Annotated in this window: 53 protein-coding genes, 1 tRNA gene, 9 pseudogenes and 1 other annotated feature (1 of these 64 cut by a window edge); of the genes and pseudogenes, 40 read left to right on the plus strand and 23 right to left on the minus strand. The window is 56.8% G+C overall.

Going from position 1 to position 56,071, the window contains the following annotated elements; all coding sequences use genetic code 11:
• Positions 1 to 43 precede the first annotated feature (43 nt).
• The 4 genes from QMY55_RS12145 to QMY55_RS12160 are packed head-to-tail and all read left to right on the plus strand — an operon-like array spanning position 44 to position 2,301.
• Positions 44 to 682, plus strand: a complete 639-nt coding sequence (locus tag QMY55_RS12145) for a DsbA family protein (protein WP_283488839.1) — start codon at positions 44 to 46, stop codon at positions 680 to 682.
• 48 nt (positions 683 to 730) lie between these two features.
• Positions 731 to 1,630: an MBL fold metallo-hydrolase gene (locus tag QMY55_RS12150; protein WP_283488941.1), complete on the plus strand. Its 900-nt coding sequence runs from the start codon at positions 731 to 733 to the stop codon at positions 1,628 to 1,630.
• A 17-nt stretch (positions 1,631 to 1,647) separates the two neighbouring features.
• A complete protein-coding gene (locus tag QMY55_RS12155) occupies positions 1,648 to 2,040 on the plus strand; it encodes a nuclear transport factor 2 family protein (protein WP_283488840.1) in 393 nt (130 codons plus the stop codon).
• 12 nt (positions 2,041 to 2,052) lie between these two features.
• Positions 2,053 to 2,301: a hypothetical protein gene (locus tag QMY55_RS12160; RefSeq protein WP_283488841.1), complete on the plus strand. Its 249-nt coding sequence runs from the start codon at positions 2,053 to 2,055 to the stop codon at positions 2,299 to 2,301.
• Positions 2,302 to 2,798: 497 nt separating this feature from the next.
• Here the strand turns inward: QMY55_RS12160 and QMY55_RS12165 are convergent, their stop codons facing one another.
• Together QMY55_RS12165 and QMY55_RS12170 are read right to left on the minus strand one after the other, a co-directional pair.
• Complete coding sequence (locus tag QMY55_RS12165; protein WP_283488842.1) at positions 2,799 to 3,335, minus strand: hypothetical protein; 537 nt, start codon at positions 3,333 to 3,335, stop codon at positions 2,799 to 2,801.
• A gap of 584 nt (positions 3,336 to 3,919) precedes the next feature.
• A complete protein-coding gene (locus QMY55_RS12170) occupies positions 3,920 to 4,396 on the minus strand; it encodes a GNAT family N-acetyltransferase (RefSeq protein WP_283488843.1) in 477 nt (158 codons plus the stop codon).
• A 210-nt stretch (positions 4,397 to 4,606) separates the two neighbouring features.
• Here QMY55_RS12170 and QMY55_RS12175 point away from each other — a divergent pair, with 210 nt between their 5' ends.
• The 3 genes from QMY55_RS12175 to QMY55_RS12185 all read left to right on the plus strand — a co-directional run bounded on the left by QMY55_RS12175 (position 4,607) and on the right by QMY55_RS12185 (position 7,418).
• The gene (locus QMY55_RS12175; RefSeq protein ID WP_283488844.1) at positions 4,607 to 5,287 is read left to right on the plus strand and encodes a hypothetical protein; all 681 of its coding nucleotides are present in this window, start codon (positions 4,607 to 4,609) and stop codon (positions 5,285 to 5,287) included.
• 193 nt (positions 5,288 to 5,480) lie between these two features.
• Positions 5,481 to 6,700 (plus strand): IS3 family transposase gene (locus QMY55_RS12180; RefSeq protein WP_407650676.1). Its coding sequence is split into 2 segments (ribosomal slippage): positions 5,481 to 5,772 and positions 5,772 to 6,700, totalling 1,221 coding nucleotides; the frame shifts between segments, so codons are not numbered across the junction.
• Positions 5,759 to 5,875, plus strand: a sequence feature (AL1L pseudoknot). Its footprint overlaps the gene before it by 117 nt.
• A gap of 34 nt (positions 6,701 to 6,734) precedes the next feature.
• Entirely contained in the window at positions 6,735 to 7,418 is a 684-nt protein-coding gene (locus tag QMY55_RS12185) for a Rha family transcriptional regulator (RefSeq protein ID WP_283488942.1), read from the plus strand.
• A gap of 42 nt (positions 7,419 to 7,460) precedes the next feature.
• Here the strand turns inward: QMY55_RS12185 and QMY55_RS12190 are convergent, their stop codons facing one another.
• On the minus strand, positions 7,461 to 7,886 hold the full coding sequence (locus QMY55_RS12190; RefSeq protein ID WP_283488846.1) for a hypothetical protein: 426 nt from the start codon (positions 7,884 to 7,886) through the stop codon (positions 7,461 to 7,463).
• A 344-nt stretch (positions 7,887 to 8,230) separates the two neighbouring features.
• Between QMY55_RS12190 and QMY55_RS12195 the strand changes: the two genes are divergently transcribed.
• Positions 8,231 to 8,686 carry a universal stress protein gene (locus QMY55_RS12195; protein ID WP_283488847.1) on the plus strand — a complete coding sequence of 152 codons (456 nt, stop codon included), beginning with the start codon at positions 8,231 to 8,233 and terminating at the stop codon, positions 8,684 to 8,686.
• 137 nt (positions 8,687 to 8,823) lie between these two features.
• Here the strand turns inward: QMY55_RS12195 and QMY55_RS12200 are convergent, their stop codons facing one another.
• Positions 8,824 to 9,549 carry an LrgB family protein gene (locus tag QMY55_RS12200; protein WP_283488943.1) on the minus strand — a complete coding sequence of 242 codons (726 nt, stop codon included), beginning with the start codon at positions 9,547 to 9,549 and terminating at the stop codon, positions 8,824 to 8,826.
• 63 nt (positions 9,550 to 9,612) lie between these two features.
• Positions 9,613 to 9,915, minus strand: a pseudogene (locus QMY55_RS12205) (CidA/LrgA family protein); the annotation flags it as partial.
• A gap of 387 nt (positions 9,916 to 10,302) precedes the next feature.
• Here QMY55_RS12205 and QMY55_RS12210 point away from each other — a divergent pair.
• Complete coding sequence (locus QMY55_RS12210) at positions 10,303 to 10,755, plus strand: universal stress protein (protein WP_283488848.1); 453 nt, start codon at positions 10,303 to 10,305, stop codon at positions 10,753 to 10,755.
• 6 nt (positions 10,756 to 10,761) lie between these two features.
• Here the strand turns inward: QMY55_RS12210 and QMY55_RS12215 are convergent, their stop codons facing one another.
• The gene (locus QMY55_RS12215) at positions 10,762 to 10,914 is read right to left on the minus strand and encodes a hypothetical protein (RefSeq protein ID WP_283488849.1); all 153 of its coding nucleotides are present in this window, start codon (positions 10,912 to 10,914) and stop codon (positions 10,762 to 10,764) included.
• 545 nt (positions 10,915 to 11,459) lie between these two features.
• A tRNA-Met gene (locus QMY55_RS12220) sits at positions 11,460 to 11,536 on the minus strand.
• Positions 11,537 to 11,735: 199 nt separating this feature from the next.
• On the opposite strand from QMY55_RS12220, the gene QMY55_RS12225 reads away from it, so the two are divergent.
• Complete coding sequence (locus QMY55_RS12225) at positions 11,736 to 12,161, plus strand: hypothetical protein (protein WP_283488850.1); 426 nt, start codon at positions 11,736 to 11,738, stop codon at positions 12,159 to 12,161.
• 2 nt (positions 12,162 to 12,163) lie between these two features.
• Here QMY55_RS12225 and QMY55_RS12230 read toward each other — a convergent pair.
• The 3 genes and pseudogenes from QMY55_RS12230 to QMY55_RS12240 all read right to left on the minus strand — a co-directional run.
• A protein-coding gene (locus tag QMY55_RS12230; protein WP_283488851.1) for an IS3 family transposase occupies positions 12,164 to 13,251 on the minus strand; the annotation gives its coding sequence in 2 pieces (ribosomal slippage) (positions 12,164 to 12,999 and positions 12,999 to 13,251; 1,089 coding nt in all).
• A gap of 25 nt (positions 13,252 to 13,276) precedes the next feature.
• Positions 13,277 to 13,591: a hypothetical protein gene (locus tag QMY55_RS12235; RefSeq protein WP_283484580.1), complete on the minus strand. Its 315-nt coding sequence runs from the start codon at positions 13,589 to 13,591 to the stop codon at positions 13,277 to 13,279.
• 428 nt (positions 13,592 to 14,019) lie between these two features.
• Positions 14,020 to 14,241 (minus strand): annotated as a pseudogene (locus QMY55_RS12240) (tyrosine-type recombinase/integrase); the annotation flags it as partial.
• A gap of 65 nt (positions 14,242 to 14,306) precedes the next feature.
• Between QMY55_RS12240 and QMY55_RS12245 the strand changes: the two are divergent.
• The 3 genes from QMY55_RS12245 (at position 14,307) to QMY55_RS12255 (ending at position 17,876) form a co-directional block, all read left to right on the plus strand.
• Positions 14,307 to 15,011 (plus strand): IS6-like element IS26 family transposase, encoded by a 705-nt coding sequence (locus QMY55_RS12245; protein WP_001067855.1) that lies wholly within the window; start codon positions 14,307 to 14,309, stop codon positions 15,009 to 15,011.
• A 449-nt stretch (positions 15,012 to 15,460) separates the two neighbouring features.
• On the plus strand, positions 15,461 to 16,936 hold the full coding sequence (gene msr(E), locus QMY55_RS12250) for an ABC-F type ribosomal protection protein Msr(E) (protein ID WP_000052512.1): 1,476 nt from the start codon (positions 15,461 to 15,463) through the stop codon (positions 16,934 to 16,936).
• 55 nt (positions 16,937 to 16,991) lie between these two features.
• Positions 16,992 to 17,876: an Mph(E) family macrolide 2'-phosphotransferase gene (locus QMY55_RS12255; protein WP_000155092.1), complete on the plus strand. Its 885-nt coding sequence runs from the start codon at positions 16,992 to 16,994 to the stop codon at positions 17,874 to 17,876.
• 189 nt (positions 17,877 to 18,065) lie between these two features.
• Here QMY55_RS12255 and QMY55_RS12260 read toward each other — a convergent pair whose 3' ends face one another.
• Positions 18,066 to 18,317: a serine integrase family protein gene (locus QMY55_RS12260; protein WP_456064496.1), complete on the minus strand. Its 252-nt coding sequence runs from the start codon at positions 18,315 to 18,317 to the stop codon at positions 18,066 to 18,068.
• 95 nt (positions 18,318 to 18,412) lie between these two features.
• Here QMY55_RS12260 and QMY55_RS12265 point away from each other — a divergent pair, with 95 nt between their 5' ends.
• On the plus strand, positions 18,413 to 19,117 hold the full coding sequence (locus QMY55_RS12265) for an IS6-like element IS26 family transposase (protein WP_001067855.1): 705 nt from the start codon (positions 18,413 to 18,415) through the stop codon (positions 19,115 to 19,117).
• Here QMY55_RS12265 and QMY55_RS12270 read toward each other — a convergent pair.
• Entirely contained in the window at positions 19,008 to 19,967 is a 960-nt protein-coding gene (locus QMY55_RS12270) for a class 1 integron integrase IntI1 (RefSeq protein WP_015057121.1), read from the minus strand. The genes QMY55_RS12265 and QMY55_RS12270 overlap by 110 nt on opposite strands.
• Before the next feature lie 155 nt (positions 19,968 to 20,122).
• Here QMY55_RS12270 and dfrA16 point away from each other — a divergent pair, with 155 nt between their 5' ends.
• The 10 genes and pseudogenes from dfrA16 to QMY55_RS12320 form a co-directional block, all read left to right on the plus strand.
• Positions 20,123 to 20,596, plus strand: a complete 474-nt coding sequence (gene dfrA16 / locus QMY55_RS12275; protein WP_255162031.1) for a trimethoprim-resistant dihydrofolate reductase DfrA16 — start codon at positions 20,123 to 20,125, stop codon at positions 20,594 to 20,596.
• 119 nt (positions 20,597 to 20,715) lie between these two features.
• Positions 20,716 to 21,270, plus strand: coding sequence for an AAC(6')-Ib family aminoglycoside 6'-N-acetyltransferase (gene aac(6')-Ib, locus QMY55_RS12280; RefSeq protein WP_283484581.1), 555 nt, complete (start codon positions 20,716 to 20,718; stop codon positions 21,268 to 21,270).
• Positions 21,271 to 21,351: 81 nt separating this feature from the next.
• Positions 21,352 to 21,690, plus strand: a complete 339-nt coding sequence (locus QMY55_RS12285) for a YciI family protein (RefSeq protein WP_011977801.1) — start codon at positions 21,352 to 21,354, stop codon at positions 21,688 to 21,690.
• 100 nt (positions 21,691 to 21,790) lie between these two features.
• Positions 21,791 to 22,594 (plus strand): OXA-5 family class D beta-lactamase OXA-129, encoded by an 804-nt coding sequence (locus tag QMY55_RS12290; protein ID WP_032492122.1) that lies wholly within the window; start codon positions 21,791 to 21,793, stop codon positions 22,592 to 22,594.
• A gap of 130 nt (positions 22,595 to 22,724) precedes the next feature.
• Positions 22,725 to 23,357, plus strand: coding sequence for a type B-3 chloramphenicol O-acetyltransferase CatB3 (locus QMY55_RS12295; protein ID WP_000186237.1), 633 nt, complete (start codon positions 22,725 to 22,727; stop codon positions 23,355 to 23,357).
• Between the two features lie 57 nt (positions 23,358 to 23,414).
• Positions 23,415 to 24,203 carry an ANT(3'')-Ia family aminoglycoside nucleotidyltransferase AadA5 gene (locus tag QMY55_RS12300; protein WP_000503573.1) on the plus strand — a complete coding sequence of 263 codons (789 nt, stop codon included), beginning with the start codon at positions 23,415 to 23,417 and terminating at the stop codon, positions 24,201 to 24,203.
• Positions 24,204 to 24,370: 167 nt separating this feature from the next.
• Positions 24,371 to 24,718 carry a quaternary ammonium compound efflux SMR transporter QacE delta 1 gene (locus QMY55_RS12305; protein WP_000679427.1) on the plus strand — a complete coding sequence of 116 codons (348 nt, stop codon included), beginning with the start codon at positions 24,371 to 24,373 and terminating at the stop codon, positions 24,716 to 24,718.
• Entirely contained in the window at positions 24,712 to 25,683 is a 972-nt protein-coding gene (gene folP / locus QMY55_RS12310) for a dihydropteroate synthase (protein WP_000259026.1), read from the plus strand. Before QMY55_RS12305 ends, folP begins: the two co-directional genes overlap by 7 nt.
• A 216-nt stretch (positions 25,684 to 25,899) precedes the next feature.
• The gene (locus QMY55_RS12315; protein ID WP_000214125.1) at positions 25,900 to 27,114 is read left to right on the plus strand and encodes a chloramphenicol/florfenicol efflux MFS transporter FloR2; all 1,215 of its coding nucleotides are present in this window, start codon (positions 25,900 to 25,902) and stop codon (positions 27,112 to 27,114) included.
• 93 nt (positions 27,115 to 27,207) lie between these two features.
• Positions 27,208 to 27,324: pseudogene (locus QMY55_RS12320) on the plus strand (DUF3363 domain-containing protein); the annotation flags it as partial.
• Here the strand turns inward: QMY55_RS12320 and tetR(G) are convergent.
• Positions 27,321 to 27,947, minus strand: coding sequence for a tetracycline resistance transcriptional repressor TetR(G) (tetR(G), locus tag QMY55_RS12325; protein WP_000163574.1), 627 nt, complete (start codon positions 27,945 to 27,947; stop codon positions 27,321 to 27,323). The pseudogene QMY55_RS12320 and the gene tetR(G) sit on opposite strands and share 4 nt — an antisense overlap.
• Before the next feature lie 103 nt (positions 27,948 to 28,050).
• Here tetR(G) and tet(G) point away from each other — a divergent pair, with 103 nt between their 5' ends.
• Together tet(G) and QMY55_RS12335 are read left to right on the plus strand one after the other, a co-directional pair.
• Positions 28,051 to 29,226: a tetracycline efflux MFS transporter Tet(G) gene (tet(G), locus tag QMY55_RS12330; RefSeq protein WP_001257840.1), complete on the plus strand. Its 1,176-nt coding sequence runs from the start codon at positions 28,051 to 28,053 to the stop codon at positions 29,224 to 29,226.
• Between the two features lie 89 nt (positions 29,227 to 29,315).
• The gene (locus tag QMY55_RS12335) at positions 29,316 to 30,038 is read left to right on the plus strand and encodes a LysR family transcriptional regulator (RefSeq protein WP_223151157.1); all 723 of its coding nucleotides are present in this window, start codon (positions 29,316 to 29,318) and stop codon (positions 30,036 to 30,038) included.
• Positions 30,039 to 30,129: 91 nt separating this feature from the next.
• Here QMY55_RS12335 and QMY55_RS12340 read toward each other — a convergent pair whose 3' ends face one another.
• The 3 genes and pseudogenes from QMY55_RS12340 to intI1 (QMY55_RS12350) all read right to left on the minus strand — a co-directional run.
• Positions 30,130 to 31,662 carry an IS91-like element ISCR3 family transposase gene (locus QMY55_RS12340; protein ID WP_001747814.1) on the minus strand — a complete coding sequence of 511 codons (1,533 nt, stop codon included), beginning with the start codon at positions 31,660 to 31,662 and terminating at the stop codon, positions 30,130 to 30,132.
• A 226-nt stretch (positions 31,663 to 31,888) separates the two neighbouring features.
• Positions 31,889 to 32,242: pseudogene (locus tag QMY55_RS12345) on the minus strand (TCP-1/cpn60 chaperonin family protein); the annotation flags it as partial.
• Positions 32,243 to 32,542 (minus strand): annotated as a pseudogene (gene intI1 / locus QMY55_RS12350) (class 1 integron integrase IntI1); the annotation flags it as partial.
• 101 nt (positions 32,543 to 32,643) lie between these two features.
• On the opposite strand from intI1 (QMY55_RS12350), the pseudogene QMY55_RS12355 reads away from it, so the two are divergent.
• Positions 32,644 to 32,883: pseudogene (locus QMY55_RS12355) on the plus strand (dihydropteroate synthase); the annotation flags it as partial.
• A 5-nt stretch (positions 32,884 to 32,888) separates the two neighbouring features.
• On the opposite strand, the pseudogene QMY55_RS12360 reads toward QMY55_RS12355, so the two are convergent.
• Both QMY55_RS12360 and QMY55_RS12365 read right to left on the minus strand, forming a co-directional pair.
• Positions 32,889 to 33,368: pseudogene (locus QMY55_RS12360) on the minus strand (aldo/keto reductase); the annotation flags it as partial.
• Positions 33,369 to 33,595: 227 nt separating this feature from the next.
• Positions 33,596 to 34,006 carry an MAPEG family protein gene (locus QMY55_RS12365; RefSeq protein WP_189116357.1) on the minus strand — a complete coding sequence of 137 codons (411 nt, stop codon included), beginning with the start codon at positions 34,004 to 34,006 and terminating at the stop codon, positions 33,596 to 33,598.
• A 180-nt stretch (positions 34,007 to 34,186) separates the two neighbouring features.
• Here QMY55_RS12365 and fabV point away from each other — a divergent pair, with 180 nt between their 5' ends.
• A complete protein-coding gene (fabV, locus tag QMY55_RS12370; protein WP_189116356.1) occupies positions 34,187 to 35,362 on the plus strand; it encodes an enoyl-ACP reductase FabV in 1,176 nt (391 codons plus the stop codon).
• A gap of 436 nt (positions 35,363 to 35,798) precedes the next feature.
• Here fabV and QMY55_RS12375 read toward each other — a convergent pair whose 3' ends face one another.
• The 3 genes and pseudogenes from QMY55_RS12375 to intI1 (QMY55_RS12385) form a co-directional block, all read right to left on the minus strand.
• Positions 35,799 to 37,331 (minus strand): IS91-like element ISCR3 family transposase, encoded by a 1,533-nt coding sequence (locus tag QMY55_RS12375; RefSeq protein ID WP_001747814.1) that lies wholly within the window; start codon positions 37,329 to 37,331, stop codon positions 35,799 to 35,801.
• Between the two features lie 226 nt (positions 37,332 to 37,557).
• Positions 37,558 to 37,911: pseudogene (locus tag QMY55_RS12380) on the minus strand (TCP-1/cpn60 chaperonin family protein); the annotation flags it as partial.
• A pseudogene (gene intI1, locus QMY55_RS12385) lies at positions 37,912 to 38,211 on the minus strand (class 1 integron integrase IntI1); the annotation flags it as partial.
• A gap of 101 nt (positions 38,212 to 38,312) precedes the next feature.
• On the opposite strand from intI1 (QMY55_RS12385), the gene sul1 reads away from it, so the two are divergent.
• The 3 genes from sul1 (at position 38,313) to QMY55_RS12400 (ending at position 40,904) form a co-directional block, all read left to right on the plus strand.
• Entirely contained in the window at positions 38,313 to 39,164 is an 852-nt protein-coding gene (gene sul1, locus QMY55_RS12390) for a sulfonamide-resistant dihydropteroate synthase Sul1 (protein WP_000946487.1), read from the plus strand.
• Positions 39,165 to 39,291: 127 nt separating this feature from the next.
• Complete coding sequence (locus tag QMY55_RS12395) at positions 39,292 to 39,792, plus strand: GNAT family N-acetyltransferase (protein ID WP_000376623.1); 501 nt, start codon at positions 39,292 to 39,294, stop codon at positions 39,790 to 39,792.
• A 347-nt stretch (positions 39,793 to 40,139) separates the two neighbouring features.
• Positions 40,140 to 40,904, plus strand: a complete 765-nt coding sequence (locus QMY55_RS12400) for an IS6-like element IS6100 family transposase (protein WP_001389365.1) — start codon at positions 40,140 to 40,142, stop codon at positions 40,902 to 40,904.
• A 260-nt stretch (positions 40,905 to 41,164) separates the two neighbouring features.
• Here QMY55_RS12400 and QMY55_RS12410 read toward each other — a convergent pair whose 3' ends face one another.
• Positions 41,165 to 41,806, minus strand: coding sequence for a substrate-binding domain-containing protein (locus tag QMY55_RS12410; RefSeq protein WP_125277469.1), 642 nt, complete (start codon positions 41,804 to 41,806; stop codon positions 41,165 to 41,167).
• Positions 41,807 to 41,927: 121 nt separating this feature from the next.
• Between QMY55_RS12410 and QMY55_RS12415 the strand changes: the two genes are divergently transcribed.
• A complete protein-coding gene (locus QMY55_RS12415) occupies positions 41,928 to 42,233 on the plus strand; it encodes a helix-turn-helix domain-containing protein (protein ID WP_071037998.1) in 306 nt (101 codons plus the stop codon).
• 37 nt (positions 42,234 to 42,270) lie between these two features.
• Here the strand turns inward: QMY55_RS12415 and QMY55_RS12420 are convergent, their stop codons facing one another.
• On the minus strand, positions 42,271 to 43,161 hold the full coding sequence (locus tag QMY55_RS12420) for a LysR family transcriptional regulator (RefSeq protein ID WP_125277468.1): 891 nt from the start codon (positions 43,159 to 43,161) through the stop codon (positions 42,271 to 42,273).
• A gap of 278 nt (positions 43,162 to 43,439) precedes the next feature.
• Here QMY55_RS12420 and QMY55_RS12425 point away from each other — a divergent pair, with 278 nt between their 5' ends.
• The 8 genes in view from QMY55_RS12425 to QMY55_RS12460 are tightly spaced (at most 49 nt apart) and all read left to right on the plus strand, a layout consistent with a single transcriptional unit that may run on beyond the window.
• The gene (locus QMY55_RS12425; RefSeq protein ID WP_125277467.1) at positions 43,440 to 44,354 is read left to right on the plus strand and encodes a WYL domain-containing transcriptional regulator; all 915 of its coding nucleotides are present in this window, start codon (positions 43,440 to 43,442) and stop codon (positions 44,352 to 44,354) included.
• Positions 44,355 to 44,358: 4 nt separating this feature from the next.
• Complete coding sequence (brxF, locus tag QMY55_RS12430; protein ID WP_125277466.1) at positions 44,359 to 44,832, plus strand: BREX-3 system P-loop-containing protein BrxF; 474 nt, start codon at positions 44,359 to 44,361, stop codon at positions 44,830 to 44,832.
• Between the two features lie 49 nt (positions 44,833 to 44,881).
• Positions 44,882 to 48,670 carry a DUF6079 family protein gene (locus tag QMY55_RS12435; protein WP_125277465.1) on the plus strand — a complete coding sequence of 1,263 codons (3,789 nt, stop codon included), beginning with the start codon at positions 44,882 to 44,884 and terminating at the stop codon, positions 48,668 to 48,670.
• 35 nt (positions 48,671 to 48,705) lie between these two features.
• Positions 48,706 to 50,661, plus strand: coding sequence for an AAA family ATPase (locus QMY55_RS12440; protein ID WP_125277464.1), 1,956 nt, complete (start codon positions 48,706 to 48,708; stop codon positions 50,659 to 50,661).
• 16 nt (positions 50,662 to 50,677) lie between these two features.
• Entirely contained in the window at positions 50,678 to 50,803 is a 126-nt protein-coding gene (locus tag QMY55_RS12445) for a hypothetical protein (protein WP_257504185.1), read from the plus strand.
• A gap of 5 nt (positions 50,804 to 50,808) precedes the next feature.
• Entirely contained in the window at positions 50,809 to 51,903 is a 1,095-nt protein-coding gene (locus tag QMY55_RS12450; RefSeq protein ID WP_125277463.1) for an SIR2 family protein, read from the plus strand.
• Positions 51,904 to 51,905: 2 nt separating this feature from the next.
• Positions 51,906 to 53,645 (plus strand): ATP-binding protein, encoded by a 1,740-nt coding sequence (locus QMY55_RS12455; RefSeq protein WP_125277462.1) that lies wholly within the window; start codon positions 51,906 to 51,908, stop codon positions 53,643 to 53,645.
• On the plus strand, positions 53,645 to 56,071 hold the 5' portion of the coding sequence (locus QMY55_RS12460) for a DNA methyltransferase (RefSeq protein WP_208393565.1). It continues 378 nt past the right edge of the window; only the first 2,427 of its 2,805 coding nucleotides appear in the window; its start codon is at positions 53,645 to 53,647; its stop codon lies beyond the right edge, outside the window. Before QMY55_RS12455 ends, QMY55_RS12460 begins: the two co-directional genes overlap by 1 nt.

A 56,071-nucleotide genomic window follows, 5' to 3' on the forward strand; every position in this document is an offset into this window, starting at 1 on the left:
GCTTTGTTCCTACGATCACGATATTCAAGCAACGGAGCCTTCTGTGACCAAGACCCTGCATTACATATTCGATCCCCTGTGCGGCTGGTGCTACGGTGCCGCCGCAGCGGTGAAGGCGGTGGACAAGGCCCCGAACGTCGCACTGCGCCTGCTGCCCAGCGGCCTCTTCGCCGCAGTGGGTGCACGGCCCATGGACGAGGACTTTGCGGCCTATGCCTGGAGTAATGACCAGCGCATAGCAGGCCTCACGGGCCAGCGCTTTAGCGAGCGCTACCGTAACGAGGTGCTCGCCGACCGCCAGCAGCGGTTCGACAGTGGCCCGGCCACGCTGGCGCTGAGCGCCGTCAGCCTGAGCAGCCCAGCACATGAGCTCGAGGCTCTGGAGGCCATTCAGCAGGCGCGCTATGTCGAGGGCCAGGACATCACGCGGCCAGACACGCTGGCCCGGCTGCTGAAGGGCCTGGGTCTGGAGGCTGCGGCCGCAGGTCTGCTGCACTCGGGCGCCGAACTGCTGGCGGCCAATCGCGCCCGCATCGAAAGCGCACAGACGCTGCTGAGCCAGTTCGGTGCGCGCGGCGTTCCAAGCTTTGTCCTCGAGAGCGATGGCCGGCGCGAGCTGCTGCAATCCAGCGCCCTCTATGCCGATCCGCAGGCCTTTGCTGCGCAAATCGCCAAGGCCTGAGGCTTGCGCTTTTCAAGCCCCCATTTCGAAACTCACTGGAGAACCATCATCATGAACCGCCGAAATTTTGTTCAAAGCGCCGCCGCTGCCGGCATCACCACCGCGCTCGCTGGTTGCGCCTCTGCCGTGACCGGCGCCTCCAGGCTGCAGTGGCAGCACTTTCCTGCCGATGACAAGGGCTTTTTCCGTGCGCCGGTGCTTCTCTCGGGCGACAAGGAGGCGATTCTCATCGACGGGGGCTTCTCCCTGCCCGACGGCCGTGCCGTGGCTCAAGCCATCAAGGCCTCGGGCAAGCAGTTAAGCACCATCTACGTAAGCCAGAGCGACCCCGACTATTACTTCAGCCTGGGCCCGATCAAGGCGGCATTTCCTGCGGCCAGGGTGCTCGCAGCCTCGGACACCATCGCCGCCATCCGCGCCAATGTGCAGAAAAAAATCGACACCTGGGCACCTCAGCTCAAGGACAGCGGTCCGCAGACGCTTGCCGACATCGTCTTTCCCGAAGCCTATGACGGCCCCGCACTGAGCCTGGAGGGCAACGCCATTGAAATCGTCCAGGCCCAAGGCATGGAAAACCGCCGCTATCTCTGGGTTCCCTCGCTGAATGCGGTCTTCGGCGGCGTGCTGATCTTCTCGGGTCTGCATGTGTGGACGGCCGATACCCCGACGCCGGCCTCTCGCGCCGCCTGGGTCAAGAACCTCGAAGCCATCGCCGCACGCCGGCCGGCCGTGGTCGTGCCCGGCCATCTGGGCACCCATGGCGCGCTGGACGTATCGGCCGTGAACTACACCCGCGACTACTTGCTGGCCTTCGAGCAGGAACTGGCGCGGGCGGCCAATGGCGATGCCTTGATCGCTGCCATGAACAAGCGCTATCCTGAGGCCGGCCTTGCTGCCGCGCTGCAGATCGGCGCCAAGGTGGCCAAAGCCGAGATGAAGTGGGGCTGAAGCCCGGGACGCAGACCATGAGCACCAATCTGGACATCATCCGCGCGACCTACGAAGGCTCGCCCGAGGAAAACGGCAAGAATCTGCTGGCTGCACTGGCGCCCGACGCCCGGTGGACCGAGGCTGCGGGCTTTCCCTATGCCGGAACCTATGTCGGCCCGCAGCAGATCGTGGCCGGAGTGTTCCAGCGGCTCGCAAGCGAGTGGGACGGCTATGCCGCCAAGGTCCATACCTATCTGGCCGATGGCGACCGAGTGGCGGCCTTCGGGGTCTACTCGGGCACCTACCGCAAGACTGGCAAGTCCATGACGGCGAGCTTCGCCCATCTGTACCGGCTCCAGGACGGCAAGATCATGAGCATGGAGCAGTATGTGGACAGCCATAGCGTGCAGCAGGCGCTGCAGGCCTGAGCGCAGCCGGCCATGAGCGATATCTGTGCACAGCTGCACCCCATCCTGCTGCTGATGCGGGCCGGGCAATGGAATGCCGCCCACGATGCCGTGCAGCGCCATCAAGGCCTGCTCGCAGCTTGGCTGCATGGACTGCTGCATCTGCAAGAGGGCGATCTGGAGGATGCGGAGAACTGGTATGAGCGCGCCGGCCAGCGCTTCAGAAAGCGCGGCACGCTGGAGCAGGAGTTGGCGCGCTTCGAGGCGGCACTGGGTGCCTAGCCCGGCACATGATCCTCTTCTATAAATTGGCCTCTCGCAAATACGATTCGACGCGAACTTGTCCTCTTCACGCAGATTTAACCAACATTGCGCAAACAGAAATGCCACTCATCAAGTGGCTTTTCGGTGCCAAGCGACGGTTCGGGATCGCCACAAATTGTGCATGTTGGATAAAAACGTACACAAGAAAAAATTTTGTCCAGAGGCATATACAATCAACTTAATCAATTGATTTCAAATGAAAAAGCTAGAACAGGCGATGGGAATCGAACCGATCAGGCTGGGGTTTATGGGGGTATATCGGGCTATATCTCCCTCTGAGAGGCAATATCACAATCCCCGCCGCGCCCCCTAAACTCCCCAGAAAACTCCCCTGAGGCTTCAATGCCCGCAGCGCGCTCTACTCTGTTTGCCCGTCGACGTGAGTTTAAGCAAAATCCAAGTCCAAAATCGCCCCAGATCAGCCATGGCGCCTCCTCTTTAGCAACGAACTACCGTCAGTCTTTGAGTTGCGCGCCGAACATTCTGTTCCCGAGAAAACCTCGATCAAGAAGCCCAAGCTGACCGGCTATCTCTTGCCGAAGGCGCTCTGCAAGCTTGTTCTCCCCCTCTCTAGGCAAGGAGAAGAACGAAGAGGCGACATTTGCAGGCTCAAATAGAGCAAGCATCAATGCCTCCCCTCCTGTCTTAGTGACCAGCTCTACGCGATTGATGGGGAACTTCCCTTGCAGGATATATGACTGAACAGAGCCAAACATCTCTAAAGGATAGGAGCGCTGCTTTGGCCTAAAGAAAGCTGAAACCCTAGAAATGGTCACTTGACCAGCAGCTGCGTCTAAGGTGACTTCACGTCGGTGTGCAATCACCTTACCCCATAAAGATATCAATCCGAATCCACCGAACACTACCGATACGAAGAGATATTTGGTATCAAAAAATCCCAGCAACAAGCCGAAAACAATCATGCCAAAACTCAGATAGGCGGAGGAGAAAGATAGCTGGCTCTTGACAAGAATAGGATTTAACAAGGTCATCACTGGCCTCCTCTGAGCTTTATCAATGGGTTTACGAAATATCATCACACGGCAAATCTGACTCCGATTAACTCAGTTTTTAGTGAAAAATATAACCATTGAAAGAAAAATCACCAGAACCAAACCAATCGCGCCAAATCCCCGCCCGATCATTTGGTGCTTCTTTTTACAGTCTTGGCAGTAAAGGAAGGTCCCGCCCTTACTGTGATGGATAGGCCAGAGTTGTGCATGCCCTCCACATGCATAGCAGCTCAGCTCTCGATTTCTTCTGCCGCCTCGTACATCCCTGAAAACATGAAAAATCAAAAGCAACACAATGATTAGAATCAGAATTAACGCAAATATAAAAAATGGGTTAATCATCGAAATCTATTTCTTAGTGATTTAGCGACAGGAAAAGCGCTTGAACAGGGTAAGGTACTTGCTGCAAAACATCACCTCAGAGGCATTGCAATAGAGACATAGCTATTCCTGCATATTTGGCAATCATTGTGGTGTTCGTTAGTAACCAAAGTCAACAACCTAACAGCAGCAATTGCTCAACCCCAAACAACCGCCTCTTCCCGTCAGCATGGAACAACGACCTACAGCTCATGGCTGTAAACGATAAACCCGGCATGCCTGGCTAACTTGTCGTAGAGCGCGCGGCCGGCTTCATTGGTTGATTGGGTTTGCCAGTAGACCCGACTCGCGCCGACCAGCGTGGCTTGCTCGTAGACCTTGTGAATGAGGGCCTTGCCAATACCGAGCTTGCGCCGTGTGGGGGCCGTGAACAGATCCTGCAGGTAGCAGACCGGGCCAAGCCTGGTGGTGCTGCGGTGAAACAGGTAATGGGTCAGGCCGACCACTTCCCCGCCATGCTCCGCAACCAACGCAAATACAGGCTCGACGGGGTTGAAGAAGCGTTCCCAGGTTGCCTGGGTGATTTCTTTGGGCAGCGCGGTAGCCCCTGCCCGTCCGTAGAAAGCGTTGTAGCCGTCCCAGAGCGAGAGCCACTGATCAAAATCATCGGGTTTAATGGCTCTTACCACGACACCCGCTACAGCGGTATTTTCAGGCATAGGACAGACTTTCTTGGTTGGCACCACGGGCAAATGGACGGCTTTCGATCAAGTGTAAGGTCTGCTTATCACCAGCTCTGCGCACTCGCGACGGCAGCGCCGTTTATCTGCGCAAGCAATGCGGTAGGCCTAGCTCACCGCCCTACTCTTATTGCCGCTGACACCCCATTGCGTTAGCCTGCGTGCTCCACTATTGCTCAGGAGCCTGCCATGTCCCGTCGTTTGGTTCTTTCTGCCAGCACCGCCGTTGCGGCTGCCGCACTGATTGTGGGTTGCGGCGCCATGGGCGCGTCGGGCGGCAACCCCATGAGCTTCTTTATCACCAGCACCAACCCCGGCAAGGGCGGCGACCTGGGCGGGCTGGCCGGGGCCGACCGCTACTGCCAGTCGCTGGCCGCCAGCGTGGGCGCAGGCAACAAGACCTGGCGCGCCTACCTGAGCAATGCTGCGCTGAATGGACAACCGGCCGTCAATGCGCGCGATCGCATCGGCAACGGGCCGTGGCGCAATGCCAAGGGCGTGGTCATTGCCACCAGCGTGGCCGACCTGCACAGCGCCAATGCCAAGGTCGGCAAGGACACCTCGCTGACCGAAAAAGGCGAAGTCGTCTCGGGCTTTGGCGATGAGGTCAACCGCCACGACATCCTGACCGGCTCGCGCCCTGACGGCACCCTGGCCGTGCCCGAGCCCGGCAAAGACACCACCTGCGGCAACTGGACGAAGAGCGACGGCGGCTCTGCCATCGTGGGCCACCACGACCACAAGGGCACCAACCCCGACCCTGTGGCCAATGCCTCCTGGAACTCGTCGCACGGCACGCGCGGCTGCAGCATCGAGCAGCTCCAGCAAAGCGGCAGCGCCGGGCTGATGTACTGCTTTGCGACCAACTGAGCTGGATGAAAGCCCGGGCTTCGGCCTCCACTCAGTAGCACCCTTGCTGTCGATTGAAAAATAGACTTGACCTAACGATTGCACGCAGGGGAACTAAAAAACCTTCCAGCTAGTTGAAAACGACAAGGGCGCCCACAGAGGGGTGAATCGCCCCGGGTTTTAAGGAGGTTCAACACTCTGAGAGGATTGAGCCATGAGCAAGTCGAACAAGTTCTCACCCGAGGTGCGTGAGCGGGCGGTGAGGATGGTGCAGGAGCACCGGGGGGAGTACCCGTCGCTGTGGGCGGCCATCGAGTCCATCGCGCCGAAGATTGGATGCGTGCCGCAGACGCTGCACGAATGGGTCAAACGCGTCGAGGTCGACACTGGCGTGCGTGAAGGCATCACGACCAGTGAGGCCCAGCGGATGAAGGAGCTGGAGCGCGAGGTCAAGGAGCTGCGCCGGGCCAACGAGATATTGAAGCTGGCCAGCGCGTTTTTCGCCCAGGCGGAGCTCGACCGCCGGCTCAAGTCCTGAAGGATTTCATCGACAAGCATCGCGATGCCTTCGGGGTCGAGCCGCTCTGCAAGGTCTTGCAGGTCGCCCCGTCGGCATATCGAAGGCATGCGGCGCTGCTGCGTGAGCCTCACAAACGCTGCATCCGGGCTCAGCGCGATGATGTGCTGGTCCCGGAGATTCAGCGCGTCTGGCAGGCCAACATGCAGGTCTACGGCGCCGACAAGGTGTGGCGGCCACTGACTCGCGAAGGCGTGACCGTGGCCCGCTGCACGGTCGAGCGATTGATGCGCCGGCTGGGCCTGCGCGGCAAGGTCGTGCGCACCACGATTGGCGATGCCAGGGCGCCATGTCCGCTGGACCGAGTGAATCGGCAGTTCCGTGCCGAGCGGCCGAACCAGTTGTGGGTCAGCGATTTCACGTACGTCTCGACCTGGCAGGGCTGGCTGTACGTGGCCTTCGTCATCGATGTGTTTGCTAGGCGCATCGTCGGCTGGCGAGTGAGCAGTTCGATGCGAACGGACTTCGTACTCGACGCGCTGGAGCAGGCTCTATATGCCCGGCAGCCGGAGCGCGATGGAAGCCTTGTTTGTCATTCGGACAGAGGGTCACAGTACGTCAGCATTCGCTACACCGAACGACTGGCAGAAGCCGGCATCGAGCCGTCTGTGGGCAGCAAGGGCGACAGCTATGACAACGCCCTGGCCGAGACCATCAACGGCCTCTACAAGGCCGAGCTGATTCACCGCCGAGCGCCATGGAAAACCAAGGAGGCCGTGGAGTTCGCAACGCTCGAATGGGTGTCGTGGTTCAACCACCATCGCCTGCTCGAACCCATCGGGTATATCCCGCCTGCAGAGGCTGAGGCAAACTACTATCGGCAACTCGCCAGTCAGAACACCGAGGTGGTGGCCTGACTTAAACCAAACAGCCTCCGCGAATCCCGGGGCGATTCACGCTAACGTGCTGCGTGACATTCGCAACTTGTTGCCGCAGTTGCCTGATGGAGGTGTCCTCAATTTTGAGGAGCCCCCCCTTACTGACGAGCAAAACGGTCAAACCTACCCCGCTTACCGCCTGACCCGCGACGGCTTTACGCTGCTGGCCATGGGCTTTACGGGCAAGAAGGCGCTGGCTTTCAAGCTGGCCTATATCGACGCCTTTAACCGCATGGAAGCCGCGCTGCACCAGCCGGCAGACTCGCAACGCATGGAGCTGGCCTTTTCTCTGGCCGCAGAGGCCGCGGCGCAGGTGCACCGCACGGTGTTCAATGCGGTGATGGAAGGTGACGCAGACGAGTGGCAGCACAGCCGCTACCTGCTGAATCTGAACTACGACAGCCAGGGCCGCCCCACCCTGCCCCATGCCCAGGCGATCGCCTCCGACCAGATGGTGGTGTCCTTCAACAGCCTGCCGCAGCGCATTGCCGACGGCGAGATCATGAGCGCGACCGATGCGCAGCTGGCCACGCTGGCAACGGCCTGCACCCAGCGGCTGACCCAGCGCGCCCAGCACCGCGAAAAGCAGGTAACGCTGCCGGTGTACCCTGGCCAGCGCCCCTCGCAAGCTTCGGCCCTGTCAGCCAAGCAGCCGCCCGCGCCCGATGACGGCCTGCTGCGCATGACGTTCCGATAAGCCGCTTTTGATATGCCAAAGCCCCCTCTGAGGGGCTTTTGTTCAGTCCTCTTGGGTGGAGGGCCAGAACAACTCTCGCACTTCGGGAGAGTAGTACGGCAAGGCAAGCACCGCACCAAAGAGTGCGCAGCCCAAGGTCGATGTCGCGTTCCCCAGGCCGGACAGCACAATCGGCGGGCTGAAACAGGCGACGACTACGGTCGCCACAGAAGACCACAGGGTAAACCGAGGCGCCCATGCTCTGAACCGCAGCAGCCCGTAAAAGGAAATGAGGCCGAGCACCACGAGCACCGAAAACGCCAGCAGGAAAAGCCAGTCCATGGGGCCGACCTCCGACTGCATCAGAAGACTCTGAGAAAGATCGGTCAGCTCACGGGGCACCAGATCAAAGCCATATTCCGCCAGCATTCCGAGTATGGGGATGCTCAATGAAGCAATCACCAATGCGCGATACGTCGATTTACCCATGCCCTCTCCAAGTTGCTATTGGCGAATCGTACTACCGCCCCACGCGCTGATAGCGATTTGCCCCACGGATGAGAAAGCGCCCCGGCAAGACGCCGGCAAGCACCCGATAGGCGCGGCATCACACCTGTCGCATGACATTCAGGTAGTCTGCTGTTGATCGCTGCCAGTGCGAGATGGATTGGGGCTTGAGGCAGTTTTTGCTTGCATTTCAAGCCTTTGATCTTCATCAAGAGACTGTCTGAATACTCACTTCGGGGTGTTGCATTAGCCGCCCCGGAGTGTGAGCATGGATGCGGTAATCGTTCGGATTGATTGGCAACCGCTGACGCGCAAGGAGGCTGAAAATGTTCAAGCACATCTTGATTCCTACGGACGGCTCGAAGCTCTCCGAAGCCGCGCTGCGCGCGGGCATGCAACTGGCCAGGGAGCAAGGCTCTGCGGTGACGGTGCTGTATGTGATACCGGACTATGCCGCCATGATCTACGGTGCCGAGGTGCTGACGGCGTACAACGCCAGCGAGCTTGACAAGAGCGCCCAGGAGGAAGCCGACAAGGTGCTGCAGATTGCAGTCGACATTGCCAAAACCGAGGGCGTGGTGTGCAAGACCGAGCGGGTGATGAATATCTCGATCAATCAGGCCGTCATCAAGCAAGCCAAGGACAGCGGCTGCGATCTGATCGTCATGGCATCGCACGGCCGCAAGGGCATTGCCGGCATTCTGCTGGGCAGCGAGACCCAGCGCGTGCTTGTGAACAGCAGCATTCCAGTGCTGGTGCATAGGCCGACTGTGAAAGGCTGACCCAGAGCTGCGTCACAACTTTTGATAGCTGCCAGCGCTTGATGGATAAGCGATAGAGGCAATTTTGATCTCAAAAAAAACTCTCCAGTTCCATCCAGGGCCTGGAGAGCTCTCACGGCAGCGGAGCAGCACCCCGCTTAGAACCAGCGGGCTATCAGCGGCATGAGCAGCGCCACAAGCAGCACCTGCAGGCTGAGGGCCAGGCCGGCATAGGCACCGGCATCCGCATTGACCTGCAGCGCGCGCGCCGCACCGATGCCGTGCGAGACGGTGCCGAGGGCAAAGCCGCGCGCCACCCAGTCAGTGTCGGTAGTGCCGATTCTCAGCAGCTTGAATAGCGCGCCTGCGGACAGTGCACCGATCAGGCCGGCCAGCACCGCAAACACGGCGGCCAGCGCCGGAACGCCGCCTATTTTTTCTGCCACGCCCATGGCTACAGGGGCAGTCACGGACTTGGGTGCCAGGGAGCGCAGCACTTCCTCGGGCAGCCCCACGGCCCAGCCCAGGGTGACGGCAACGATGGCGGCCGTAGCGCCCCCGGCCAGCGCGGCGATCAGCAGCCGGGCCCATTTGCGCTTGAGCTCTTCGCGCCGCTGCCATAGCGGAAAGCCCAGAGCCACGACGGCGGGGCCCAGCAGAAAGTGAATGAACTGCGCCCCGGCGAAGTAGGTTTGATAGGGGATCTGCGTGAGCATCAGCACGGTGCCCAGTACCACGATGGACCAGAGCACCGGGTTGGCCCATGGCGCCTGCCCGGTGCGGCTATAGACCCCATGGGCCAGCACGTAGACCGCCAACGTGGCCGTGAGCCCGAACAGCGGCGCCGAGGAAAGATAGACCCAGAGCTGTACAAAATCAGGCATCGGCGCCCCCTCCTGACGGGTGTCTGCGGATTCGTTCAGAAGGAAGCGCGCCAGCAGCACGGTGACGATCATGCCCACCCAGGTGGAGATTGCGATGACCAGAAGCAGCTTGAACCCGTAGTCGCGCAACAGACTCAGGTGCGTGATGACGCCCACGCCCACCGGCACAAACAGCAAGGACAGATGGGAGAGCAGATAGCTGGCGGCGGCCTGCACCGGCTCCCGCACCAAGGTAAAGCGCATGGACAGCACCAGCAGCAGCATGCCGATGACCGGGCCGGGGAACGGTAGTCTGAGCAGCCGTCCCAGCGCCTCCCCGGTCAGCTGCAGCACCAGGAGCCACGTTATTCCTTGCAACGCTTGCATTCGAGATCGCCTTTCTGTCCAAACCAGGCCCCATCAGGCAGGGGCTGCTGAGTCTTCTTGAAGAGCAATGATGCCCGAACAGGCTCGATGATCAGGCTTGCACCGCCTGAACAGGCAGCAGACGCCGTATCCCTGCTTGTCAGGCCATAACTCAACGGAAGGCCACACACACACGCAACTGCCTCGCTTACGCTGGGAAACTAGCTCATCTTTTGCTAGCTTTCAGCGATTGATGGATAAGGGGTAAAGGCTGTTTTGACCTGTGCAAGAGGTTTCTGACGTTCATCCCACTCCGAAGCAATGTGGGTGAAGGGGTGTTGCATTCAATGCGCCAGAGTGTGACCATGACACAGCGCTTGATTTGTTTCATCGCACAGGGGGCCAGATATGTTCAAGCACATTTTGATTCCTACGGACGGCTCGAAACTCTCTGACGCGGCACTGCACGCGGGCCTGCAACTGGCCAAGGAGCAAGGCTCCGAGGTAACGGTGCTGTATGTGATGCCGGACTATTCGGCCCTGATGTACAGCGGCGAGGGGATGTCGACCTACAACTCCAGCGAACTGAACAAGGATTCCGAGAAAACGGCCGACAGGGTGCTGCAGGCGGCGCAGGACCTTGCCAAGGCAGAGGGCATGGCGTGCAAAACTGCACGAACCACGAACTACTCGGTGCACCAGGCCATCATCCAGCAAGCCAAGGACAGCCACTGCGACCTGATCTGCATGGCATCGCACGGCCGCAAGGGCATTGCCGGCATCTTGCTGGGCAGCGAAACCCAGCGCGTGCTGGTGAACAGCAGCATTCCGGTGCTGGTGCATAGGTCGGCAAAGACCTAGGGCTGCTCAGCACCAACGAATGGCTGCGATCAGGCCGCCCAGGCCTGCGGCAGTGATGCCCAGTGCAACCAGCACATAGGCCACGGCGATACGGCGGGCATGGCGGGCAGCCGCGGCTGCGTCCAATGGCGCGCTGACAGTCACCTTGGAAAATATCATCCGCTCTCTGTCCTTGGTCTTGGGAGGATTGGGGAAGAAAGGCCCCAGGCGGTCTCAACGCCCCGGGGCTTTCGCCTTTCTGGGATCTGCTCAATCGGTCGCCAGCAGTTGCCGGTCTACCCGCACCTGCCCTTTCAGGGCGGCGAGTCGCTTGTGCCGATCTGCGAGATCTCGGCAGGCAGCTGCGTCACTGGCAAGCTGGGCACTCCTGGTGGCTCCGCGGTCGTTCATGTGCGTTTACAGCATGGCGATTCCGGTCTAAAGCTGGGGTATAGAGTCGATATGCGTTTAAGGGTTATCACCTGGCAACCTCTTGCACCAGAAGATCAAAATGGAATCACTCACCAGAAGCTCCATCCAGAGAGAGATCAAGACTGAAGTCCATTTACGCCTCTTCTATCGGCAAGTTTCAGTGAGTGAAGGGCCTACCTAGTAGGCCCTTTCTGTTTTTTACAGACACACTTGCCATGCACTTTCCCGAGCGCGCTCCCTAGCTGGCTCAGGGGAAACGAAAAAGCCCCGACCGTTTCCGATCAGGGCTTTATTGGTTGCGAGGGCTGGATTTGAACCAACGACCTCCGGGTTATGAGCCCGACGAGCTACCAGACTGCTTCACCTCGTGATATTCCGCGTCGGGGGGCCGAACACCAATCCTAGGTGCCGGCTGCTATCCCCGACAGGCGCATTCTAGCACATCTGAATAAATTTACAGTATGTATACACATTCAGTATTTAGCCATGCTTCTGCCCTGTCCACGCTGCACGCGCTTGCCTGCTTTCAGTTCCTTGAGGGCTTCACCGAAATTCATTGAAAGTTCTCCTTGAAATCCCGGGCATCGACATCCCGATGCCGAACCTGCGCCCCCCAGCTGCCGCTGGCCTACCACTATGGCAAGGGCCAGAAATGGCGCGGCTACCGCTTCATCTGGGACTGGGGCCTGAACGAATCTCACGTCGACTTCACCGACGCGGTGCTGTCCAACCTGCAGTACGAGCTGTCCGAAGGCGGCAGCGTGACCATCAAGGGGGCCATTTCGTACAACGGCGAGGAGCTGGAGAACAACGACCCCTTCGGCGAGCTCTCCGGCCTGGCAGCCGAGGGCGAAATCTCCATCAAGCTGCTGGCCCCGGCCGAGCTGGTCCAGGCCAAGAAGGGCTACCGCGCGGGCAAGCCAGACACTCCGGCAACAACGCCCGACGGCGGCAGCGGGGGTAATCCCCCCATAAACCACCGCTCTGAGAAGTAGAGCTATGCGGTCATGGCCACCCGCTGTGTGGGGGTGATGCCGTCCAATGCCATGTTTGGGCGTTCATGGTTGTAGCGCCACATCCACTGTGTGGCGAACTCCCGAATCTCGTCGAGGTCGAACCAATAATACTGTGACAGCCATTCGTAGCGGACTGTTCTGTTGAAACGCTCCACGTAGGCATTCTGTTGGGGTTTACCGGGCTGGATGTGTTCGATGCGGATTCCTTGCCCGCTGACCCAGTGCAGCAGCGTAGCACTGATGTATTCCGGCCCGTTGTCGCAACGTATCGCCTGTGGTTTTCCACGCCAGGCCATGATCTGGCCCAAGACTCGAATCACGCGATGCGATGGCAGTGAGAAATCCACCTCAATGCCCAAGGCCTCACGGTTGAAGTCATCGATCACGTTGAGCAGCCGTATGCTGCGGCCATCTTCAAGCTGGTCATGCATGAAGTCCATCGACCAGACTTCGTTGCAGTGCTCTGGCACCGTGAGCGGCTCAGGCTTCTCGCGCACCAAGCGCTTGCGTGGCTTGATACGTAGGTTCAGCTCCAATTCCCGGTAGATGCGATAGACACGCTTGTGGTTCCAGGTAAAGCCACGCACGTTGCGCAGATACAGAAAGCACAAACCAAAGCCCCAGTTGCGGTTGTTGTCGGTCAGACGCAGCAGCCATTGGACGATCTCGTCATCCTCCATGCTGCGCTGGGCAACATAGCGATAGCAGGCTTGGCTAATCTGGAATGCTTGGCAGGCAGATCGGATCGACACGCCGTGCTGCTGCACTGCTCGCTGAGCCATCTCACGTCTGCGAGATGGCTTCACCACTTTTTTGAGAGAGCTTCCGAGACGATCTCCGCCTTGAGCTTCTCCTCGACGTACATCTTGCGCAGGCGCCGATTCTCCTCTTCCAGCTCCTTCATACGAGCCATGAGTGGCGCATCCATGCCGCCGAACTTGGCACGCCACTTGTAGAACGTCGCCGAGCTGATGCACAGTTCACGACAGAGTTCTGGGACCGTCAGGCCAGCCTCTGCTCGCTTGAGTGCGTCGATGATCTGGCTGTCAGTGAAACGTGATTTCTTCATGGTAGAGATTCTCCTGGGAGAGTCTCTACTTCTCAGGGCGCTGGAACTGCGGGGGGATTACCCCTTGCTGAAGGTCAATCGTGTAGGTCTGATTGCGTGAAGAACTTTTGAGCCGCTTGGCAAGTTCTTCTATGGACGCTTTGTTCTTATAGCTCATTGCTTCACTTCGCCTCAACTCATGGTCAAGGTTGAACTGTAAAGCAAGAACCCTTGCAATCCTCGGGTCTTTGGTGTTGAGGCTTTGAAGGGTCTCTTTTCTCTTGCCGTATTCATCTTTGTAGATGACACGAAGGCAGAAGACACCGAAGCGATTGAGCTTGAGCCGTGGGACTTTTATCAAGGTGGGACACCAAAGTGGGACACCCAACTGAGAAAATCGGCAAAAAACTCTTAAAAATCAACAGCTTGAATAAGCTGGAGCGGGTGAAGGGAACAAATCCGCGCATCCAACCCATTGATTAATAACGGGTTTCCCCAGTTCGGATGTCCGATTTGGGCCACAAATGATACCAGTTTTGCCCTCCTGATGGATAGATGCATCCACTGCTGTCTTAGGGCAGCTACAGTGTCGTTTTCAGAAGACGGCTGCACTGAACGTCAGAAGCCGACTGCACTATAGCAGCGGAGGGGTTGGATCCATCAGGCAACGACGGGCTGCTGCCGGCCATCAGCGGACGCAGGGAGGACTTTCCGCAACCGGCCGTTCGATGCGGCACCGATGGCCTTCGCGCAGGGGTAGTGAATCCGCCAGGATTGACTTGCGCTGCCCTACCTCTCACTAGTGAGGGGCGGCAGCGCATCAAGCGGTGAGCGCACTCCGGCACCGCCAACTTTCAGCACATGCGTGTAAATCATCGTCGTAGAGACGTCGGAATGGCCGAGCAGATCCTGCACGGTTCGAATGTCGTAACCGCTGCGGAGCAAGGCCGTCGCGAACGAGTGGCGGAGGGTGTGCGGTGTGGCGGGCTTCGTGATGCCTGCTTGTTCTACGGGGCACTGTTGCAAATAGTCGGTGGTGATAAACTTATCATCCCCTTTTGCTGATGGAGCTGCACATGAACCCATTCAAAGGCCGGCATTTTCAGCGTGACATCATTCTGTGGGCCGTACGCTGGTACTGCAAATACGGCATCAGTTACCGTGAGCTGCAGGAGATGCTGGCTGAACGCGGAGTGAATGTCGATCACTCCACGATTTACCGCTGGGTTCAGCGTTATGCGCCTGAAATGGAAAAACGGCTGCGCTGGTACTGGCGTAACCCTTCCGATCTTTGCCCGTGGCACATGGATGAAACCTACGTGAAGGTCAATGGCCGCTGGGCGTATCTGTACCGGGCCGTCGACAGCCGGGGCCGCACTGTCGATTTTTATCTCTCCTCCCGTCGTAACAGCAAAGCTGCATACCGGTTTCTGGGTAAAATCCTCAACAACGTGAAGAAGTGGCAGATCCCGCGATTCATCAACACGGATAAAGCGCCCGCCTATGGTCGCGCGCTTGCTCTGCTCAAACGCGAAGGCCGGTGCCCGTCTGACGTTGAACACCGACAGATTAAGTACCGGAACAACGTGATTGAATGCGATCATGGCAAACTGAAACGGATAATCGGCGCCACGCTGGGATTTAAATCCATGAAGACGGCTTACGCCACCATCAAAGGTATTGAGGTGATGCGTGCACTACGCAAAGGCCAGGCCTCAGCATTTTATTATGGTGATCCCCTGGGCGAAATGCGCCTGGTAAGCAGAGTTTTTGAAATGTAAGGCCTTTGAATAAGACAAAAGGCTGCCTCATCGCTAACTTTGCAACAGTGCCTAAAATAAGCCTTATATCCAAGCATAAAACAAGGTTGTCTAGACTTCTTTTAACAGTAAAGTTATCATAAAACTGAATTTTATTTTTTAGGTAAGTTTATGCATTCTATCCGCATTCGTTAAGACACAACTATTTGCATAGTGACACTATTTTATAATGGTGGGCTTTTGTTGTGTCTTTAAGAATATATGCGGATATATAAAGTAAAAGTATGCTTAATTTATAAGTATGCTTTTAGTGCATAGTTTCCAGTTATAACTTAATTGACTAGCTATTTGTCCACCCTGTGGATGAATAGCTTTTTTTTTGGGAGGACACTGTGATGCTAGCTTTTGTTTTCACCTAAATCCTGTTTGCTGCATAAAAAATTTCAAGAGCTAAACAGGAGTAAATAAAAATGAGTTTAATTATTAAAGCGAGAAACATACGCTTGGATTATGCTGGGCGTGATGTTTTGGATATTGATGAATTGGAAATTCACTCTTATGACCGTATTGGTCTTGTGGGTGATAACGGAGCAGGAAAGAGTAGTTTACTCAAAGTACTTAATGGCGAAATTGTTTTAGCCGAAGCGACATTACAGCGTTTTGGTGATTTTGCACATATCAGCCAACTGGGCGGAATCGAAATAGAAACGGTCGAAGACCGGGCAATGTTATCTCGCCTTGGTGTTTCCAATGTACAAAACGACACAATGAGTGGCGGAGAGGAAACTCGTGCAAAAATTGCTGCCGCATTTTCCCAACAAGTACATGGCATTCTAGCGGATGAACCAACCAGCCACCTTGATCTCAATGGAATAGATCTACTTATTGGTCAACTTAAAGCATTTGATGGAGCATTACTTGTTATCAGTCATGACCGATATTTTCTTGATATGGTTGTAGACAAGATATGGGAGTTAAAAGACGGTAAAATTACGGAATATTGGGGTGGTTACTCGGATTACTTGCGTCAAAAAGAAGAAGAGCGACAACACCAAGCCGTAGAATATGAGCTGATGATGAAGGAACGGGAGCGATTAGAATCTGCTGTGCAAGAAAAACGCCAGCAAGCTAATCGATTAGACAATAAGAAAAAAGGAGAAAAATCCAAAAACTCTACCGAAAGTGCTGGACGACTTGGGCATGCAAAAATGACTGGCACCAAGCAAAGAAAACTGTATCAGGCAGCTAAGAGTATGGAAAAGCGTTTGGCTGCATTAGAAGATATTCAAGCACCAGAGCATTTGCGTTCTATTCGTTTTCGTCAAAGTTCAGCCCTAGAACTGCACAATAAGTTCCCGATTACGGCAGATGGTCTGAGCTTAAAATTTGGTAGCCGTACTATCTTTGATGACGCTAACTTTATAATACCGCTTGGCGCTAAAGTCGCTATAACTGGATCGAATGGAACAGGGAAAACGTCCTTGTTAAAAATGATATCAGAACGTGCTGATGGATTAACCATATCTCCAAAAGCTGAAATTGGCTACTTTACACAAACAGGATATAAATTTAACACGCATAAATCTGTGCTCTCCTTTATGCAGGAAGAGTGCGAGTACACAGTTGCGGAAATTCGTGCAGTATTGGCTTCAATGGGGATCGGAGCGAATGATATTCAAAAAAACTTATCCGACTTATCGGGAGGTGAAATCATCAAACTGCTTTTATCCAAAATGCTTTTAGGAAAATATAATATTTTGCTTATGGATGAACCAGGAAACTATCTTGACCTAAAAAGTATTGCCGCATTAGAAACAATGATGAAGTCCTATGCAGGAACTATTATCTTCGTATCTCATGACAAGCAATTGGTCGATAATATTGCTGACATTATCTACGAGATCAAAGACCACAAAATCATCAAGACTTTTGAGAGAGATTGTTAATGATAGCCAATCTAATCCGAACATTAATTATTGAACTCTTTAAAGGAAATTAAAAATGACAATTCAAGATATTCAATCACTTGCTGAAGCACACGGCTTGTTGCTTACGGACAAAATGAATTTCAATGAAATGGGCATTGATTTTAAGGTCGTTTTTGCTCTTGATACAAAGGGGCAACAATGGTTGCTGCGTATTCCTCGTCGTGATGGCATGAGGGAACAAATCAAGAAAGAAAAACGCATTTTAGAATTGGTAAAAAAACATCTTTCTGTAGAGGTTCCTGATTGGAGAATTTCATCTACAGAATTAGTGGCTTATCCCATACTTAAAGATAATCCTGTTTTAAATTTGGATGCTGAAACCTATGAAATAATTTGGAATATGGACAAAGATAGCCCGAAATACATAACATCTTTGGCAAAAACCTTATTTGAAATCCATAGTATTCCTGAAAAAGAAGTTCGGGAAAATGATTTGAAAATTATGAAACCTTCAGATTTAAGACCTGAAATAGCAAACAATTTGCAGTTAGTAAAATCTGAAATTGGTATAAGTGAGCAATTGGAAACCCGCTACAGAAAATGGTTGGATAATGATGTTCTATGGGCAGATTTCACCCAATTTATACATGGCGATTTATATGCTGGGCATGTACTAGCTTCAAAGGATGGAGCTGTTTCAGGCGTTATTGATTGGTCAACAGCCCATATAGATGACCCAGCGATTGATTTTGCTGGGCATGTAACTTTGTTTGGAGAAGAAAGCCTCAAAACTCTAATCATCGAGTATGAAAAACTAGGGGGTAAAGTTTGGAATAAACTATATGAACAGACTTTAGAAAGAGCAGCGGCCTCTCCTTTGATGTATGGTTTATTTGCCTTAGAAACTCAAAATGAAAGCCTTATCGTTGGAGCAAAAGCTCAGTTGGGAGTTATATAATTTAAAAATATGATTGCTGAGAACTGCCTTGTTTTGAAACTTGGTTGGCTTTAATTAGTTTTTAGTATTCTTTATAGAAAATGCCTCGATCAAGGGGCATTTCTAACAATCATTTAACATAAAATTTCTTATGTGAAGTAACCTGAATGCAGCGGTGCCCCATTGGGGGCGCGTTGAGATAAGCCTCTTTTAGATAACTTTAGCAACTCGATAGACAGTTGCAACTCCACAATTCACTGCTTTGGCAATTTCTTCCTTAGTCATATTGCCAACTACTAGCAATTCTTTTATTCGTTTATGTTTAGCCTCATTTGCCTTCTTGCCTGTTGGTTTGTAACCCGAACGTGCCAGGCCCTGCTTAATACGTTCTATACGTTTCTCATTGTCTAGGCGGGCCATTGTTGCCAGAAGATCAATCAACATATTGTTGATGAGTTCCAAGATTGAATGAGTAATGCTGTCACTGGTTTGAAGGCACTGTTGCAAATAGTCGGTGGTGATAAACTTATCATCCCCTTTTGCTGATGGAGCTGCACATGAACCCATTCAAAGGCCGGCATTTTCAGCGTGACATCATTCTGTGGGCCGTACGCTGGTACTGCAAATACGGCATCAGTTACCGTGAGCTGCAGGAGATGCTGGCTGAACGCGGAGTGAATGTCGATCACTCCACGATTTACCGCTGGGTTCAGCGTTATGCGCCTGAAATGGAAAAACGGCTGCGCTGGTACTGGCGTAACCCTTCCGATCTTTGCCCGTGGCACATGGATGAAACCTACGTGAAGGTCAATGGCCGCTGGGCGTATCTGTACCGGGCCGTCGACAGCCGGGGCCGCACTGTCGATTTTTATCTCTCCTCCCGTCGTAACAGCAAAGCTGCATACCGGTTTCTGGGTAAAATCCTCAACAACGTGAAGAAGTGGCAGATCCCGCGATTCATCAACACGGATAAAGCGCCCGCCTATGGTCGCGCGCTTGCTCTGCTCAAACGCGAAGGCCGGTGCCCGTCTGACGTTGAACACCGACAGATTAAGTACCGGAACAACGTGATTGAATGCGATCATGGCAAACTGAAACGGATAATCGGCGCCACGCTGGGATTTAAATCCATGAAGACGGCTTACGCCACCATCAAAGGTATTGAGGTGATGCGTGCACTACGCAAAGGCCAGGCCTCAGCATTTTATTATGGTGATCCCCTGGGCGAAATGCGCCTGGTAAGCAGAGTTTTTGAAATGTAAGGCCTTTGAATAAGACAAAAGGCTGCCTCATCGCTAACTTTGCAACAGTGCCTTCTACGGCACGTTTGAAGGCGCGCTGAAAGGTCTGGTCATACATGTGATGGCGACGCACGACACCGCTCCGTGGATCGGTCGAATGCGTGTGCTGCGCAAAAACCCAGAACCACGGCCAGGAATGCCCGGCGCGCGGATACTTCCGCTCAAGGGCGTCGGGAAGCGCAACGCCGCTGCGGCCCTCGGCCTGGTCCTTCAGCCACCATGCCCGTGCACGCGACAGCTGCTCGCGCAGGCTGGGTGCCAAGCTCTCGGGTAACATCAAGGCCCGATCCTTGGAGCCCTTGCCCTCCCGCACGATGATCGTGCCGTGATCGAAATCCAGATCCTTGACCCGCAGTTGCAAACCCTCACTGATCCGCATGCCCGTTCCATACAGAAGCTGGGCGAACAAACGATGCTCGCCTTCCAGAAAACCGAGGATGCGAACCACTTCATCCGGGGTCAGCACCACCGGCAAGCGCCGCGACGGCCGAGGTCTTCCGATCTCCTGAAGCCAGGGCAGATCCGTGCACAGCACCTTGCCGTAGAAGAACAGCAAGGCCGCCAATGCCTGACGATGCGTGGAGACCGAAACCTTGCGCTCGTTCGCCAGCCAGGACAGAAATGCCTCGACTTCGCTGCTGCCCAAGGTTGCCGGGTGACGCACACCGTGGAAACGGATGAAGGCACGAACCCAGTGGACATAAGCCTGTTCGGTTCGTAAACTGTAATGCAAGTAGCGTATGCGCTCACGCAACTGGTCCAGAACCTTGACCGAACGCAGCGGTGGTAACGGCGCAGTGGCGGTTTTCATGGCTTGTTATGACTGTTTTTTTGTACAGTCTATGCCTCGGGCATCCAAGCAGCAAGCGCGTTACGCCGTGGGTCGATGTTTGATGTTATGGAGCAGCAACGATGTTACGCAGCAGGGCAGTCGCCCTAAAACAAAGTTAACTCGAGGGAGAAATCGTGAAGTTATCACTAATGGCTGCCAAGTCGAAGAACGGTATTATCGGTAATGGACCAGATATTCCATGGGGCGCCAAAGGCGAGCAACTTCTATTTAAGGCAATTACATATAATCAATGGCTTTTAGTTGGACGCAAAACTTTTGAGTCAATGGGCGCTCTCCCAAATCGAAAGTATGCAGTTGTAACTCGCTCTAATTTTTCTACGAATGATGAGGGTGTAATGGTTTTCTCCTCAATTCAGGATGCCTTAATAAATTTAGAGGAAATCACGGATCATGTTATCGTTTCTGGTGGTGGTGAAATATACAAAAGCTTGATTTCCAAAGTAGATACTTTGCATATTTCAACAGTCGACATCGAGCGAGATGGAGACATAGTTTTTCCTGAAATCCCAGATACATTCAAGTTGGTATTTGAGCAAGATTTCGAGTCTAACATTAACTATTGTTATCAAATCTGGCAAAAGAGTTAACAAGCGCCTGCAATCTGACCTCCGGTTACTGTCACCTTTTTTTGCGATGGAGCTGCAAAAAAGGCGCCATTAACCTCCGGCAGTTGAGGCGGGCGTTAGGCATCACAAAGTACAGCATCGTGACCAACCGCAACGATTCCGTCACACTGCGCCTCATGACTGAGCATGACCTTGCGATGCTCTATGAGTGGCTAAATCGATCTCATATCGTCGAGTGGTGGGGCGGAGAAGAAGCACGCCCGACACTTGCTGACGTACAGGAACAGTACTTGCCAAGCGTTTTAGCGCAAGAGTCCGTCACTCCATACATTGCAATGCTGAATGGAGAGCCGATTGGGTATGCCCAGTCGTACGTTGCTCTTGGAAGCGGGGACGGATGGTGGGAAGAAGAAACCGATCCAGGAGTACGCGGAATAGACCAGTCACTGGCGAATGCATCACAACTGGGCAAAGGCTTGGGAACCAAGCTGGTTCGAGCTCTGGTTGAGTTGCTGTTCAATGATCCCGAGGTCACCAAGATCCAAACGGACCCGTCGCCGAGCAACTTGCGAGCGATCCGATGCTACGAGAAAGCGGGGTTTGAGAGGCAAGGTACCGTAACCACCCCAGATGGTCCAGCCGTGTACATGGTTCAAACACGCCAGGCATTCGAGCGAACACGCAGTGATGCCTAACCCTTCCATCGAGGGGGACGTCCAAGGGCTGGCGCCCTTGGCCGCCCTCATGTCAAACGTTAGACCACAGGAGAGACATCTATGCAGTTCCTCATGATTATCAGCCATGACGATAGTTTTCGGCCTACCGAATCCTTGATTGAAAATATTCATGCTTGGATCGTCGGCATGGAGCAGAAGGGCATTCGTGTATACGGCAATCCGCTCCAGCCAGCTTCCGATGCAGTAACCGTGCGAATTCGTAATGGCGAGGAAAATATCGCCACTGGGCCTTTCTCTGACTCCAAAGAGCAAATGTGCGGCTATGAACTGATTGAATGCAAAGACCTTGATGAAGCAGTCAGACTTGCATCGAAGCACCCCATGGCGGAAGCAGCGACGATCGAGGTTCGACCCGTCTGGGCTCAGCTAGCAAAGTAGCAAGCTATGTGCGAGCAACTCTGGCTGTGGCCTAACAGTTCATTCAAGCCGAACCCGCTTCGCGGGTCGGCTTAATTCAGGCGTTAGCCACCAAGGTACCATGAAAACCATAGCCGCATATTTAGTTCTAGTATTTTTTGCAGGCACTGCACTTTCAGAGTCTATTTCTGAAAATTTAGCTTGGAATAAAGAATTTTCCAGTGAATCAGTGCATGGTGTTTTTGTACTTTGTAAAAGCAGTAGTAATTCCTGTACAACAAATAATGCAACACGTGCATCTACGGCCTATATTCCAGCATCAACATTCAAAATTCCCAATGCTCTCATAGGCCTTGAAACCGGCGCCATAAAAGATGCGCGGCAGGTTTTCAAATGGGACGGCAAGCCCAGAGCCATGAAGCAATGGGAAAAAGACTTAACGCTAAGGGGCGCTATACAAGTTTCTGCTGTTCCGGTATTTCAACAAATTGCCAGAGACATTGGCAAAAAAAGAATGCAAAAATACCTTAACCTTTTTTCATATGGCAACGCCAATATAGGCGGAGGCATTGACAAATTTTGGCTAGAAGGTCAGCTTAGAATCTCAGCAGTCAATCAAGTTAAATTTTTAGAGTCGCTTTACCTAAATAATTTGCCAGCATCTAAAGCAAACCAACTTATAGTAAAAGAGGCAATAGTTACAGAAGCAACTCCAGAATATATAGTGCATTCAAAAACCGGGTATTCCGGTGTGGGCACAGAATCAAATCCTGGTGTCGCTTGGTGGGTTGGTTGGGTAGAAAAAGGAACTGAGGTTTACTTTTTTGCATTTAACATGGACATAGACAATGAGAGTAAGTTGCCGTCAAGAAAATCCATTCCAACGAAAATCATGGCAAGTGAAGGTATCATCATTGGTGGCTAACAAGGCGCTCAAGGCCGTGGCTGCGCCACTGGACGTCTCCAATCGGCGCATGCTTCGCATTTTGCGCGCCGCTTGTAGCCGCCCCTTAGCTTTGCGTTAGACGGCAAAGTCACAGACCGCGGGATCTCTTATGACCAACTACTTTGATAGCCCCTTCAAAGGCAAGCTGCTTTCTGAGCAAGTGAAGAACCCCAATATCAAAGTTGGGCGGTACAGCTATTACTCTGGCTACTATCATGGGCACTCATTCGATGACTGCGCACGGTATCTGTTTCCGGACCGTGATGACGTTGATAAGTTGATCATCGGTAGTTTCTGCTCTATCGGGAGTGGGGCTTCCTTTATCATGGCTGGCAATCAGGGGCATCGGTACGACTGGGCATCATCTTTCCCGTTCTTTTATATGCAGGAAGAACCTGCATTCTCAAGCGCACTCGATGCCTTCCAAAAAGCAGGTAATACTGTCATTGGCAATGACGTTTGGATCGGCTCTGAGGCAATGGTCATGCCCGGAATCAAGATCGGGCACGGTGCGGTGATAGGCAGCCGCTCGTTGGTGACAAAAGATGTGGAGCCTTACGCTATCGTTGGCGGCAATCCCGCTAAGAAGATTAAGAAACGCTTCACCGATGAGGAAATTTCATTGCTTCTGGAGATGGAGTGGTGGAATTGGTCACTGGAGAAGATCAAAGCGGCAATGCCCATGCTGTGCTCGTCTAATATTGTTGGCCTGCACAAGTATTGGCTCGAGTTTGCCGTCTAACAATTCAATCAAGCCGATGCCGCTTCGCGGCACGGCTTATTTCAGGCGTTAGGCATCATGGGTGAATTTTTCCCTGCACAAGTTTTCAAGCAGCTGTCCCACGCTCGCGCGGTGATCGAGCGCCATCTGGCTGCGACACTGGACACAATCCACCTGTTCGGATCTGCGATCGATGGAGGGCTGAAGCCGGACAGCGACATAGACTTGCTCGTGACCGTCAGCGCCGCACCTAACGATTCGCTCCGGCAGGCGCTAATGCTCGATTTGCTGAAAGTCTCATCACCGCCAGGCGATGGCGGAACATGGCGACCGCTGGAGCTAACTGTTGTCGCTCGAAGCGAAGTAGTGCCTTGGCGCTATCCGGCGCGGCGTGAGCTTCAGTTCGGTGAGTGGCTCCGCCACGACATCCTTTCCGGAACGTTCGAGCCTGCCGTTCTGGATCACGATCTTGCGATTTTGCTGACCAAGGCGAGGCAACACAGCCTTGCGCTTCTAGGCCCATCCGCAGCCACGTTTTTCGAGCCGGTGCCGAAGGAGCATTTCTCCAAGGCGCTTTTCGACACTATTGCCCAGTGGAATGCAGAGTCGGATTGGAAGGGTGACGAGCGGAACGTCGTTCTTGCTCTTGCTCGCATTTGGTACAGCGCTTCAACTGGTCTCATTGCTCCTAAGGACGTTGCTGCCGCATGGGTATCGGAGCGTTTGCCTGCCGAGCATCGGCCCCTCATCTGCAAGGCACGCGCGGCGTACCTGGGTAGCGAGGACGACGACCTAGCAATGCGCGTCGAAGAGACGGCCGCGTTCGTTCGATATGCCAAAGCAACGATTGAGAGAATCTTGCGTTGAGCGGCATGTGCGAAAAGTGCATCGACCCGCGCCGAGGGCATCTGATGCCTAACTATGCGTTAGATGCACTAAGCACATAATTGCTCACAGCCAAACTATCAGGTCAAGTCTGCTTTTATTATTTTTAAGCGTGCATAATAAGCCCTACACAAATTGGGAGATATATCATGAAAGGCTGGCTTTTTCTTGTTATCGCAATAGTTGGCGAAGTAATCGCAACATCCGCATTAAAATCTAGCGAGGGCTTTACTAAGCTTGCCCCTTCCGCCGTTGTCATAATCGGTTATGGCATCGCATTTTATTTTCTTTCTCTGGTTCTGAAATCCATCCCTGTCGGTGTTGCTTATGCAGTCTGGTCGGGACTCGGCGTCGTCATAATTACAGCCATTGCCTGGTTGCTTCATGGGCAAAAGCTTGATGCGTGGGGCTTTGTAGGTATGGGGCTCATAATTGCTGCCTTTTTGCTCGCCCGATCCCCATCGTGGAAGTCGCTGCGGAGGCCGACGCCATGGTGACGGTGTTCGGCATTCTGAATCTCACCGAGGACTCCTTCTTCGATGAGAGCCGGCGGCTAGACCCCGCCGGCGCTGTCACCGCGGCGATCGAAATGCTGCGAGTCGGATCAGACGTCGTGGATGTCGGACCGGCCGCCAGCCATCCGGACGCGAGGCCTGTATCGCCGGCCGATGAGATCAGACGTATTGCGCCGCTCTTAGACGCCCTGTCCGATCAGATGCACCGTGTTTCAATCGACAGCTTCCAACCGGAAACCCAGCGCTATGCGCTCAAGCGCGGCGTGGGCTACCTGAACGATATCCAAGGATTTCCTGACCCTGCGCTCTATCCCGATATTGCTGAGGCGGACTGCAGGCTGGTGGTTATGCACTCAGCGCAGCGGGATGGCATCGCCACCCGCACCGGTCACCTTCGACCCGAAGACGCGCTCGACGAGATTGTGCGGTTCTTCGAGGCGCGGGTTTCCGCCTTGCGACGGAGCGGGGTCGCTGCCGACCGGCTCATCCTCGATCCGGGGATGGACCGGCGATTGGTCCATGGCGAAACGGCCGACCTTGCGCCGACCGGCTTCGGGCAACAGGTCCGCGAAGCCATGGACCAGCGCCGCGAGCATCATATCGAACAGCGCGACGCCACGCGCAACAGGGACGGCCGAATCTTCTACCGGCGCAATCTTCTCGCCACCCTGCGCGAGCGGGAAGTTGCGCGCGCCGGTGCGGAGATGGCCGAGGGCAAGGCGCTGCCGTTCCGCGCCGCCAAGGATGGTGAGAGTGTCAGCGGCAAGTTCACCGGGACTGTCCAGCTAACGAGCGGCAAGTTCGCCATCGTGGAAAAGAGCCACGAGTTCACCCTTGTCCCGTGGCGGCCGATCATCGACCGCCAGCTCGGCCGCGAGGTCGCGGGTATCATGCAGGGCGGTTCGGTGTCGTGGCAGTTAGGGCGGCAGCGGGGGTTGGGGCTATAGGAGCCAACGATACCGCATTGCAACGCAACAACTAATTCGATAAGAGCTGCTATTCAATTTCGTAATCGTGGAGCCATCAGCATGGGAAATTCCAAGTCAGCAGACAAGTAAGCCGCAACATCAGAATTGTTGTTGCGGCGCTCTGTAAGACCAATCCCATCTGATTGCTGACGAGCAGACGCTGCCCGGTATCCTTAATCGAGCGGTTGATTCGTCATGACCACCACACGCCCCGCGTGGGCCTATACGCTGCCGGCAGCCTTGCTGCTTATGGCTCCCTTCGACATCCTCGCCTCGCTGGCGATGGATATTTATCTTCCAGTCGTTCCGGCGATGCCGGGCGTCCTGAACACGACTCCATCCATAATCCAACTCACGTTGAGCCTCTACATGGTGATGCTCGGTGTGGGCCAAGTGATCTTTGGGCCACTCTCCGATCGCGTCGGGCGACGGCCGATCCTGCTTGTAGGCGCAACGGCTTTCGTTGCTGCGTCTCTGGGAGCGGCTTGTTCTTCAACTGCATTAGCCTTTGTTGCGTTTCGTCTGGTTCAGGCTGTTGGAGCATCGGCCATGCTGGTGGCCACCTTCGCGACCGTGCGCGACGTATATGCCAATCGTCCCGAAGGTGCCGTCATCTACGGCCTTTTCAGTTCGATGCTGGCGTTCGTGCCTGCGCTCGGCCCTATAGCCGGTGCGCTGATCGGCGAGTTTTGGGGATGGCAGGCGATCTTCATCACACTGGCTGCACTGGCTTCGCTCGCACTCTTAAACGCCAGTTTCAGGTGGCATGAAACCCGACCGTTGGATCAGGCCAGAACGCAACGATCTGTTTTGCCGATCTTCGCGAGTCCGGCCTTTTGGGTTTACACGGTCGGATTTAGTGCCGGCATGGGCACATTCTTCGTTTTCTTCTCGACAGCCCCCCGTGTTCTCATAGGCCAAGCCGGCTATTCCGAGATCGGATTTAGCTTGGCCTTCGCGACTGTCGCGCTGGTCATGGTCACGACAACCCGCTTCGCAAAGTCCTTCGTTGCCAAATGGGGTATCGCGGGATGCGTAGCGCGCGGGATGGCGTTGCTCGTTTCCGGCGCGATCCTGTTGGGGATCGGCCAACTTTTCGGATCGCCGTCATTTTTCAGCTTCATCCTGCCGATGTGGGTTGTCGCGGTCGGCATTGTCTTCACGGTGTCCGTTACCGCCAACGGCGCACTTGCGCAGTTCGACGACATCGCTGGATCAGCGGTTGCGTTCTACTTCTGCATCCAAAGCCTGATAGTCAGTATCGTCGGGACATTGGCGGTGACGCTGTTAAACGGCGATACAGCGTGGCCCGTGATTTGTTACGCCACGGCAATGGCAGTGCTGGTGTCGTTGGGGCTGGCGCTCCTTCGATCCCGTGATGCTGCCACCGAGAAGTCGCCAGTCGTCTAGCCGACGACTGGAAGCAAGCCCGCTCCGATGCGGCGCAATAATCTTCGAAACCTCGTGAATGGCGGTATCCTGTCTGGCAAGATACCGCTCATTTCCCTTGTCCCGTGGCGGCCGGTCATCGACCGCCAGCTCGGCCGTGAGGTCATGGGCATCGTGCAAAGCGGATCGGTGTCGTGGCAGTTGGGGCGGCAAAGGGGCATAAGCCTCTAATCTGTTGTAGATGAACGCAGCCGCTCGAAACCAGCGATGAGGCTGTCGAGTCCGAAGTTGAACGCAGCATCCATGCCGTCTGTTTCCAACTCGTGAAACAGATCGTGCAGGAAGGACGACGGTGCTTGCTCGGACACATCTGGCCTGTCCGGAACTCTCTCATCGGCATCAGATGCCTGCTGCTCGAGAACGGAACCGACCACATAGTGACTGACCGCCCGGAGCGCCCAAACGGCGCGCTTCGGACAAAAGCCCTCCGCGCAGAGAAAGCGTATTTGCGTCTCGGCGGTGCCAAAATTCGGTTCTGTCGGTCGAGTGCCGGCATGGATACGCGCGCCGTCCCGATAAGAGAGCAACGCCGTTCTGAAGCTCAGGGCATTCTCTTTCAGGAACACCCGCCAGTCCTCATTCTCTTCGGGTAGCGAGCGGGTATGGCGTTCCGCCAGCATCGCCTCGGCGAGCGCATCAAGCAGCGCTCGCTTGTTCTGGAAATGCCAGTAAAGCGCAGGCTGCTGAACCTTGAGGCGTTCAGCGAGCTTCCGCGTCGTCAGGCTGTCCATGCCAACCTCGTTCAACAGCTCTAGCGCCGCCGCGATCACGGTGCCCTTGTCCAGTTTGGTCATTCACGTTCCTTCGCCAGTGCTTGACAATTTATCACCGATAAGTTATATTTCCATCTCCTTATCGTTGATAAAGTCGCTCCATTGAGCGGCGCTGGAGTTTCAGGTGCGCAGCTCTGCCATCATTGCCCTGCTGATCGTGGGTCTTGACGCCATGGGTCTCGGCCTCATCATGCCCGTCCTTCCGACGCTTCTGCGTGAGCTTGTGCCAGCAGAGCAGGTCGCTGGACACTATGGTGCCTTGCTGTCGCTCTATGCATTGATGCAGGTCGTCTTCGCGCCCATGCTTGGACAGCTTTCGGATTCTTACGGTCGGCGTCCGGTACTTCTGGCTTCTCTTGCAGGAGCCGCAGTCGATTACACGATTATGGCATCAGCGCCGGTCTTATGGGTGCTCTATATCGGCCGACTCGTGTCCGGCGTCACGGGCGCAACCGGAGCTGTAGCAGCCTCAACCATTGCCGATTCGACGGGGGAAGGTTCTCGCGCACGCTGGTTCGGCTACATGGGGGCCTGTTATGGGGCGGGCATGATTGCCGGGCCAGCACTTGGTGGCATGCTCGGTGGTATCTCTGCTCATGCCCCGTTTATCGCCGCCGCCCTTCTCAACGGGTTCGCGTTCCTGCTTGCCTGCATTTTCCTCAAGGAGACTCATCACAGCCATGGCGGGACCGGAAAGCCGGTTCGCATCAAACCATTCGTTCTGTTACGGCTGGATGATGCATTGCGCGGGCTAGGTGCGCTTTTCGCAGTTTTCTTCATTATTCAACTGATCGGCCAAGTGCCTGCAGCCCTATGGGTCATATATGGCGAGGACCGTTTTCAGTGGAACACCGCGACCGTTGGTTTGTCGCTCGCGGCGTTTGGGGCAACACATGCGATCTTCCAAGCGTTTGTTACCGGCCCGCTTTCAAGCCGGCTTGGAGAGCGGCGCACGCTGCTGTTTGGCATGGCTGCGGATGCGACTGGCTTCGTTCTTCTGGCTTTTGCCACGCAGGGATGGATGGTGTTCCCGATTCTGTTGCTGCTTGCCGCCGGGGGTGTTGGCATGCCGGCCTTGCAGGCAATGCTCTCAAACAATGTCAGCAGTAACAAGCAAGGGGCTTTGCAAGGAACGCTAACGAGCCTCACCAATCTAAGCTCTATCGCAGGACCGCTTGGCTTCACAGCACTCTATTCTGCCACCGCCGGGGCATGGAACGGTTGGGTTTGGATTGTCGGCGCGATCCTCTATTTAATATGTCTGCCAATACTACGCAGACCATTCGCAACTTCATTGTGATTTAGTCATGGCGATTTGGCATGCGTAGACTTAGGAGAAATGACGGATTAAATCTGTTGAGCAATCATCTCCTTTCGGGGCGAGTGCCAATGATGACCTTAGTTCACACTCTCGCTGTCGCCGAATATCTCAACTTCCGTCACGCCGCCAACGCGCTCGGCGTTGCACAGTCCAGCGTCAGCGCCCGCGTGAAGGCACTGGAAGAAGACCTCGGCATCCTCTTGTTCGAGCGTCATGCGCGCGGCGTTCGGCTGACCGAGGCCGGACGCCATTTCGTCGAGCGGATAGCCGTAGGTATTGACCAACTCGACCATGCGGTGAAAACCGCCGGCATGGCGGCAGCCGGAGAAAGCGGCCGGCTTCGTATCGGTATCCATGCCCTGATTCCGCATAGCTTCCTCGCAAAGCTGATCGGCCAATACCGCAAGGATTACCCCGATGTTGAAGTCGAGATCGCCGAAGGCCCGGCCCGTGAAGCGGTGGTGCAGCTTCGCGCCGGCAGGTTGGACGTGGCGTTCGTCGCGGGCACGCCCCAACCACCCGACTGCCATTCCCGTCGCACATGGACCGAACCGCTCTTGGCGGTGCTACCGGAACGGCATCCGCTCGCCAAGCGGTCAGCCGTCACATGGCCCGATTTGGCAGGCGAGACGTTCCTTGCGTATAGGAAGTTCAAACGCCCTTTTCGGGCAGTCTGCTGGGTAGGCGGCGGTCGCGCAAGCCCCGTTTTGGGCACGGATCGGACGTCTGTGAGTGGGATTTCGGCATCGCGGGGCCACGCAGCGGCGTTGTCAGCAGCCATGCTTCGCTGATTCCCGACAGCGGGCCGAGCGCCGCCCTGCGGATCGTGGCCGCATCGGCTCGGATTCCGGTTTCGCCGTCGGCTGTGCAGCCGGCAGATCGTCACGCGGCTTGCACTGGCGGCGCGCGCGCTGCGGGCCTGTAGTGCGCTTCTTCCCGCGCGCCGTGCTTCTCGAAGTGGGCGAGGATGGCGCGGATGGCGGTGGGTTCCTCGATGCTGGCGACGATCCGCACGGTGCCACCGCAGTGGACGCAGGCGGTGACGTCGATGGAAAAGACCCGCTTGAGCCGTTGCGCCCAGCTCATCGCACGGCGCTTCTCCTCGGGGCTGCGCGGCGCGTCGTGGGCGCTGACGTCCACTGGCGCCGCATCGCCCGCAGGCCGCTTGCCGCGCCCCGAGGGCGTCAGCTGCGCACGCAGGTTTGCATTCGGGGCGAATACGCCGTGGAAGCGGGTGAGATGCGCGCGAGGTGGCGGGACCAGCGCCGCCAGCTTGGCGATGAAATCCACCGGATCCCATTCCACATGCGTGGTGCCATTGCGCCACGGGGTCTTGAGCTGGTAACGCACCCTGCCCTGGAGCGCTATCGACAGCCGCTTCTCGCTGATCGCCGGGCGCGTGATGTAGCGGCACAGCTTTTCCAGCTTGTGGCTTTCGTGTGCTTCGGCCGCCACGCCGGCATGCAGTGAGAAGCCGCCGACCTTGCCGGCTTCGCCCTCCAGCGAACCGGCGTCACCGGGCAGCGTTTGCAGCGTGACGACCTTGCAGCCAGCGTCGCGGCCGGTGGCGATGCGGTAGGTGATCGAACTCATCCGCAGCCCATCCATGCTGTCGTCGCCTGCAGCGCTGTCTGCCAGGAAGGCCGATTCGCCCTCCCCTTCGAGCCAGCCTTTGCGCGTCAGGTGCCGACACACCCGGTGCGCGATGGTAGCTGCCAGCTGGGTCAACTGCGCGGTGGTGGGCGCACGGGCGCGGTGCAGGCGCAGTTCGCGCCGCGGCAGCTCGGTGGCTTCCACGTACACGCCGTCGAGCCACAGCATGTGGAAGTGGATGTTCAGGTTCAGCGCGCTGCCGAAACGCTGGATCAGCGTCACCGCGCCGCACTGGGCGCTGGCGCGGTCGATGCCGGCTTGATCGGCCAACCAGCCGGCGATCACGCGCTGCACGATGCCCAGCACCGGGCCAATGGCTTCTGGCTTGCTGGCGAACAGGAAACGCAAGGGGTACGGAAAGCTCAGCACCCATTGCCGCACAGGCCGCGGGCCGAACACCTCCTCGACCAGGTGCCGCGCACTCTCGGCCATGCGTCGCGCGCCGCAACTCGGGCAGAACCCGCGCTTCTTGCAGGAGAAGGCCACCAGCCTCTCTGCACGGCAGTGCTCGCACACCACCCGCAGGAAGCCGTGCTCGAGTACGCCGCAACGCAGGTAGGCATCGAACGCCTCGCGGACATACCCGGGCAGCGAGCGGCCCTCCGCTTCGATCCGTGCAATGAAGTCCGGGTAGTGCGCCTCTACCAACGCGTACAGCAGCGTGCGCTCGGGCGCGTGGCGCGCGTACCGCGAACCGGTGTGGGCGGACGGCAGTGGCGCGCATCCCGCGGCTTGCCGCCGGGATGTGGCGAGGCGCGGCACGCAGCGCTCCGGTGCGGGGACGGCTGCTCAGTGTTGCGCCTGTGTTCGCACGTTCGTATCGGTGCGTTCTGATCTTCGCGTCAGACATTGCCGCGGCGCGGGCACAACAAAAAGCCCGGCATCGCTGCCGGGCTCCGGCCCCGTCCTTGGGGCCTTGATGTCGGGTCGTTGCCGGGATCGGACCGCGCTGGCGCGGTCCGGTTCCCTGACGACCGGGCCAACCGGATCAGAAATCCATGCCGCCCATGCCGCCCATACCGCCAGCACCCGGCATGGCCGGCTCTTCCTTCTTCGGCACTTCGGCCACGACCACTTCGGTCGTGATCGCAAGGCCGGCGACGGAAGCGGCGTGCTGCAGGGCCGAGCGGGTCACCTTGGTCGGGTCCAGGATGCCCATGGCGATCATGTCGCCGAACTCGCCGGTGGCGGCGTTGTAGCCGTAGCTGCCTTCGCCGGCCTTGACGTTGGCCACGATCACGCTCGGTTCTTCACCGGCGTTGGCCACGATGGCGCGCAGCGGGGCTTCCAGCGCACGGCGGGTGATGGCGATGCCCAGGTTCTGGTCTTCGTTGATGCCCTGCCAGGGCAGATCCGTGCACAGCACCTTGCCGTAGAAGAACAGCAAGGCCGCCAATGCCTGACGATGCGTGGAGACCGAAACCTTGCGCTCGTTCGCCAGCCAGGACAGAAATGCCTCGACTTCGCTGCTGCCCAAGGTTGCCGGGTGACGCACACCGTGGAAACGGATGAAGGCACGAACCCAGTGGACATAAGCCTGTTCGGTTCGTAAGCTGTAATGCAAGTAGCGTATGCGCTCACGCAACTGGTCCAGAACCTTGACCGAACGCAGCGGTGGTAACGGCGCAGTGGCGGTTTTCATGGCTTGTTATGACTGTTTTTTTGTACAGTCTATGCCTCGGGCATCCAAGCAGCAAGCGCGTTACGCCGTGGGTCGATGTTTGATGTTATGGAGCAGCAACGATGTTACGCAGCAGGGTGACGGTGTTCGGCATTCTGAATCTCACCGAGGACTCCTTCTTCGATGAGAGCCGGCGGCTAGACCCCGCCGGCGCTGTCACCGCGGCGATCGAAATGCTGCGAGTCGGATCAGACGTCGTGGATGTCGGACCGGCCGCCAGCCATCCGGACGCGAGGCCTGTATCGCCGGCCGATGAGATCAGACGTATTGCGCCGCTCTTAGACGCCCTGTCCGATCAGATGCAATCAAGTGCTTGCATGGTTTCTTCAATGGGTGTTTCCGGGTCCATGCAGTGGTGATAGAAAATATCGAAGTATTCCAGGCCGGTACGCTTCAAGCTTTGGTCGCAACTGCTCACCAGGTATTTACGCGAGCCTCCAATACCATAGGGGCCAGGCCACATGTCGTAACCGGCTTTGCTGGAAATAATTAACTCATCGCGGTAGCGCACAAAATCCTGCGCAAAAATATTGCCGAAGGTTTGCTCAGCGGAACCAAAGTTGGGGCCGTAATTGTTGGCGAGGTCGAAGTGGGTAATACCTAAATCAAACGCGCGGCGCAGCATAGCCCGAGCATTGGATTGAGGGTCGACAGCGCCAAAGTTTTGCCAAAGGCCCAAGGAAAGTTTGGGTAAGCGCAGGCCGCTTTTTCCACAGCGCTGATACTGCATGGCGTTGTAACGTTCGGGGCTGGCAACATAAGGTGGGTTGGGTTCGTGAGTAATCATGGTAATTCCTGTATCGTTGGCTGTGAGTTTGCAGGTGGATGCGGTGTATTTCTAAAAAACAGATATTTTTACCTGCATTATTATCGGCGCGCATTTTAGCGGAAAACGGATGATCTCCACTTACTTGTCGAATGTAAAGATAAGTAGCCATTTCGAAACACGTGCGGCAACCTGGTGAAGTCGTTTTTCGAATGTGCTGATCAGATAAATCTTTTATTCGATTCGCTTTACAGCCATCCGAGCGAATATTTCAGTAGCAACAATCCCCACATTACCAGCACGCAAAAATTACCGGCCATAAATGCCCATAGCCGATGTATCACATTGTTATAGGTGAGGTGAATCCAACTGTGCGCCAGGCGGGCAACCACAAAGCCCCAGGCGAAAATCAGGAGTTCGAGGGATTCAACATCCATGGCGATAGCGATAGTCCCGGCGATATAAAACAACACAGGGGTTTCGAACAGGTTGCTGTAATTGCGCGCGGCTTGTGCCATATCGTTTGGAATCTCGCCAGTATTCAAGCGGAATTGGCCGATGCTAACCCGGCCTGCCTTGACGGCTTTGATTCGCAGAAACAACAGGCGAAAGGCAACCCCAAAGGTGAGCAGCACCATAGCAAACATTGCGTAGAGCATGGATCGGGTCCTCGTGGTTATTGTCATTTTTACGGGTTTACTATAGCCCAGAAGCGCGGGGGAAATTCAACTGACCTGCTGTGTGGGGACATTCCCGCTGGCAGGCCCTATAATGGCGGCCTTTTCGGCGGGGCTTTCCGCCGGGAACTGGTATCCAACCGATTAGCATAGGATAAGTCCATGATTATCAAGCCAAAAGTTCGCGGTTTTATTTGCACCAATGCGCATCCACAAGGTTGTGCTGCCAATGTCCAAGAACAAATCGCTTTCACTAAAGCCAAAGGCCCTGTTGCTGGCGCTCCCAAGAAGGTGCTGGTATTGGGATGTTCAACCGGGTTTGGCCTGGCTTCTCGCATCACTGCGGCGTTTGGGGGCGGTGCAGATACCTTGGGTGTATGTTTTGAAAAAGAACCCTCGGAATCCAAAACAGCCACTGCTGGCTATTACAACACCTCGGCGTTCCATGATGCTGCCAATGCAGCCGGACTTTATGCAGAAACAATTAATGGCGATGCCTTTTCCGATGCTTGCAAGGCGCAGGTTATCGAGACATTGAAAAACGGCATCGGCAAGGTGGATCTGGTGATTTACTCGCTCGCATCTCCACGTCGCACAGACCCGAAAACAGGCGAAGTTTATAATTCCGTATTGAAGCCCATTGGCAAGTCCTACACGTCCAAAAACCTGAATACCGATACCCTTAAGATTTCTGATATCACCATCGAGCCAGCCTCCGACGAGGAAATCGCCAACACCGTTAAGGTCATGGGCGGTGAAGATTGGGAGCTATGGATTGATGCGCTCAAGCAAGCGGATCTGTTGGACGATAATTTCAAAACAGTTGCTTACACCTACCTTGGCGACAAATTGACTTGGCCAATCTATGGCAAAGCGACCATCGGTAAAGCCAAGGAAGATTTGGATCGCGCTGCCAGGGAATTGAGTGCGAAACATGGCGGTAATGCGCGGGTGGCGGTGTTGAAAGCCGTTGTTACCCAAGCGAGTTCGGCCATTCCGGTGATGCCGCTTTACCTCGCGATTTTATTCAAGGTGATGAAAGAGCAGGGTACCCATGAAGGTTGCATCGAGCAAATCCAGCGTTTGTTTACTGAGTGCCTTTACTCCAATACTCCGCGTCTGGATGATGGCAATCGCTACCGCGTGGATGAATTGGAGCTGGCTCCAGCTGTGCAACGCAAGGTCGAAGAAATTTGGGAGCAAGTCACAGAAGCGAACCTGTTCGAGCTGACAGATTTTGAAGGCTACAAAGCCGAGTTTTTGCGCTTGTTTGGTTTCGGTTTCGCAAGCGTGGATTACGAGGCGGAAACCTCGCCGCTGGTGCAAACCAATTTTTAATCTTCCCAGGGGCAGGGTATGCCTTGGCCTTTCTTAATCTCCCCCGGCCCCTCTTTTTCAAAGAGGGGAGCTAACGCCTCTCCGTGAAGAGCGGGCGGTTTGCAAACTTGATTATTGTAAGGAGTAGTAATGCGCAAACGCATTGCGATTGATATGGATGAGACCATTTGTGACACCCTGGCTCGCCATATCGCGTATAGGAAGTTCAAACGCCCTTTTCGGGCAGTCTGCTGGGTAGGCGGCGGTCGCGCAAGCCCCGTTTTGGGCACGGATCGGACGTCTGTGAGTGGGATTTCGGCATCGCGGGGCCACGCAGCGGCGTTGTCAGCAGCCATGCTTCGCTGATTCCCGACAGCGGGCCGAGCGCCGCCCTGCGGATCGTGGCCGCATCGGCTCGGATTCCGGTTTCGCCGTCGGCTGTGCAGCCGGCAGATCGTCACGCGGCTTGCACTGGCGGCGCGCGCGCTGCGGGCCTGTAGTGCGCTTCTTCCCGCGCGCCGTGCTTCTCGAAGTGGGCGAGGATGGCGCGGATGGCGGTGGGTTCCTCGATGCTGGCGACGATCCGCACGGTGCCACCGCAGTGGACGCAGGCGGTGACGTCGATGGAAAAGACCCGCTTGAGCCGTTGCGCCCAGCTCATCGCACGGCGCTTCTCCTCGGGGCTGCGCGGCGCGTCGTGGGCGCTGACGTCCACTGGCGCCGCATCGCCCGCAGGCCGCTTGCCGCGCCCCGAGGGCGTCAGCTGCGCACGCAGGTTTGCATTCGGGGCGAATACGCCGTGGAAGCGGGTGAGATGCGCGCGAGGTGGCGGGACCAGCGCCGCCAGCTTGGCGATGAAATCCACCGGATCCCATTCCACATGCGTGGTGCCATTGCGCCACGGGGTCTTGAGCTGGTAACGCACCCTGCCCTGGAGCGCTATCGACAGCCGCTTCTCGCTGATCGCCGGGCGCGTGATGTAGCGGCACAGCTTTTCCAGCTTGTGGCTTTCGTGTGCTTCGGCCGCCACGCCGGCATGCAGTGAGAAGCCGCCGACCTTGCCGGCTTCGCCCTCCAGCGAACCGGCGTCACCGGGCAGCGTTTGCAGCGTGACGACCTTGCAGCCAGCGTCGCGGCCGGTGGCGATGCGGTAGGTGATCGAACTCATCCGCAGCCCATCCATGCTGTCGTCGCCTGCAGCGCTGTCTGCCAGGAAGGCCGATTCGCCCTCCCCTTCGAGCCAGCCTTTGCGCGTCAGGTGCCGACACACCCGGTGCGCGATGGTAGCTGCCAGCTGGGTCAACTGCGCGGTGGTGGGCGCACGGGCGCGGTGCAGGCGCAGTTCGCGCCGCGGCAGCTCGGTGGCTTCCACGTACACGCCGTCGAGCCACAGCATGTGGAAGTGGATGTTCAGGTTCAGCGCGCTGCCGAAACGCTGGATCAGCGTCACCGCGCCGCACTGGGCGCTGGCGCGGTCGATGCCGGCTTGATCGGCCAACCAGCCGGCGATCACGCGCTGCACGATGCCCAGCACCGGGCCAATGGCTTCTGGCTTGCTGGCGAACAGGAAACGCAAGGGGTACGGAAAGCTCAGCACCCATTGCCGCACAGGCCGCGGGCCGAACACCTCCTCGACCAGGTGCCGCGCACTCTCGGCCATGCGTCGCGCGCCGCAACTCGGGCAGAACCCGCGCTTCTTGCAGGAGAAGGCCACCAGCCTCTCTGCACGGCAGTGCTCGCACACCACCCGCAGGAAGCCGTGCTCGAGTACGCCGCAACGCAGGTAGGCATCGAACGCCTCGCGGACATACCCGGGCAGCGAGCGGCCCTCCGCTTCGATCCGTGCAATGAAGTCCGGGTAGTGCGCCTCTACCAACGCGTACAGCAGCGTGCGCTCGGGCGCGTGGCGCGCGTACCGCGAACCGGTGTGGGCGGACGGCAGTGGCGCGCATCCCGCGGCTTGCCGCCGGGATGTGGCGAGGCGCGGCACGCAGCGCTCCGGTGCGGGGACGGCTGCTCAGTGTTGCGCCTGTGTTCGCACGTTCGTATCGGTGCGTTCTGATCTTCGCGTCAGACATTGCCGCGGCGCGGGCACAACAAAAAGCCCGGCATCGCTGCCGGGCTCCGGCCCCGTCCTTGGGGCCTTGATGTCGGGTCGTTGCCGGGATCGGACCGCGCTGGCGCGGTCCGGTTCCCTGACGACCGGGCCAACCGGATCAGAAATCCATGCCGCCCATGCCGCCCATACCGCCAGCACCCGGCATGGCCGGCTCTTCCTTCTTCGGCACTTCGGCCACGACCACTTCGGTCGTGATCGCAAGGCCGGCGACGGAAGCGGCGTGCTGCAGGGCCGAGCGGGTCACCTTGGTCGGGTCCAGGATGCCCATGGCGATCATGTCGCCGAACTCGCCGGTGGCGGCGTTGTAGCCGTAGCTGCCTTCGCCGGCCTTGACGTTGGCCACGATCACGCTCGGTTCTTCACCGGCGTTGGCCACGATGGCGCGCAGCGGGGCTTCCAGCGCACGGCGGGTGATGGCGATGCCCAGGTTCTGGTCTTCGTTGATGCCCTGCCAGGGCAGATCCGTGCACAGCACCTTGCCGTAGAAGAACAGCAAGGCCGCCAATGCCTGACGATGCGTGGAGACCGAAACCTTGCGCTCGTTCGCCAGCCAGGACAGAAATGCCTCGACTTCGCTGCTGCCCAAGGTTGCCGGGTGACGCACACCGTGGAAACGGATGAAGGCACGAACCCAGTGGACATAAGCCTGTTCGGTTCGTAAGCTGTAATGCAAGTAGCGTATGCGCTCACGCAACTGGTCCAGAACCTTGACCGAACGCAGCGGTGGTAACGGCGCAGTGGCGGTTTTCATGGCTTGTTATGACTGTTTTTTTGTACAGTCTATGCCTCGGGCATCCAAGCAGCAAGCGCGTTACGCCGTGGGTCGATGTTTGATGTTATGGAGCAGCAACGATGTTACGCAGCAGGGTGACGGTGTTCGGCATTCTGAATCTCACCGAGGACTCCTTCTTCGATGAGAGCCGGCGGCTAGACCCCGCCGGCGCTGTCACCGCGGCGATCGAAATGCTGCGAGTCGGATCAGACGTCGTGGATGTCGGACCGGCCGCCAGCCATCCGGACGCGAGGCCTGTATCGCCGGCCGATGAGATCAGACGTATTGCGCCGCTCTTAGACGCCCTGTCCGATCAGATGCACCGTGTTTCAATCGACAGCTTCCAACCGGAAACCCAGCGCTATGCGCTCAAGCGCGGCGTGGGCTACCTGAACGATATCCAAGGATTTCCTGACCCTGCGCTCTATCCCGATATTGCTGAGGCGGACTGCAGGCTGGTGGTTATGCACTCAGCGCAGCGGGATGGCATCGCCACCCGCACCGGTCACCTTCGACCCGAAGACGCGCTCGACGAGATTGTGCGGTTCTTCGAGGCGCGGGTTTCCGCCTTGCGACGGAGCGGGGTCGCTGCCGACCGGCTCATCCTCGATCCGGGGATGGGATTTTTCTTGAGCCCCGCACCGGAAACATCGCTGCACGTGCTGTCGAACCTTCAAAAGCTGAAGTCGGCGTTGGGGCTTCCGCTATTGGTCTCGGTGTCGCGGAAATCCTTCTTGGGCGCCACCGTTGGCCTTCCTGTAAAGGATCTGGGTCCAGCGAGCCTTGCGGCGGAACTTCACGCGATCGGCAATGGCGCTGACTACGTCCGCACCCACGCGCCTGGAGATCTGCGAAGCGCAATCACCTTCTCGGAAACCCTCGCGAAATTTCGCAGTCGCGACGCCAGAGACCGAGGGTTAGATCATGCCTAGCATTCACCTTCCGGCCGCCCGCTAGCGGACCCTGGTCAGGTTCCGCGAAGGTGGGCGCAGACATGCTGGGCTCGTCAGGATCAAACTGCACTATGAGGCGGCGGTTCATACCGCGCCAGGGGAGCGAATGGACAGCGAGGAGCCTCCGAACGTTCGGGTCGCCTGCTCGGGTGATATCGACGAGGTTGTGCGGCTGATGCACGACGCTGCGGCGTGGATGTCCGCCAAGGGAACGCCCGCCTGGGACGTCGCGCGGATCGACCGGACATTCGCGGAGACCTTCGTCCTGAGATCCGAGCTCCTAGTCGCGAGTTGCAGCGACGGCATCGTCGGCTGTTGCACCTTGTCGGCCGAGGATCCCGAGTTCTGGCCCGACGCCCTCAAGGGGGAGGCCGCATATCTGCACAAGCTCGCGGTGCGACGGACACATGCGGGCCGGGGTGTCAGCTCCGCGCTGATCGAGGCTTGCCGCCATGCCGCGCGAACGCAGGGGTGCGCCAAGCTGCGGCTCGACTGCCACCCGAACCTGCGTGGCCTATACGAGCGGCTCGGATTCACCCACGTCGACACTTTCAATCCCGGCTGGGATCCAACCTTCATCGCAGAACGCCTAGAACTCGAAATCTAACGTCCGTTCGGGCATCGAGGTCCATGTCGGGGTGGGACGGGCCCGTGGCTTCAAGATCACTTGCAGTCCGACCGCGATGTCTTGGTTGCGCGAGAGGTTGTCGATATCCTCCACTTCCATCATCAACCCTGGATAATGCCGCCGCCGTCATCGCCGCCGACGCCCGTGCCGGGCTTTTCGGGCCTGTCAGGCTTGCTCGGCCTTCAGCCTGCCTGGGCGAGATCTCCGGCGGACGGATTAACGGCGGAGCTTCGCCGCCTTTCGTGCGTGTGAAGGCCGAAGATAGGGCTCTGTTGCAAAAATCGTGAAGCTTGAGCATGCTTGGCGGAGATTGGACGGACGGAACGATGACGGATTTCAAGTGGCGCCATTTCCAGGGTGATGTGATCCTGTGGGCGGTGCGCTGGTATTGTCGCTATCCGATCAGCTATCGCGACCTTGAGGAAATGCTGGCGGAACGCGGCATTTCGGTCGACCATACGACGATCTATCGCTGGGTCCAGTGCTACGCCCCGGAGATGGAGAAGCGGCTGCGCTGGTTCTGGCGGCGTGGCTTTGATCCGAGCTGGCGCCTGGATGAAACCTACGTCAAGGTGCGGGGCAAGTGGACCTACCTGTACCGGGCAGTCGACAAGCGGGGCGACACGATCGATTTCTACCTGTCGCCGACCCGCAGCGCCAAGGCAGCGAAGCGGTTCCTGGGCAAGGCCCTGCGAGGCCTGAAGCACTGGGAAAAGCCTGCCACGCTCAATACCGACAAAGCGCCGAGCTATGGTGCAGCGATCACCGAATTGAAGCGCGAAGGAAAGCTGGACCGGGAGACGGCCCACCGGCAGGTGAAGTATCTCAATAACGTGATCGAGGCCGATCACGGAAAGCTCAAGATACTGATCAAGCCGGTGCGCGGTTTCAAATCGATCCCCACGGCCTATGCCACGATCAAGGGATTCGAAGTCATGCGAGCCCTGCGCAAAGGACAGGCTCGCCCCTGGTGCCTGCAGCCCGGCATCAGGGGCGAGGTGCGCCTTGTGGAGAGAGCTTTTGGCATTGGGCCCTCGGCGCTGACGGAGGCCATGGGCATGCTCAACCACCATTTCGCAGCAGCCGCCTGATCGGCGCAGAGCGACAGCCTACCTCTGACTGCCGCCAATCTTTGCAACAGAGCCTCCGTCGCCATGCTCACCTCGCTTTGGTGCACACGAGTATTGAGCATAGTCGAGATTGGTGCAGATCACTTCTGATATTGAACTGTCAGGAGCTGGCTGCACAACAGCCATTACGCCCAATCAACTGGTGCAGTCGTCTTCTGAAAATGACATACAGGCAGCCACTGAGTTGTGTGCCCTGCGACCTGCTCCTAAGCGAAGTGGTATCAGGCGCCCTGAGCTTGTGCTACATGCAGAGCTCTGCTCTCGAATCGCTCGGAAACAGAGTTCGCTTGCCCTTGGGGTCTATGCAGGTGCGTCACGATCTCGTAGGGACCGTCGTCCAGCGGGCGCATGCTGATTCCCCATCCATGGGCGCGCTTGATGCGCGATTGCGCGGATAGCCCGACACCGTAGCCGGCAGAAACCCATAGCGCCATCATCTCGAAAGACGTGACGTACTGAAGATTCTGCTGGTCAGCAGGCGGGTGCGAGAGCAGCCGATGATCCAGCAGAGAACACGTCTCAGCCCGCCAGCGAAAGATCGGGTAGTCCTGTAGATCGGCGACGGTGAGCGATGCCTGATCCAGCAATGGAAACCGCAGCGGCATCGCAACGGCCATGCTCTCAACCCACAAGGGCTGGGTTTGGATGACCGGATCGCTCGATCCTTGAAGCGACACCCCTACGTCGTAGCAGCCTTCACGAAGTCCATCAAGCAACTCGTCACCTGCAACCTCAAAGAACCCGATGCTGACCTCTGGTTCTTGCGCACGTTGCAGCTCGAGCAGCGCCGAAAGCCGAGATGACGATACGCCTGGCGCTATCGCAAACCTGAGGTGGGCGGGCTGGCTGGTGATGTTGTTCATGGAGAACCCACAGAAGCGACAAAGCAGGTCAAGGGCAAACCAGCATCATAGTAAAGAGAGAACTTTAACGTCTATATGTTTAACGTGGTTAATTTAAGAGGATTGTTTGACGCTTCTGCCGATGCAGAAGCTTACTATTCAGCCAGGTCGTCCACCTGGAACACCCACCTATGAATCCGAACCAGCATTAGCTTTCGGGCGGGCCGTGCGCGCGGCCCGCGTCGCGCACGGCGTCGCTCAAGACGACTTTGCATTTCAGGCTGGAATATCGCGTTCACACATGGGCAAGATCGAACGCGGGGAGCATGTGCCGACGCTTCCCCTGATACTGAAAATTGCCGCCGCGCTCGGGATCAGCGCCAGCGAGTTGATGGCGGCGACTGAAAAAAACCTCAACTCTGGCAGTGAGCCGCAAGACTCGCCATAAACAGCCGCGAACTTCAGTTACAGCTCGTGCCGCCGCATCAATCGCCCGAGTGCTCGCGCAGGCGCGCAATGAACCGCTCCACCGATACCGGCATGCTCTCGCTGGTAGGTCGCAGCAAGTAGGTCGTGATGATCGCGGAATCCATAGCCAGGGGGCGGATCACCACATCGGGGCGCGGGCTCGCCGCGACCCTGGTTGCCGTGATGAAGCCAACGCCGTAGCCAGCACCGACCAGGGTGAGCATCATATCCAGCGAGGACACATGCTCGACAACGTCGGGCTCACGCTCCAACGGCCGCAGCAGCCGCGTCAGTTCGCGGTAGCAGCCTTCGCATGTCTGCGGGTCGCATAAGACCAGTGGGTAGCTCGCAAGCTGGTGCAGCGGAACGGCCTTGTGTGAAAGCAAAGGGTGCCGGGCAGGTACGGCGACCACCAGCGAGTCGTGCCAGAGCGGCTCGGTCACGATGTCATCGCCAACCTCCGCCGTGTGCGCGAACCCGATCGAGAAGTCGCCCGAGCGTAGCCCGCGCAACTGCTCGGCCAACGGCACTTCGGACAGACGAATCTCGATCTCCGGCTCTTCCTCGCGGCAACGGGCCAGGAGGGCTGACAGCCGGGGATCGATGGCGCCGTCGGACACTGCAATGCGAAGGCTTCCGCTCAGGCCCGAGGCGACCGCCTGGACGTTCTCCTGAGCCTGCTTCAGCGCGGCGAACACCCTGCGCACGTCTTGCAGGAAAGTCGCGCCCGCCTCGGTAAGCACCGTACCTCGGCGGTTGCGCACGAAGAGCACCGCGCCCAAGTCGTCCTCAAGCTCCTTGATGGCGCGGGACAATGGTGGCTGTTCGATATGAAGGCGCTCGGCGGCCCGTGTGAAGTGCAGCTCCTCTGCGAGAGCCACAAAGCAGCGAAGGTGTCGCAGTTCCATGGGCCGTGCTCCTGTTCCCTATCAAGGATCTATTCGCACCAGTTTTCGTCCGCAGGAGCCTGCTGGATGCACGCTATTCCACGGCGTTTCTGGTGCGATCCGATGGACTCATCACCTACTCGTCCATGCCAGATCACTGCATTTACGCCTCGAAAATGGTTATCATAATGCAGCACATTAGCAAATCAACTTAGATTTCTAGACGTCTTTCTACACAGACCATATACTTTCGGCAGAAATCTGCATAAGCATTCGCTAACCCGAACGAGCCAACCAGAATGCCCCATCAACAGCTTGCCGATCTAACCCAGCCACAGCGCGACCGGCTCGCGTTCGTGGAGTTGCGCGTGCGCTTCATTGGGGAGATGCGTCGACAGGACTTGGTCGCGCGCTTTGGTATCCAGTCCGCTGCTGCGTCCAGGGACCTGGCGCTGTACAAGGACTTGGCTCCAGGCAATATCGACTACGACGGTAAAGGCAAGTTCTACGTCCTCGGCCCGAGCTTCCAGCCGATCTTCGATTTCCCGCCCGGGCGGGTGTTGTCGTGGCTGACGCAGGGTTTTGGCGATGGTGAACCGAGGCACATCAAAGCCTGGGTGGCCAGCGAGAGCCCGTCCCGGCTCACCCACCCTGACCTGGGCATCCTGGCGAGCGTGACCCGTGCCATCCACTACGAATGCCCGCTGGGGATCGAGTACCACTCCATCTCCAGTGGCCGCACCGTGCGGGAGGTCGTCCCGTTCGCGCTGATCGACAACGGCCTCCGTTGGCACGTCCGCGCCTTCGACCGGAAGTCGCAGGAGTTCCGGGATTTCGTCATCACCCGGATCAAGCACCCGGTGGTGCTCAAGGGGCGGCCAGTTGCAGCTCATGAGATGAGCGATCAAGACATTCAGTGGACACGGATCGTCGAGCTCGAGTTGGTGCCGCACCCGGACCAGCCCCGGCCTGAGATCACCGAGATGGATTACGGCATGCTGGACGGCGTGCTGCGGATGAAGCTGCGCGCTGCCACTGCCGGTTACATCCTTCGCCAATGGAGCGTGGACTGCTCCCCTGACCACAGCTTGCGCGGGCACGAGTACCGGTTGTGGCTGAAGGATCATCTGGCCATCTACGGTGTGCGCAATGCCGTGCTGGCGCCGGGCTACCGCTCCCCTGATCAACAGCGGCTCGAAGCCGAGTCGGACTGAGGGAATGAGCATGCTCGCAAAACTCGAACGACTCATCGGCGAAATCGGTGACCTCAACAGCAAGTTGATCCTGCTGGTCGGTCCCAGCCGCAGTGGCAAGACCCAACTGCTGCGCCAACTCAGCGCCAAGCTCAACATCGAGCCGCTCAACGTCGGCCTGGAGCTGGGGCGCCGTTTGGCCGCCACGCCGAACAACAAGCGCGGTTTCTCGGCAGGCGAACTGCTGCGGGAGGTCGCGCAACTTGAACAATTCAGGGAACGAACTGAAGACCCGCTGCTGCTCGACAACCTCGAGTTGCTGTTCGAGCCCAGCCTGCAGATCAACCCGCTTGACCTCGTCAGGCGGCTGGCTCATTCCAAGCGCGTCGTGGCCGTCTGGCCTGGCGAGCTGCGCGGTGACCGCTTGGTGTACGCCGACATGAGCCATCCAGAACATCGTGACTACAGCCGTGACGGCGTGGTCGTACTCGAAATTTGATCTAGTGAATTTATAGAGGGCGGGAAGCGAGAATTATATGGTCAAGAACATGAAATACGGAGATTTGATCCAGTTCGAGCAGATCGAATCAGTCATTCAGCTGCTTGATGCCGGGCGCGCGGACGAGGCCAAGAAGCTCGTCGCGACCTATGTCATCTCCGACGACATGGCCGAGCGGATTATCAAGTTAATGATCCCGCAACTTGGGTTTGAAGAGATTGTTGAAGAAATCGACGACCCAAAGGGTGGCACAAAAAAGAAAACGAATGTCGATCACAAGGGCGTGCTGATCGTCGGCAACTACGGCACCGGTAAATCGCACTTGATGTCGGTGCTGTCGCTGGTGGCTGAAGACGCCGCCTACGCACCGATGATCCGCCACCCGAAAGTCGCCGAGGCGGTTGCCTCCATCGCCGGAAAATTCAAGGTTCTTCGCATCGAGGTGGGCGGTCTGGAAATGCCGCTGCGCCAGGTCATCACCCAGCAGCTTGAGCGCTTCCTCGACAAACTGGGCGTCAGCTACAGCTTCCCGCCGGCAGATCAGGAACTCAACAACAAAGAGTCTCTTGAAGAAATGATGGCCGCCTTCCATGAGGTCTACCCAGACCATGGCCTGCTGCTGGTGGTCGATGAGTTCCTGGAATACCTGCAATCGCGCAAGGACAACGAACTGATTCGCGACTTGGCCATCCTGCGGCAGATCGGCGAGGTCACCAAGCACCTGAAGTTCCGCTTCGTCGCCGGTGTACAGGAGGCCATCTTCGACAGCGTGCGCTTCCAGCACGTCGCCGACAGCATGCGACGGGTCAACGAGCGCTTCACCCAGATCCTGATCGACCGCCAGGACGTCAGCTTCGTCGTCTCTGCGCGCCTGCTCAAAAAGACGGCCGACCAGCAAAACAAGATCCGCGAATACCTCACGCCGTTCGCCAAGTTCTATGGCTCCATGAACGAGCGCATGGACGAATACGTCCGGCTGTTCCCGGTTCACCCGGACTACCTGAAGACCTTCGAGCAAATCCACTTCACCGAGAAGCGCGGCGCGCTCAAGACCATCGAGGCCGCCATGCTGGCCATCCTCGACCAGGCAGTGCCCGCCGACAAGCCGCTGCTCATCAGCTATGAGAGTTTCTGGAACACCATCAAGGCCAACTCGGTCTTGCGTGCCGACCCGAACATCAAAGAAGTGATGCGCGTCTCCGAAGTGCTGGAGTCGCGCGTACAGCAGGCCTTCACGCGCCCGGCCTACAAAGCCATGGCGCTGCGCGTCATCAACGCCCTAGCCGTGCACCGTCTGACCACGGGCGGCGACATCCATGTGCCCATCGGCCCCACGGCTGCCGAGCTGCGTGACGCCCTGTGTCTGTTCCAGCCAGGCGTGGAGGACATGCCCGGCGACCCGGCCGAGAACCTGCTGTCGATGGTGCAGACCGTGATGCGGGAAGTGCTGAAGACCGTCAACGGCCAGTTCATCTCCAAGGCTCCTGATACCGAGCAGTACTACCTTGACCTCAAGAAAGACATCGACTACGACGCGCAGATCGAAAAACGCGCCGAAGCCCTGTCCGACGACGCACTGGACCGCGCCTACTACAGCGCCATTAAGGCGCTGATGGAATGCAGCGACGACCTGCGTTACCCCGGCTTCCAGATCTGGCAGTACCAAATCGAGTGGCAGGAGCGCCGCGTCGAGCGCATGGGCTACCTGTTCTTCGGTGCGCCCAATGACCGGCCCACCGCCCAGCCCGAGCGCGACTTCTACATCTACTTCATCCAGCCCTTCGACAAGCCGAAGTTCAGCGACAACAACCTCGCAGACGAGGTGTTCTTCCGCCTCAAGTCGCCAGACGAGGACTACAAGCGCTACCTGTCGCAATATGCAGCGGCACTGGATCTGGCGTCCACCGCCAGCGGCGGCGCCAAGGCCATCTACCTGTCCAAGGCGCAGGACTCGCTGCGGTCCATGAGCAAGTGGCTGCAAGAAAAACAGATGACCGCGTTCGAGGTCACCTACCAAGGCAAGACCAAGACGCTACAGGATTGGTCCAAGGGCGTCTCCCTGCGTGACCGCGCCCGAATGGGCCCCGACGAGCGCATCAACTTCCGCGACGTGGTGAACATCGTCTCCGGCCTGGCACTCGGCCAGCGCTTTGCCGATATCTCGCCCGAGTACCCCACCTTCTCGGTGCTGGTTACCGAAGCCAACCGCAAGCAACTGGTGGGCAATGCACTGCGTGCCTTGGCGGGCGGCACCCGCACCAAGGATGCCGCAGCCATCCTCGATGCACTGGAACTGCTCGATGGCGACCGCGTCGACCCGGCCAACTCCCGCTACGCGCAAGAGGTGATCAACCGCCTCAAGGCCAAGGGCCACGGCCAGGTGCTCAACCGCAGCGAACTGCTGTCGGGTACCTCTGACGCCGAGTATTTCGCGCCGATCAAGTACCGGCTGGAACCCGACCTGTTGGTCACCGTGCTGGGCTGCCTCGTCTACTCCGGCGACATCGTGCTGTCGATCACCGGCGACAAGATCGACTCCGGCAAGCTGGTGCAGCTCGCAGAGCGTTCGCTGGAAGAGCTCAAGCAGTTCAAGCACATCGAGGCGCCCAAGGAGATCAACCTCGCGGTGTTGCGCGCCTTGTTCGAGTTGTTCGACCTGCCGTCTGGTCTGGCGCAGAGGGCCAGCCAGGGCGACATTGAACCGGTCATCAAGCTGCAGGAGAAAGTCAGCGCCCTGGTGCCGCGCGTGCTCAAGGCCGGCTCCGACCTGCAGCAAGGCAAGCTCGGTTTCTGGGGCCAGAACCTGCTGCGTGAGGAAGAAGCCAAGGACTGGTACACCCGGCTCGATTCGCTGAAGAAGTTCACCGAGTCGCTGACACCCTACAACACCGTCGGCAAACTCAAGAACCTGCGCGTCACCGAGGAAGACCTGGACGGCCAGAAAAAGAATCTGGAAATCCTGGCCGCCGTCGAGCGTCTGCTCGAACTGGTGGCGGAGCTGGGCAGCACGGCGTCCTACCTCTCGCAGGCCGAGATGGTGTTGCCCGCCGAGCACCCGTGGCTGAAACAGGCCGAGACGGCCCGCAAGGCCATCTTCGAGAAGATCAGCCAGGACCGCAGCGCCGAGCACGCCGCCCTGATCCTGGGTAATGGCCGGCAGATGCTGGCCCAGCTCAAGAAGGACTACATCACCGCCTACATCGCCAGCCACAGCAAGGCGCGCCTCGGCGTGGCCGAGGACAAGACCCGCAACGCCTTGCGCAAGGACGACCGCCTGCTGGCACTGCGCGTACTGGCCGGCGTGTCGCTGATGCCCACCAGCCAGCTCACCGCCTTCGAGGAATCCCTCAATGGCCTCAAAAGCTGCTCATCGCTGGATGAGCCGACCCTGGTCACGGCCGCCGTCTGCCCGCACTGCCAGTTCCGCCCGGCTGCCGAGCAACTGGAGCTGCTGCCCGCCGCCAACCGCCTGCACAAGCTGGACGATGACCTGGACGAATTGCTGGCCAACTGGCAGCAAACCCTTCTGGAAAACTTGGAAGACCCGTTCACCCAGGAGAGCCTGGGCCTGTTGCCCGCCGCCAGCAAAAAGCTGATCGACGCCTTCCTGGCCTCACGCACGCTGCCGACCCCATTGACCCAAGAGTTCACCAACGCCGTGCAAGAGGCGCTGTCGGGATTGGAGAAGATCGAAGTCAAGAGCGACGAGATCAAGCAGGCGCTGTTGCAAGGTGGCTCACCCGCCACGCCGGACGACCTGCGCAAGCGCTTTGATGCACTGATCAGCGACCGTAGCAAAGGCAAAGATGCCAGCAAGCTGCGGTTTGTTGTGGAGTGAAGGCAAGTCAGGACTATGTATAGAGGGCAACAGAAATGAAGCTAATAAAAATCCAAGCTATCAATTTTCGATCTGTTGAAGACAGCGGCGAATTCCAGATCGGCGATCTGACATGCCTTGTCGGAAAGAATGAGGCGGGAAAGACCGCGATATTGCATGCCATCCAAGGTATTGCCCCTTCTGATGGTGATTATGCATACGACAAGACGCGGGACTACCCACGCCGATATTTAAGCAAATTCCAGGAGCGTCATCCCAATGGGGAATCCCCGGTTGCCAAAAGCTGGTGGCAACTGGAGGTTGATGACATCGAAGCACTGGAAGATTTTCTAGGAGCAGATGTTCTAGAAAAAACCGAAGTGATCATCACCAGTTATATCGGTCGCGAAAATGCCTGGAGCATTCCGCTTAACGAAGAGGAGTGCATTCGCAAGCTTCAGGCGCGCCACGGTCTGAATGCCAAAGAAAAAGGTGACATCAAGCAGGCCAAGACAATAAAGGATGCCTTGGCAGCACTTAAAGCTCTGACCGAGCGGTCAGAAGCACAGACTGCATTCATGCAAGCCATTGAGAAATTCCGTGACGGAAATCCGGTGCTTGCTGCTATTGATCTTCTCAACAAGCAAAAGCCGACTTTTTTCTATACTTCTCACTTTGAACGGATGTCAGGGGAAATATCCCTGAATCAACTTGCTGCGGACAAGAAAAGTGGGAAGATCAGCTCTGGAGACAAGATATTTCTCGACTTTCTAGAGTATGCGGGTACGACCATAGAAGAACTCCGTGATGCTGCAAAGCACGAAGAACTGGTAGCCCAGTGCGAAGGCGCATCAAACGATATCACTGATGAAATTTTTGAATTCTGGAGCCAGAACGATGCCTTGGCCATCAAAATTGAAATTAACGAAGGGAGACCCAATGATCCTCATCCGTTCAACAACGGAAAAATCGCAAAAATCCGCATAGAAAACAAGCATCATCGCGTGACGGTGCCTTTGTCTGAACGAAGCGCGGGTTTTGTTTGGTTCTTTTCCTTTTTGGCACAATTCAAGCAGCTCAAGAAGTCTGCCGGCAAGGCCATCATACTTCTTGATGAGCCGGGCCTGACGCTTCATGGCAAAGCTCAATCCGACCTTCTGCGGTATATCGAAGAGCGGATTCTGCCCGAGCACCAGGTTATCTACACCACGCACTCGCCATTCATGGTGCCAGCCCAGCGCCTGGAGGATGTCCGTGTTGTCGAAGACGTTGTCGACTACCGCGATCCACGCCGTCCGATAGTAAAAGGGACGAAGGTCTCCGCTGACGTCCTTTCCGTTGACAAGGACACACTTTTCCCGTTGCAAGCCCACCTCGGTTACGAAATCACTCAGTCCCTATTTGTTGGCCAAAACTGTCTATTGGTCGAGGGTCCATCCGATGTGGTTTATTTGCAAGTGGTATCGAGAGCATTGCAAGCCAGAGGAAGATCTGGCTTGGATGAGCGCTGGACCATTTGCCCTACCGGCGGCCTGGATAAGGTGTGGTCTTTCTCGTCACTCTTCCGAGGCAATAACCTTAATATCGCCGTGCTGTGTGACTATGGTAAAGGCGATAAGAGTAAAGTTGAGAGACTTCGGCAAAGCCAAATTTTGAAATCTGAGAGAGTGTTGACGGCATCTGATTTCACGGAAAAATCTGAAAGCGATGTCGAAGATTTATTCGATAGCACTTTCTACTGCGCTTTGGTCAACGAAGCGCTAGGGCTCAAGGAAGGTGAAATCACGGCGGAGAAAGCCGCAGCCGCCGATCAGAGTACATGCCGCATCGTCAAGCAGGTGGAGGCGCTTTGCCGAACACTACCTGCTAACACACTGGACTTCGGCCATTATGTCCCCGCCGATTACCTGATGAGAAACCCTCAGATTCTTGATGGAGAAGGTCAGCCAGTTACTGGAACCTTGGATCGCTTTGAGAAGGTATTCAAAGCGTTGAATTGTTTTTTGGATTAGACAGGACGGCGGCTCCGTGAATCTAATACGCCTGACCATCCCCGACAAGATGCGTTCGCCACAGCGCTACATGCTCACCGACGCGGGCGTGCAGCTCAAGCTGCTGCACGAACAACAGCAGGCTTCGAGCAGGACGGAATAAAGAAAATGTCTCTTCCGCTGCTAACAGAAGAAATAGCGATTACAGCGATCCGGGATTTTTTCCGCGGAAAGCCATTCGTGTTCTTCGGGACAGGAATGTCATGTGCTATGGATACAAGCTTCGGCATGCCTGCACTTCGAGATGAGTTGGTTGAGAAAATGCAGGAAAGAACACTGACTGCGACTCAAGCATCTGAATGGCAAAGCGTAGTCAGCGCCCTTGAGCAAGGCGGCGATCTTGAGAGTTCCCTGAACGCTGTCAGTGACCACAACCTGTTGAGGATAGTGACAGAGATTACGGGAGCATTCGTCTCCTGCCTGGATAGGCGTTTCGCCTATTCGATTGCCCAAGGTTCGACAGAGTGGCCGGCCAGTCGTCTTCTCTCTCGTTTGATCGAAACGCTTCCGGAGAGTGATGGCGTATTGCATGTATTAACGCCGAACTACGATCTTTTGTTCGAGTATGCCTGCGATTTTTCAGGATTGCCCTATACGAATGGGTTGTTTGGTGGAATTGAACGCAAGGAAGACTGGACGGCCGTGGAGCGTGCATTACTCGAACCATGCAAGATACGTCAAGGCAACAAGATAAAAACCGTATACCGACCCAAGAAACATGCTCGTTTATACAAGGTACATGGTTCGCTGAACTATTTTCTCCACCGCAACGCCATCGTTGAAAACAACGCCTGGATGTGGAATCCACCGGAGTTCGCCGAGCGCGTCATGATTACTCCGGGTCTGTCGAAGTATCAGGCGCTTCAACGCTATAGGCGCGAACTGCTGCAATACGCGGATGGTGCGGTGGACAGTGCGACGCACTTTCTTTTTCTCGGGTACGGCTTCAATGACAGCCACTTGGAAGAGTATGTCAAGCGCAAGCTCGTCACACAGTCAAGCCCCGGCCTGATCGTAACAAGGGACTGCAATCCGAGAATCGAGTCGTTGCTCGACCAATCGGAAAATCTTTGGTTGTTCTGCAAGCTGGACGGCGAAGACGGAACGAAAATCTTCAACAAGCGCTATTCCGGTTGGCTGGAACTGAAAGGCCAAAGCCTTTGGGATGTGCGCGACTTTACAGACAGAATATTTGGGAGCTGATTATGTCTATTTTTACCTTCGACACATCCTATTCGCTTGGAAAAGTTCGTTTGGTCGATACGCGCAAAATCAACATCCAAGTCAATAGTGATGAGGATTTGAGGAAGGCGCGTGTTGGGCAGCTTGTTGCGCTCGCACTGCCTGGTGCCGTAGAGGAATGGTTGATTGGCATCATAGAACGGGTGGTAAAGACGCCTGTTCTCGAAGACATTCCTGTTCAGCAGGAAGAGGATTTTCCCGATGCCGCCGAACTGAATCTGCTGCGCGAAAGCGTTCACAACACGGTTCAACTGACATTGGTCGGCACTGTCGGACTGACGCACGAGAATAGCCCAAAATTCTCACGATCTCTGGTTCAGGTGCCAGAGATCGATGCAGGGTGCTTCATCCTCCGTGACGCGCAGTTGCAGACATTCATGAACCTGCTTTCCAAAGAGGGAAAGACTGAGCATTCACTTGAGATTGGTCGCTACACCATTGATGAATCTGCAAAGGCCTACCTGGATGGGAACAAGCTGTTTCAGCGTCATGCAGCTCTGCTAGGCAGCACCGGCTCTGGAAAATCCTGGACTGTTGCCGCCATTCTCGAACAAGCATCTAAGCTCCCTTCATCAAGTCTGATCGTTTTTGATTTGCACGGCGAGTACCGTGAGCTGAGCTATGCCAGACACCTACGCATCCCTGGGCCGGAAGAACTCGGAAAATCGGATCCAGCGTTGCTCTTCTTGCCTTATTGGCTTCTCAACACTGAGGAGTTGCAAGCCATGTTCATTGATCGAAGTGAATTCAGTGCTCACAACCAGGTAATGGCTTTTCAGGACACTGTTGTAGCCGAGAAAAAGAAAACCCTTGAGTCTCAGGGCAAGACCGATGTGCTCAATGCCTTTACGTTGGACAGCCCCGTTCCATTTGACGTCCATTGCGTCATCTCTGAGTTGAGGCGGCTCAACGAAGAAATGGTTCCTGGCGCAAACAACAAAGACAAGCAAGGTCCATTTTTTGGACAGTTCAGTCGCTTGCTGCTGCGTCTGAATAGCAAGGTCAGCGATAAACGCTACGGCTTTCTGTTTCAGGCACCTACCTCTGAACATGCTTATGACGCCATGGCTAGCCTAGTCAAGCGGCTCATGGACTACTCGGAAGACAAGTCACAGATTAAAGTCATCGATTTTTCCGACGTGCCAGCAGATATCCTGCCCGTGATCGTTGGTTTGGTTGCGCGCATCATCTATCAAGTCCAGTTCTGGATGGATCGTGACAAGCGTCGTCCATTGGCATTGGTTTGTGATGAAGCACACCTCTACCTGCCAAAGAAAGACGGAAAAAATCCCGTCGAGCAACGTGCGATTGAGAATTTCGAAAAAATTGCCAAAGAAGGGCGCAAGTACGGTGTTGCACTCCTCGTCATCAGCCAAAGGCCAGCAGATGTAAGCACAACGATACTAAGTCAGTGCAATAACGTCATCGCTCTGCGTCTGACCAATGGTGATGATCAAAATACTGTCAAACGCTTGATGCCGGAAAGCCTAGAAGGGCTAATGGATACACTCCCCGTGCTGGATATGGGAGAAGCATTGGTTGTAGGTGACGCGGTACTTCTACCCAGCCGAATCAAGATTCAAGCGCCACAAGAACGGCCGATCAGCGCCACTATCGAGTTCTGGGATAAATGGAGTGAAGCTCCAGGTACGCCTGATTTTGCGAAAGCGGTGGAAAACATGCGCAGACAGAACAGGGCTTGATGATGGACGAACAACTGAACCTTGGGCGCGTCTCAAAAGACTCCAGTCCCGTTGAATGCCTCGGCCAGACGTTCCCCAGCGACGACGCGCGCCGCGCGCATTTTCTTGCGCTGCTGGCCGAGAAGTTGAAAGACCCGGCATTTCGCAAGCAGGAAGGCTTCCCGCAGGGTACCGACGAAGCGATTCTCGCCATGTCCGATCCGCCGTATTACACCGCCTGCCCGAATCCGTGGCTGGCGGAGTTTGTGGCGCATTGCGGCACGCCCTACGACCCGGCGGTGAAGTACAGCCGCGAGCCGCTGGCGATTGATGTGAGCGTGGGCAAGACCGATGCCATCTACAAGGCGCACAGCTACCACACCAAAGTGCCACACTTGGCCATCGTGCCGTCCATCCTGCACTACACCCAGCCGGGCGATGTGGTGCTGGATGGTTTTTCCGGTTCGGGCATGACCGGCGTGGCGGCGCAGTGGTGCGGCACGGCTCCGGCCAGTTATCGGTTTGAACTGGAACAGGCGTGGAAGAAGGAAGGCCGCGCCGCGCCCAAGTGGGGCGCGCGCCGCGCGGTGCTCAATGACCTGTCGCCCGCCGCCACCTTCATCGGCGCGAACTACAACATTCCCTTCAATGTGGATGCCTTCGCCAAGGCGGGCAAGCAATTGCTCAAGGAGGTTGAGCAGGACATCGGCTGGATGTACGAAACGCTGCACAGCGATGGCAAGACGAAGGGGCGCATCGAATACACGGTGTGGAGCGAAGTATTCAGTTGCCCGGAATGTGCGGGGGAAGTGAATTTTTTGGATGAAGCCTTGGATGAGGAATCCAAGCGCGTCAAAGATGAGTTTCCGTGCCCGCACTGCAATGCCGGATTGACCAAGAAAAAGCTGGAGCGGCTCTACGTCACTAAGCTGGACAGTGTCACGGGCAATACGCTGCAAGCCTCTAAGCGCGTGCCCAGCCTGATTTCATATCGCATAGGAAAAACCAGATATGAGAAAAAGCCGGATGTGGCGGACTTGGCCTTGCTACAAAAAATTGATGCCTTGCCATTACCCAGTGTCGTGCCCATAGTCCCGTTTCCATTTGCGGATATGTGGGAAGCCCCGCGTATGCGTGACAAGGGCATCACTCACACGCACCACATGTTTCTGCCGCGCGCTGCGCAGGCGATGGGTAAGCTGTGGGAAAAAGCATTGGCGAATACTGATGCGCGGATTCGTGCATTTTTGATCTTTATGGTTGAGCAGGCGATTACTGGCCTATCGGTATTGAATCGCTATCAACCAATACAACAAGGACGACCTGGTGGCTCACAAGTCAATCGACAATTGACGGGTGTTTATTATGTTGGTGCACAGCACTCTGAATGTACCCCTTGGTATAACTTATCAGGAAAATTTGAACGGCTTGTAAAAGCATTTTCAGAGTTCAAAGTTGAGCTTGGTAATGCGGCTTTGAACACAGGTACGGCAGCACGTTTGCCGCTACCAGATGGTTGCATCGACTATGTTTTTACCGATCCGCCTTTTGGTGAAAACATCCCCTATGCCGAGTTGAATTTTCTGGTCGAGGCTTGGCACGGCGTGATGACGCAAGCCAAGCTGGATGCCATCGTTGATCGCGCCAAAGAAAACCGCGCGGCGCAGAAGTCCGTGGATGACTACCGCAGGCTGATGGCGGATTGCTTCAAGGAATACTTCCGCGTACTCAAACCCGGTCGCTGGATGACGGTGGTGTTTTCCAACACGCAGGCGGCGGTGTGGAACGGTTTGCAAACGGCGATGCAGGAAGCGGGCTTTGTCGTTGCCAACGTATCTGCGCTCGACAAGCAGCAAGGCAGCTTCAAGGCAGTGACAACCGCCGTCGCCGTCAAGCAGGATTTGGTGATTTCCGCCTACAAACCCAACGGCGGGCTGGAGGAGCGGTTCGCGGAGCGTGGCGCAACGCCGGAATCAGCATGGGACTTTGTGCAGACCCACTTGAAGCAGCTCCCTGTCGTGAAGGTCAGGGGTGGCGAACTGGAGTTCGTCGCCGAACGCGACCCGCGCATCCTGTTCGACCGGATGGTGGCGTGGTTCGTGCGGCACAGTGCGCCCGTACCGCTTTCCAGTCAGGAGTTTCAGGACGGCCTGCGCGCCCGCTTCCCTGACCGCGACGGTATGGTCTTTCTGGCCGAGCAAGTGGCCGAATACGACAAGAAGCGCGCCCAGACCGCGCAAGCGCCGCAGATGGAAATGTTCGTCTCGGATGAGCGCAGCGCGATTGACTGGGCGGCGGACTATCTGAAGGCGCGGCCTTCCATCTATCAGGACATCCACCCGGAGTTCATCAAGCAACTGGGCGCGGGCTGGAAGAAGCACGAAACCCGCCCGGAACTCTCTGCGCTGCTGGAAGCCAACTTCCTGCGCTTTGATGGCGCGGGTGAG

Source organism: Comamonas resistens, from assembly GCF_030064165.1.
Taxonomy (GTDB): Bacteria; Pseudomonadota; Gammaproteobacteria; order Burkholderiales; family Burkholderiaceae_C; genus Comamonas; species Comamonas resistens.

Excerpts from the sequence above, each read along its gene's own strand:
- QMY55_RS12155 (WP_283488840.1), top strand. The coding sequence starts at position 1,648 with ATGAGCACCAATCTGGACATCATCCGCGCGACCTACGAAGGCTCGCCC.
- QMY55_RS12160 (WP_283488841.1), top strand. The coding sequence starts at position 2,053 with ATGAGCGATATCTGTGCACAGCTGCACCCCATCCTGCTGCTGATGCGG.
- QMY55_RS12165 (WP_283488842.1), bottom strand. The coding sequence starts at position 3,335 with ATGACCTTGTTAAATCCTATTCTTGTCAAGAGCCAGCTATCTTTCTCC.
- QMY55_RS12170 (WP_283488843.1), bottom strand. The coding sequence starts at position 4,396 with ATGCCTGAAAATACCGCTGTAGCGGGTGTCGTGGTAAGAGCCATTAAA.
- QMY55_RS12175 (WP_283488844.1), top strand. The coding sequence starts at position 4,607 with ATGTCCCGTCGTTTGGTTCTTTCTGCCAGCACCGCCGTTGCGGCTGCC.
- QMY55_RS12190 (WP_283488846.1), bottom strand. The coding sequence starts at position 7,886 with ATGGGTAAATCGACGTATCGCGCATTGGTGATTGCTTCATTGAGCATC.
- QMY55_RS12195 (WP_283488847.1), top strand. The coding sequence starts at position 8,231 with ATGTTCAAGCACATCTTGATTCCTACGGACGGCTCGAAGCTCTCCGAA.
- QMY55_RS12200 (WP_283488943.1), bottom strand. The coding sequence starts at position 9,549 with ATGCCTGATTTTGTACAGCTCTGGGTCTATCTTTCCTCGGCGCCGCTG.
- QMY55_RS12210 (WP_283488848.1), top strand. The coding sequence starts at position 10,303 with ATGTTCAAGCACATTTTGATTCCTACGGACGGCTCGAAACTCTCTGAC.
- QMY55_RS12215 (WP_283488849.1), bottom strand. The coding sequence starts at position 10,914 with ATGATATTTTCCAAGGTGACTGTCAGCGCGCCATTGGACGCAGCCGCG.
- QMY55_RS12245 (WP_001067855.1), top strand. The coding sequence starts at position 14,307 with ATGAACCCATTCAAAGGCCGGCATTTTCAGCGTGACATCATTCTGTGG.
- QMY55_RS12255 (WP_000155092.1), top strand. The coding sequence starts at position 16,992 with ATGACAATTCAAGATATTCAATCACTTGCTGAAGCACACGGCTTGTTG.
- QMY55_RS12265 (WP_001067855.1), top strand. The coding sequence starts at position 18,413 with ATGAACCCATTCAAAGGCCGGCATTTTCAGCGTGACATCATTCTGTGG.
- QMY55_RS12270 (WP_015057121.1), bottom strand. The coding sequence starts at position 19,967 with ATGAAAACCGCCACTGCGCCGTTACCACCGCTGCGTTCGGTCAAGGTT.
- QMY55_RS12285 (WP_011977801.1), top strand. The coding sequence starts at position 21,352 with ATGCAGTTCCTCATGATTATCAGCCATGACGATAGTTTTCGGCCTACC.
- QMY55_RS12290 (WP_032492122.1), top strand. The coding sequence starts at position 21,791 with ATGAAAACCATAGCCGCATATTTAGTTCTAGTATTTTTTGCAGGCACT.
- QMY55_RS12295 (WP_000186237.1), top strand. The coding sequence starts at position 22,725 with ATGACCAACTACTTTGATAGCCCCTTCAAAGGCAAGCTGCTTTCTGAG.
- QMY55_RS12300 (WP_000503573.1), top strand. The coding sequence starts at position 23,415 with ATGGGTGAATTTTTCCCTGCACAAGTTTTCAAGCAGCTGTCCCACGCT.
- QMY55_RS12305 (WP_000679427.1), top strand. The coding sequence starts at position 24,371 with ATGAAAGGCTGGCTTTTTCTTGTTATCGCAATAGTTGGCGAAGTAATC.
- folP (WP_000259026.1), top strand. The coding sequence starts at position 24,712 with ATGGTGACGGTGTTCGGCATTCTGAATCTCACCGAGGACTCCTTCTTC.
- QMY55_RS12315 (WP_000214125.1), top strand. The coding sequence starts at position 25,900 with ATGACCACCACACGCCCCGCGTGGGCCTATACGCTGCCGGCAGCCTTG.
- QMY55_RS12335 (WP_223151157.1), top strand. The coding sequence starts at position 29,316 with ATGATGACCTTAGTTCACACTCTCGCTGTCGCCGAATATCTCAACTTC.
- QMY55_RS12365 (WP_189116357.1), bottom strand. The coding sequence starts at position 34,006 with ATGCTCTACGCAATGTTTGCTATGGTGCTGCTCACCTTTGGGGTTGCC.
- fabV (WP_189116356.1), top strand. The coding sequence starts at position 34,187 with ATGATTATCAAGCCAAAAGTTCGCGGTTTTATTTGCACCAATGCGCAT.
- sul1 (WP_000946487.1), top strand. The coding sequence starts at position 38,313 with ATGTTACGCAGCAGGGTGACGGTGTTCGGCATTCTGAATCTCACCGAG.
- QMY55_RS12395 (WP_000376623.1), top strand. The coding sequence starts at position 39,292 with ATGGACAGCGAGGAGCCTCCGAACGTTCGGGTCGCCTGCTCGGGTGAT.
- QMY55_RS12400 (WP_001389365.1), top strand. The coding sequence starts at position 40,140 with ATGACGGATTTCAAGTGGCGCCATTTCCAGGGTGATGTGATCCTGTGG.
- QMY55_RS12410 (WP_125277469.1), bottom strand. The coding sequence starts at position 41,806 with ATGAACAACATCACCAGCCAGCCCGCCCACCTCAGGTTTGCGATAGCG.
- QMY55_RS12415 (WP_071037998.1), top strand. The coding sequence starts at position 41,928 with ATGCAGAAGCTTACTATTCAGCCAGGTCGTCCACCTGGAACACCCACC.
- QMY55_RS12420 (WP_125277468.1), bottom strand. The coding sequence starts at position 43,161 with ATGGAACTGCGACACCTTCGCTGCTTTGTGGCTCTCGCAGAGGAGCTG.
- QMY55_RS12425 (WP_125277467.1), top strand. The coding sequence starts at position 43,440 with ATGCCCCATCAACAGCTTGCCGATCTAACCCAGCCACAGCGCGACCGG.
- brxF (WP_125277466.1), top strand. The coding sequence starts at position 44,359 with ATGAGCATGCTCGCAAAACTCGAACGACTCATCGGCGAAATCGGTGAC.
- QMY55_RS12435 (WP_125277465.1), top strand. The coding sequence starts at position 44,882 with ATGAAATACGGAGATTTGATCCAGTTCGAGCAGATCGAATCAGTCATT.
- QMY55_RS12440 (WP_125277464.1), top strand. The coding sequence starts at position 48,706 with ATGAAGCTAATAAAAATCCAAGCTATCAATTTTCGATCTGTTGAAGAC.
- QMY55_RS12450 (WP_125277463.1), top strand. The coding sequence starts at position 50,809 with ATGTCTCTTCCGCTGCTAACAGAAGAAATAGCGATTACAGCGATCCGG.
- QMY55_RS12455 (WP_125277462.1), top strand. The coding sequence starts at position 51,906 with ATGTCTATTTTTACCTTCGACACATCCTATTCGCTTGGAAAAGTTCGT.